The sequence below is a fragment of the Afipia massiliensis genome (assembly GCF_014203115.1).
Lineage (GTDB): Bacteria > Pseudomonadota > Alphaproteobacteria > Rhizobiales > Xanthobacteraceae > Afipia > Afipia massiliensis.
On the sequence record NZ_JACHIJ010000001.1, the window covers coordinates 286,834 to 343,535 of the forward strand.

57 protein-coding genes and 1 pseudogene (2 of these 58 only partly in view) are annotated in these 56,702 nt (G+C 60.1%); 17 read left to right on the forward strand and 41 right to left on the reverse strand.

The annotated features are described in order from the left end of the window. The 3 genes from HNQ36_RS01290 to HNQ36_RS01300 form a co-directional block, all read right to left on the reverse strand. On the reverse strand, positions 1–101 hold the 5' end (the start) of the coding sequence (locus tag HNQ36_RS01290; RefSeq protein ID WP_184082152.1) for a circularly permuted type 2 ATP-grasp protein. 2,407 nt of this gene lie to the left of the window's left edge; the window shows 101 of its 2,508 coding nt (coding positions 1–101); its start codon is at positions 99–101; the stop codon falls past the left edge of the window. A 52-nt stretch (positions 102–153) separates the two neighbouring features. Next, the gene (locus HNQ36_RS01295; RefSeq protein ID WP_184082153.1) at positions 154–3,486 is read right to left on the reverse strand and encodes a transglutaminase family protein; all 3,333 of its coding nucleotides are present in this window, start codon (positions 3,484–3,486) and stop codon (positions 154–156) included. Positions 3,487–3,568: 82 nt separating this feature from the next. Beyond that, a complete protein-coding gene (locus HNQ36_RS01300; protein ID WP_184082154.1) occupies positions 3,569–5,497 on the reverse strand; it encodes a sigma 54-interacting transcriptional regulator in 1,929 nt (642 codons plus the stop codon). A gap of 166 nt (positions 5,498–5,663) precedes the next feature. On the opposite strand from HNQ36_RS01300, the gene HNQ36_RS01305 reads away from it, so the two are divergent. Genes HNQ36_RS01305 through cynS form a run of 4 tightly spaced genes read left to right on the forward strand, consistent with a single transcriptional unit; the run spans position 5,664 to position 9,322 of the window. After that, positions 5,664–7,046 carry a CmpA/NrtA family ABC transporter substrate-binding protein gene (locus tag HNQ36_RS01305; RefSeq protein ID WP_184082155.1) on the forward strand — a complete coding sequence of 461 codons (1,383 nt, stop codon included), beginning with the start codon at positions 5,664–5,666 and terminating at the stop codon, positions 7,044–7,046. 2 nt (positions 7,047–7,048) lie between these two features. Next, on the forward strand, positions 7,049–7,888 hold the full coding sequence (ntrB, locus tag HNQ36_RS01310; RefSeq protein WP_184082156.1) for a nitrate ABC transporter permease: 840 nt from the start codon (positions 7,049–7,051) through the stop codon (positions 7,886–7,888). Positions 7,889–7,892: 4 nt separating this feature from the next. Continuing rightward, complete coding sequence (locus HNQ36_RS01315; RefSeq protein ID WP_184082157.1) at positions 7,893–8,807, forward strand: ABC transporter ATP-binding protein; 915 nt, start codon at positions 7,893–7,895, stop codon at positions 8,805–8,807. A 26-nt stretch (positions 8,808–8,833) separates the two neighbouring features. After that, a complete protein-coding gene (cynS, locus tag HNQ36_RS01320; protein WP_184082158.1) occupies positions 8,834–9,322 on the forward strand; it encodes a cyanase in 489 nt (162 codons plus the stop codon). Between the two features lie 7 nt (positions 9,323–9,329). On the opposite strand, the gene otnK is transcribed toward cynS, so the two are convergent. From otnK to ltnD, 3 genes are read right to left on the reverse strand one after another with little or no spacing between them, the layout of a single operon-like run. Then, positions 9,330–10,604 (reverse strand): 3-oxo-tetronate kinase, encoded by a 1,275-nt coding sequence (gene otnK / locus HNQ36_RS01325; RefSeq protein ID WP_184082159.1) that lies wholly within the window; start codon positions 10,602–10,604, stop codon positions 9,330–9,332. Continuing rightward, on the reverse strand, positions 10,601–11,392 hold the full coding sequence (gene otnI / locus HNQ36_RS01330) for a 2-oxo-tetronate isomerase (protein WP_184082160.1): 792 nt from the start codon (positions 11,390–11,392) through the stop codon (positions 10,601–10,603). Before otnI ends, otnK begins: the two co-directional genes overlap by 4 nt. A 37-nt stretch (positions 11,393–11,429) precedes the next feature. Further along, a complete protein-coding gene (gene ltnD / locus HNQ36_RS01335) occupies positions 11,430–12,335 on the reverse strand; it encodes an L-threonate dehydrogenase (RefSeq protein ID WP_184082161.1) in 906 nt (301 codons plus the stop codon). A 135-nt stretch (positions 12,336–12,470) separates the two neighbouring features. Here ltnD and otnC point away from each other — a divergent pair, with 135 nt between their 5' ends. From otnC to HNQ36_RS01355, 4 genes are all read left to right on the forward strand, one after another. After that, a complete protein-coding gene (otnC, locus tag HNQ36_RS01340; RefSeq protein WP_184082162.1) occupies positions 12,471–13,127 on the forward strand; it encodes a 3-oxo-tetronate 4-phosphate decarboxylase in 657 nt (218 codons plus the stop codon). Beyond that, on the forward strand, positions 13,124–13,537 hold the full coding sequence (gene arsC, locus HNQ36_RS01345) for an arsenate reductase (glutaredoxin) (RefSeq protein ID WP_184082163.1): 414 nt from the start codon (positions 13,124–13,126) through the stop codon (positions 13,535–13,537). Before otnC ends, arsC begins: the two co-directional genes overlap by 4 nt. 249 nt (positions 13,538–13,786) lie before the next feature. Further along, entirely contained in the window at positions 13,787–15,064 is a 1,278-nt protein-coding gene (locus HNQ36_RS01350) for a PQQ-dependent sugar dehydrogenase (RefSeq protein ID WP_184082164.1), read from the forward strand. A gap of 100 nt (positions 15,065–15,164) precedes the next feature. Beyond that, a complete protein-coding gene (locus HNQ36_RS01355) occupies positions 15,165–15,497 on the forward strand; it encodes a c-type cytochrome (RefSeq protein WP_184082165.1) in 333 nt (110 codons plus the stop codon). Between the two features lie 29 nt (positions 15,498–15,526). Here HNQ36_RS01355 and pip read toward each other — a convergent pair whose 3' ends face one another. From pip to pqqB, 5 genes are read right to left on the reverse strand one after another with little or no spacing between them, the layout of a single operon-like run. Then, positions 15,527–16,510, reverse strand: coding sequence for a prolyl aminopeptidase (gene pip, locus HNQ36_RS01360; RefSeq protein WP_184082166.1), 984 nt, complete (start codon positions 16,508–16,510; stop codon positions 15,527–15,529). Beyond that, complete coding sequence (pqqE, locus tag HNQ36_RS01365) at positions 16,500–17,702, reverse strand: pyrroloquinoline quinone biosynthesis protein PqqE (RefSeq protein WP_184082167.1); 1,203 nt, start codon at positions 17,700–17,702, stop codon at positions 16,500–16,502. The genes pip and pqqE overlap by 11 nt, the downstream gene beginning before the upstream one ends. Continuing rightward, positions 17,699–18,007: a pyrroloquinoline quinone biosynthesis peptide chaperone PqqD gene (gene pqqD, locus HNQ36_RS01370; RefSeq protein WP_184082751.1), complete on the reverse strand. Its 309-nt coding sequence runs from the start codon at positions 18,005–18,007 to the stop codon at positions 17,699–17,701. The genes pqqE and pqqD overlap by 4 nt, the downstream gene beginning before the upstream one ends. 5 nt (positions 18,008–18,012) lie before the next feature. Beyond that, entirely contained in the window at positions 18,013–18,777 is a 765-nt protein-coding gene (pqqC, locus tag HNQ36_RS01375) for a pyrroloquinoline-quinone synthase PqqC (RefSeq protein ID WP_184082168.1), read from the reverse strand. Further along, entirely contained in the window at positions 18,774–19,694 is a 921-nt protein-coding gene (pqqB, locus tag HNQ36_RS01380) for a pyrroloquinoline quinone biosynthesis protein PqqB (RefSeq protein WP_184082752.1), read from the reverse strand. The genes pqqC and pqqB overlap by 4 nt, the downstream gene beginning before the upstream one ends. A 32-nt stretch (positions 19,695–19,726) precedes the next feature. Between pqqB and HNQ36_RS01385 the strand changes: the two genes are divergently transcribed. After that, positions 19,727–19,879 (forward strand): hypothetical protein, encoded by a 153-nt coding sequence (locus HNQ36_RS01385; protein WP_184082796.1) that lies wholly within the window; start codon positions 19,727–19,729, stop codon positions 19,877–19,879. On the opposite strand, the gene pqqA is transcribed toward HNQ36_RS01385, so the two are convergent. Next, positions 19,848–19,928 (reverse strand): pyrroloquinoline quinone precursor peptide PqqA, encoded by an 81-nt coding sequence (pqqA, locus tag HNQ36_RS01390; protein ID WP_040426128.1) that lies wholly within the window; start codon positions 19,926–19,928, stop codon positions 19,848–19,850. The two genes, HNQ36_RS01385 and pqqA, sit on opposite strands and share 32 nt — an antisense overlap. Positions 19,929–20,270: 342 nt before the next feature. Between pqqA and HNQ36_RS01395 the strand changes: the two genes are divergently transcribed. Continuing rightward, a complete protein-coding gene (locus tag HNQ36_RS01395; protein ID WP_184082169.1) occupies positions 20,271–20,591 on the forward strand; it encodes a hypothetical protein in 321 nt (106 codons plus the stop codon). Positions 20,592–20,635: 44 nt separating this feature from the next. Here the strand turns inward: HNQ36_RS01395 and phoB are convergent, their stop codons facing one another. From phoB to HNQ36_RS01445, 10 genes are all read right to left on the reverse strand, one after another. Continuing rightward, positions 20,636–21,337, reverse strand: coding sequence for a phosphate regulon transcriptional regulator PhoB (gene phoB / locus HNQ36_RS01400; protein WP_046830036.1), 702 nt, complete (start codon positions 21,335–21,337; stop codon positions 20,636–20,638). Between the two features lie 24 nt (positions 21,338–21,361). After that, positions 21,362–22,078, reverse strand: coding sequence for a phosphate signaling complex protein PhoU (gene phoU, locus HNQ36_RS01405; protein ID WP_184082170.1), 717 nt, complete (start codon positions 22,076–22,078; stop codon positions 21,362–21,364). 26 nt (positions 22,079–22,104) lie between these two features. Next, positions 22,105–22,929: a phosphate ABC transporter ATP-binding protein PstB gene (gene pstB / locus HNQ36_RS01410; RefSeq protein WP_184082171.1), complete on the reverse strand. Its 825-nt coding sequence runs from the start codon at positions 22,927–22,929 to the stop codon at positions 22,105–22,107. Beyond that, entirely contained in the window at positions 22,926–23,771 is an 846-nt protein-coding gene (gene pstA, locus HNQ36_RS01415; RefSeq protein WP_184082172.1) for a phosphate ABC transporter permease PstA, read from the reverse strand. Before pstA ends, pstB begins: the two co-directional genes overlap by 4 nt. Before the next feature lies 1 nt (position 23,772). Further along, entirely contained in the window at positions 23,773–24,762 is a 990-nt protein-coding gene (gene pstC, locus HNQ36_RS01420) for a phosphate ABC transporter permease subunit PstC (RefSeq protein ID WP_184082753.1), read from the reverse strand. 122 nt (positions 24,763–24,884) lie between these two features. Further along, a complete protein-coding gene (gene pstS, locus HNQ36_RS01425) occupies positions 24,885–25,895 on the reverse strand; it encodes a phosphate ABC transporter substrate-binding protein PstS (RefSeq protein WP_184082173.1) in 1,011 nt (336 codons plus the stop codon). Between the two features lie 483 nt (positions 25,896–26,378). Further along, complete coding sequence (fdhF, locus tag HNQ36_RS01430; RefSeq protein WP_184082174.1) at positions 26,379–29,144, reverse strand: formate dehydrogenase subunit alpha; 2,766 nt, start codon at positions 29,142–29,144, stop codon at positions 26,379–26,381. Further along, on the reverse strand, positions 29,141–30,850 hold the full coding sequence (locus tag HNQ36_RS01435; protein WP_184082175.1) for an NADH-ubiquinone oxidoreductase-F iron-sulfur binding region domain-containing protein: 1,710 nt from the start codon (positions 30,848–30,850) through the stop codon (positions 29,141–29,143). The genes fdhF and HNQ36_RS01435 overlap by 4 nt, the downstream gene beginning before the upstream one ends. A gap of 175 nt (positions 30,851–31,025) precedes the next feature. Continuing rightward, positions 31,026–31,412: a gamma-butyrobetaine hydroxylase family protein gene (locus HNQ36_RS01440; RefSeq protein ID WP_184082176.1), complete on the reverse strand. Its 387-nt coding sequence runs from the start codon at positions 31,410–31,412 to the stop codon at positions 31,026–31,028. Next, positions 31,409–31,648: a sulfurtransferase TusA family protein gene (locus HNQ36_RS01445; protein WP_184082177.1), complete on the reverse strand. Its 240-nt coding sequence runs from the start codon at positions 31,646–31,648 to the stop codon at positions 31,409–31,411. Before HNQ36_RS01445 ends, HNQ36_RS01440 begins: the two co-directional genes overlap by 4 nt. 90 nt (positions 31,649–31,738) lie before the next feature. Here HNQ36_RS01445 and HNQ36_RS01450 point away from each other — a divergent pair, with 90 nt between their 5' ends. Then, the gene (locus tag HNQ36_RS01450; protein WP_184082797.1) at positions 31,739–31,984 is read left to right on the forward strand and encodes a hypothetical protein; all 246 of its coding nucleotides are present in this window, start codon (positions 31,739–31,741) and stop codon (positions 31,982–31,984) included. A 7-nt stretch (positions 31,985–31,991) separates the two neighbouring features. On the opposite strand, the gene HNQ36_RS01455 is transcribed toward HNQ36_RS01450, so the two are convergent. The 12 genes from HNQ36_RS01455 to HNQ36_RS01510 form a co-directional block, all read right to left on the reverse strand. After that, positions 31,992–33,245, reverse strand: a complete 1,254-nt coding sequence (locus HNQ36_RS01455) for a molybdopterin molybdotransferase MoeA (RefSeq protein ID WP_184082178.1) — start codon at positions 33,243–33,245, stop codon at positions 31,992–31,994. A 6-nt stretch (positions 33,246–33,251) separates the two neighbouring features. Further along, on the reverse strand, positions 33,252–33,779 hold the full coding sequence (gene mobB / locus HNQ36_RS01460) for a molybdopterin-guanine dinucleotide biosynthesis protein B (RefSeq protein ID WP_184082179.1): 528 nt from the start codon (positions 33,777–33,779) through the stop codon (positions 33,252–33,254). A gap of 83 nt (positions 33,780–33,862) precedes the next feature. Further along, positions 33,863–34,873: a formate dehydrogenase subunit gamma gene (locus tag HNQ36_RS01465; RefSeq protein WP_184082754.1), complete on the reverse strand. Its 1,011-nt coding sequence runs from the start codon at positions 34,871–34,873 to the stop codon at positions 33,863–33,865. Positions 34,874–34,948: 75 nt separating this feature from the next. Beyond that, the gene (fdh3B, locus tag HNQ36_RS01470; protein WP_028348819.1) at positions 34,949–35,545 is read right to left on the reverse strand and encodes a formate dehydrogenase FDH3 subunit beta; all 597 of its coding nucleotides are present in this window, start codon (positions 35,543–35,545) and stop codon (positions 34,949–34,951) included. Between the two features lie 14 nt (positions 35,546–35,559). Further along, the gene (locus tag HNQ36_RS01475; RefSeq protein WP_184082180.1) at positions 35,560–38,526 is read right to left on the reverse strand and encodes a formate dehydrogenase subunit alpha; all 2,967 of its coding nucleotides are present in this window, start codon (positions 38,524–38,526) and stop codon (positions 35,560–35,562) included. A gap of 13 nt (positions 38,527–38,539) precedes the next feature. Next, a complete protein-coding gene (locus tag HNQ36_RS01480) occupies positions 38,540–38,764 on the reverse strand; it encodes a hypothetical protein (protein WP_184082181.1) in 225 nt (74 codons plus the stop codon). 43 nt (positions 38,765–38,807) lie between these two features. Beyond that, positions 38,808–39,590, reverse strand: a complete 783-nt coding sequence (locus HNQ36_RS01485) for a molecular chaperone TorD family protein (RefSeq protein WP_184082182.1) — start codon at positions 39,588–39,590, stop codon at positions 38,808–38,810. Between the two features lie 114 nt (positions 39,591–39,704). After that, positions 39,705–40,403, reverse strand: coding sequence for a DUF3306 domain-containing protein (locus HNQ36_RS01490; protein WP_184082183.1), 699 nt, complete (start codon positions 40,401–40,403; stop codon positions 39,705–39,707). Further along, complete coding sequence (locus HNQ36_RS01495; RefSeq protein WP_184082184.1) at positions 40,400–40,909, reverse strand: DUF3305 domain-containing protein; 510 nt, start codon at positions 40,907–40,909, stop codon at positions 40,400–40,402. The genes HNQ36_RS01490 and HNQ36_RS01495 overlap by 4 nt, the downstream gene beginning before the upstream one ends. A gap of 25 nt (positions 40,910–40,934) precedes the next feature. Then, positions 40,935–41,954 (reverse strand): DUF6352 family protein, encoded by a 1,020-nt coding sequence (locus HNQ36_RS01500; RefSeq protein ID WP_184082185.1) that lies wholly within the window; start codon positions 41,952–41,954, stop codon positions 40,935–40,937. After that, entirely contained in the window at positions 41,951–42,523 is a 573-nt protein-coding gene (locus HNQ36_RS01505) for a DUF6505 family protein (RefSeq protein ID WP_184082186.1), read from the reverse strand. The genes HNQ36_RS01500 and HNQ36_RS01505 overlap by 4 nt, the downstream gene beginning before the upstream one ends. Before the next feature lie 7 nt (positions 42,524–42,530). After that, positions 42,531–43,283 carry a biotin/lipoate--protein ligase family protein gene (locus HNQ36_RS01510; protein WP_184082187.1) on the reverse strand — a complete coding sequence of 251 codons (753 nt, stop codon included), beginning with the start codon at positions 43,281–43,283 and terminating at the stop codon, positions 42,531–42,533. Between the two features lie 146 nt (positions 43,284–43,429). Here HNQ36_RS01510 and HNQ36_RS01515 point away from each other — a divergent pair, with 146 nt between their 5' ends. The 4 genes and pseudogenes from HNQ36_RS01515 (at position 43,430) to mobA (ending at position 47,900) form a co-directional block, all read left to right on the forward strand. Beyond that, entirely contained in the window at positions 43,430–45,469 is a 2,040-nt protein-coding gene (locus HNQ36_RS01515) for a 4Fe-4S binding protein (RefSeq protein WP_184082188.1), read from the forward strand. 45 nt (positions 45,470–45,514) lie between these two features. After that, positions 45,515–46,360: pseudogene (locus HNQ36_RS01520) on the forward strand (Mrp/NBP35 family ATP-binding protein); the annotation flags it as partial. A gap of 66 nt (positions 46,361–46,426) precedes the next feature. Beyond that, entirely contained in the window at positions 46,427–47,278 is an 852-nt protein-coding gene (locus tag HNQ36_RS01525; RefSeq protein ID WP_430641344.1) for a formate dehydrogenase accessory sulfurtransferase FdhD, read from the forward strand. Continuing rightward, positions 47,271–47,900, forward strand: a complete 630-nt coding sequence (gene mobA, locus HNQ36_RS01530) for a molybdenum cofactor guanylyltransferase MobA (RefSeq protein ID WP_184082190.1) — start codon at positions 47,271–47,273, stop codon at positions 47,898–47,900. Before HNQ36_RS01525 ends, mobA begins: the two co-directional genes overlap by 8 nt. A 10-nt stretch (positions 47,901–47,910) precedes the next feature. On the opposite strand, the gene HNQ36_RS01535 is transcribed toward mobA, so the two are convergent. The 5 genes from HNQ36_RS01535 to HNQ36_RS01555 form a co-directional block, all read right to left on the reverse strand. Then, positions 47,911–49,860, reverse strand: coding sequence for a molybdopterin biosynthesis protein (locus HNQ36_RS01535; protein ID WP_184082191.1), 1,950 nt, complete (start codon positions 49,858–49,860; stop codon positions 47,911–47,913). A 9-nt stretch (positions 49,861–49,869) separates the two neighbouring features. Beyond that, positions 49,870–50,991: a molybdopterin-binding protein gene (locus HNQ36_RS01540; protein ID WP_184082192.1), complete on the reverse strand. Its 1,122-nt coding sequence runs from the start codon at positions 50,989–50,991 to the stop codon at positions 49,870–49,872. Positions 50,992–51,425: 434 nt separating this feature from the next. Further along, entirely contained in the window at positions 51,426–52,262 is an 837-nt protein-coding gene (locus HNQ36_RS01545; protein ID WP_184082193.1) for an ABC transporter substrate-binding protein, read from the reverse strand. Positions 52,263–52,280: 18 nt separating this feature from the next. Continuing rightward, complete coding sequence (locus HNQ36_RS01550; protein ID WP_184082194.1) at positions 52,281–53,003, reverse strand: energy-coupling factor ABC transporter ATP-binding protein; 723 nt, start codon at positions 53,001–53,003, stop codon at positions 52,281–52,283. Positions 53,004–53,005: 2 nt separating this feature from the next. Next, positions 53,006–53,698 carry an ABC transporter permease gene (locus tag HNQ36_RS01555; RefSeq protein ID WP_184082195.1) on the reverse strand — a complete coding sequence of 231 codons (693 nt, stop codon included), beginning with the start codon at positions 53,696–53,698 and terminating at the stop codon, positions 53,006–53,008. 89 nt (positions 53,699–53,787) lie between these two features. On the opposite strand from HNQ36_RS01555, the gene HNQ36_RS01560 reads away from it, so the two are divergent. Continuing rightward, complete coding sequence (locus tag HNQ36_RS01560; protein WP_184082196.1) at positions 53,788–54,681, forward strand: substrate-binding domain-containing protein; 894 nt, start codon at positions 53,788–53,790, stop codon at positions 54,679–54,681. A 164-nt stretch (positions 54,682–54,845) separates the two neighbouring features. Next, positions 54,846–56,129, forward strand: a complete 1,284-nt coding sequence (locus HNQ36_RS01565) for a c-type cytochrome (protein WP_347339943.1) — start codon at positions 54,846–54,848, stop codon at positions 56,127–56,129. Here the strand turns inward: HNQ36_RS01565 and phnN are convergent. Together phnN and HNQ36_RS01575 are read right to left on the reverse strand one after the other, a co-directional pair. Beyond that, positions 56,113–56,691, reverse strand: a complete 579-nt coding sequence (gene phnN / locus HNQ36_RS01570; RefSeq protein WP_184082198.1) for a phosphonate metabolism protein/1,5-bisphosphokinase (PRPP-forming) PhnN — start codon at positions 56,689–56,691, stop codon at positions 56,113–56,115. The two genes, HNQ36_RS01565 and phnN, sit on opposite strands and share 17 nt — an antisense overlap. Further along, positions 56,688–56,702: the final stretch of an alpha-D-ribose 1-methylphosphonate 5-triphosphate diphosphatase gene (locus HNQ36_RS01575; RefSeq protein WP_184082199.1), read on the reverse strand. It continues 1,143 nt past the right edge of the window; only the last 15 of its 1,158 coding nucleotides appear in the window; the start codon falls outside the window, past its right edge — the gene reads right to left on this strand; it ends in the stop codon at positions 56,688–56,690. The genes phnN and HNQ36_RS01575 overlap by 4 nt, the downstream gene beginning before the upstream one ends.

Here is a 56,702-nt window from a genome sequence, read left to right on the forward strand (position 1 = left end):
TCGTCGGGAATTCCAGGGAGCGGCGCATAGCCGCGTGTGCAGTCCAGAAGGTCCTGCTGCACCCGCCGCGATCCGGTCTCTCCGTTCCTCGTGTCCGCCATCCCGACTCGCTTTCTGCTTTCCGCGACAATTTCGCCGATTATGGCGGCGGCCTCAATGCGGGAGCGGCGTCCGAAGGTCCAGAGTCAGGGGAAATTCGAGGGTTCTTTCCTCGGAAGGCACGATTATTGGGCCGGGCGTGTGGCCGTGGTCCTGAAAGCGGGCCAACCGCCGCGCCTCGGCCTCGTAGCTGTTGACCGGCTTGGTCTCGTAGCTGCGGCCTCCGGGATGGGCGACATGATAGACGCAGCCGCCCAGCGAGCGCCCGTTCCAGGTATCGAGGATGTCGAAGGTCAGCGGCGCATGGACCGGAATGGTCGGATGCAATCCGGATGACGGCTGCCATGCCTTGAAGCGTACGCCGGCGACGGCCTCGCCCGAACGCCCGGTATCCGTCAGCGGCAGGCGACGGCCATTGCAAGTGATGACGTGGCGTCCCTGGACGAAACCATTCACCTTGACCTGCAACCGTTCGACCGAGGAGTCGACATAACGCACCGTGCCGCCGCCTGTGCTTTCCTCGCCAAGCACGTGCCAGGGCTCCAGAGCCTGACGCAATTCCAGCGTCACGCCGCCATACTGCACGCTGCCGAAAAGGGGGAAGCGGAATTCAAGCTGCGCCTCGAACCATTCGGGCTCGAAGTCGTAACCCGCCTCTTTCAGGTCCGACAGAACGTCCTGGAAATCCTGCCACAGGAAATACGGCAGCATGAAACGATCGTGCAGCGTGGTGCCCCAGCGTACGAAGCGGCCATCCTGCGGATCGCGCCAGAATTTCGCTATCAGCGCGCGGATGATGAGCTGCTGCGCCAGGCTCATGCGCGCATCGGGCGGCATTTCCAGCGCGCGGAATTCAACCAGACCGAGACGGCCCGTCGGGCTGTCCGGCGAATACAGTTTGTCGATGCAGATTTCCGCGCGATGGGTGTTTCCGGTGATATCCACCAGCAGATGACGGAAGGTGCGATCGACCAGCCACAACGGGACTTTTTCGCCCTTTGGTGGAATCTGCGCCATGGCGATTTCGAGTTCGTAAAGCGCATCATGTCGCGCTTCGTCGATGCGCGGCGCCTGACTGGTCGGGCCGATGAACATGCCCGAAAACAGGTACGACAGTGACGGATGACGCTGCCAAAACAGCACAACGCTCTTGAGCAGGTCGGGACGCCGCAGGAAGGGCGAGTCCGCGGGCGTACCGCCGCCGATCACGACATGATTGCCGCCACCTGTTCCGGTGTGGCGTCCGTCGATCAGAAAACGGTTCGCGCCCAGCCGAACGTGTGCGGCCTCCTGGTACAGACCGATGGTCGTATCGACGATCTCGCGCCAGTTTTTCGCCGGATGAATGTTGATCTCGATCACGCCAGGATCTGGCGTGACCTTGATGACCTCAACACGCGGATCGTAGGGCGGCGCGTAGCCTTCGACATGCACCTGAAGCTTCATGTCCTCGGCTGTCGCCTCGACAACTGCGATCAGTTCCAGATAATCGTCGAGCTTCTCGACCGGCGGCATAAACGCGCACAGGATGCCGTCGCGGATTTCAATCGACAAGGCGGTGCGGACACCGCCCTTGCCGTCTCCGACCTGCTGTTCCTGAATGAACTGACGCGGCGCACCGTCCATCTGCGCGCCATCGTCGAATACGGGAGGCTGCGCAACCGGTTCGGGTGACGATGGGCCGCCATCGAACGCCGGCAGCGGCTCGCGTTCCTCCATCGGATCCTGTTCGACGATGTAGGGATAGTCCTCAGGCGGGATCCATTGCAACGAACTCATCGGCAACCGCAGCCCGAGTGGTGAATCGCCCGGCATCAGGAACAGATTTCCGCGCCGCAGATTCCATTTTTCGCTTCGCCAGCGGCTGGCGGCCTTCGCGTTCCAGCGCTGCACCGGCAGCACGAAACCGCGCGGCACATTCAGTCCCTGCTGAAATACCTGAGCCATACGGGAGCGCTCTTCAGGATCGGCCAGTTTTGAATCGCTCGGATCGACGTTACCCGGAAGGCTGTTCTCTTTCAGCAACCAGTGCGCCTGATCCTCATAGGCAGGAAGCACATTGCTCGCGTCCACACCAAGTTTTTCGGCAACATGCGTCGCGAATTTTTCCGCCTGCTCGATCTTCGCCGAGCGCGGCCCTTCCAACGGTGCGATCAGATCGGGATTTCGCCAGATCGGTACGCCGTCCTTGCGCCAATAGAGTCCGAACGCCCAACGGGGTAGGCTCTCGCCGGGATACCACTTGCCCTGTCCGTAATGCAGCAAGCCGCCCGGCGCGAAGCGGCTGCGCAGACGACGGATGAGATCGTCAGCGATACCGCGTTTTGTCGGACCGACCGCAGCAGTATTCCATTCGGCAGATTCCAGATCGTCGATGGAAACGAATGTCGGCTCGCCGCCCATCGTGAGGCGGACGTCATCGGCCGCGAGATCGGCATCGATCTTCTCGCCCAAGGTATCGAGACGCCGCCAGGATTCATCGGAGAACGGCTTGGTGATCCGCGGCGCTTCATTGACGCGCGTCACCTTCATTTCGAAACCGAATTCGACATTCGCCGAACTGACGTTGCCGCTGATCGGCGCGGCCGTGCGGTAGTGCGGCGAGGCCGCGACGGGAATATGCCCCTCACCTGTCAGCATGCCGGATGTCACGTCGAAGCCGATCCAGCCTGCGCCCGGCAGATAGACCTCTGCCCATGCATGCAAATCCGTAAAGTCGGCCTCGACCTCGCGTGGTCCCTGCAGCGGATCGATGTCGGGACGCAATTGAATGAGATAACCAGAGACGAAGCGCGCGGCTAATCCGAGATGGCGCAGCGCCTGTATCAAAAGCCACGCGGAATCGCGGCAAGACCCGGCGCCACTTTGCAGCGTTTCCTCCGGAGACTGGATGCCCGGCTCCATGCGGATGACATAATTGATCCTGTCGCGCAGCTTTGCATTGAGATCGACGAGGAAGTTCACCGTGTTCGTCGGTTCTCGCGGAATACTTGCAAGATACTGCGCAAGCAATGGTGTCACAGGCTCGGTCTTCAGATAAGGCGCGAGTTCGTCGGCGAGATCGGACGGATACTGAAACGGAAGCGTCTCAGCGTAAGGTTCGACGAAGAAATCGAACGGATTGACCACCGCCATGTCGGCGATGAAGTCCACCTCAATCTTGAACTCACGCGCCGGTTCGGGAAACACAAAGCGCGCGAGCCAGTTTCCCTGGGGGTCCTGCTGCCAATTGACGAAGTGCTGTTCGGGCAGAACCTTCAGCGAATAGCTGGATACTCGGGTGCGGGAATGCGGCGCCGGCCTTAGCCGGATGACCTGCGGCCCGAGGCTGACAGGCTGGTCATACGTATAGTGTGTGACGTGATGCAGAGCGACGGCAATGGACACGGCGCGACAACCTCATGGCTCGTTTTTTGAGCAGAACACCTGAACAAGCCGCTATCAAGCGCTAACAACGGGCAAGGACTGCCTAACGCATTGGCGAATCGAGGTTTCGTGCCGAAATTCCGAGCGATTTGATCCGCGACGCCAGCGTTGTCGGCTTGATGGCCAGCAGTTCCGCTGCGCCGTCCTTGCCGAAGACCTTGCCGCCGGACGCCTTCAGCGCGGCCAGAATGTTGTTGCGCTCGTGCTCCCGCATTTCATCGTCAGTCATGATGGGCTGCGGTGCACCGTTCTTCAGACGGCGCGATACGGCGAGTAATTCGGTTCCGCCTTGCTGGATCGGCAGATCAATCCGCAGCCGTCCGTTCTGGGCTAGAATGGCGGCGCGCTCGATCACGTTCTGCAATTCGCGAACATTACCCGGCCAGTCATATTGCATCAGGCGGCGCACATCGCCTTCAGACAGCCGCAGATCGGACTTGAACGATTTGCTTTCGTTGGCGAGGAAGTGTTGCGCCAGCTGCGGAATGTCCTCGCGGCGATCACGCAGCGGCACAGTCTCAACAGGAAACACATTGAGCCGGAAATAGAGGTCCTCGCGGAAACGCCCCTGCTTCACTTCCTGCTTCAGTTCGCGATTGGTGGCAGCGATGACGCGGACGTTTACCGCGCGCGTGCGTTCCTCGCCGACGCGCTCGAAATGCCCCTCCTGCAACACGCGCAGCAGCTTGCCCTGAAGCTCCAGTGGAATTTCGCCGACTTCATCCAGAAACAATGTCCCGCCATCGGCCAGTTCAAACCGTCCGATGCGGTCGCGCAACGCGCCGGTAAACGCGCCGCGTACATGGCCGAAGAATTCGCTCTCGAACAGTTCGCGCGGAATCGCCGCGCAGTTGACGCGGATCAGCGGACGGTCGCTGCGCTGGCTCGCCTCGTGAATGGCGCGCGCAATCAGTTCCTTGCCGGTGCCGGACTCGCCAGTGATCATCACTGTCGCATCGGTCGGCGCGACAAGGCTGACCTGCCGCAGCGTTTTCTGCACCGCCGCCGTGTGGCCGATGATGCCGCGCGGATTTGTCTCGGTGCGGATTTCCTCCTGCAAATAGGCGTTTTCCTGCTCGAGCCGCTCGCGCAGTTGATCAACTTCGGCAAGCGCCGCCCGCAATTTTTCGTCGGCCTCGCGACGCTGGCTGACATCGCGGAACACGATCACCGCGCCGACCACCACGCCGCGATCACGGATCGGTGTCGATGTGTATTCGACCCAGACTGGCGTGCCGTCCTTGCGCCAGAACACCTCATCATCGACCTGATGCACCGCGCCGTCACGGAACGCCGCATAGATCGGGCAGTCCTCGTGCGGATAATGCCGACCATCGTGATGGGTGTGGTGCACGGTCGAATGGATGTTGGTCCCGACAAGTTCCTCCGCTGACCAGCCGAGGATGCGTTCAGCCACCGGATTGACGAACGTGGTCTTGCCCTCCGCGTTGACTCCGTAGATGCCCTCGCCGGCGGCACGCAGGATGAGTTGGTTTTCGCGTTCAATGTCGCGGAAGACGCGCTCGACGCGTTGCCAGGCCGCGATGCCGCCGCGCATGTGATCTTCCGCCGTAAGATCGACCAGACGGCGGCGGCGCTGTTCGAGGTCATTCAGGGCCAGGAGCACAAGCGGCGTCCCGTCCTGCGGGATCAGCGAGCCGGTGTATTCCAGCCGAAGTTTGTTTCCCGCCGCATGGCGCGGGGTCAGCGACGTGGTCCAGAACGAGCCTTTGTCGAACACCGCCTGCGTGAAAACGATCAGCGCGGGCACCTGTCCAGCATGGAGCGCGCTGATTTTCATTTGCCGCAGCAGAGCGCGGTCATATCCCAACAGCGTGCAAACGGCTGGATTAGCGTCAACGATGCGGTCGCCGTGAGGGTCCAGCAGCAGCATCGGTTCGGTCGCGAAATCGAACGCCGCTCCCCACACATCGTGATCACGCGCCGAAGGTACCGATAGCGAAACGTCCATCCACCCTCACTACGAGATATCGTGATTGAATTACGACTATTCGTATATCACGATATTTCGTAACAGACAATATTACCGCTGTGCCGCAGGCACATTGATAAATCGCGCAAACCGGCAGTGGCACGACCCTTGCGTAGTGAATGGAAACATAACGCTGGAGGCTTTCATGTCCACCTTCGACAATCCGTTCGATCCGAACCGTCGCCTCTCCTCATACGGCTGCTCATGCGGCCAGCACGCGAGCGACGCCGAGCACCAAGCCGCCCTCCAGTTCCAGGCAACGCCTGCGGAAAGCGATGAGCAGCGCTACGAAGGCGTTGTCGCCTCTGCCGTGATGCGCGCGGTGTTCCCCCAGGATGCAGCTCGCCGCGCGTTCCTGAAATCAGTCGGCGCCGCCACTGCGGTCGCCGCGGTCTCGCAATTCTTCCCGCTGAAGACTGCCACCGAAGTTTTCGCGCAGGGCGCTCCGCTCGAGAAGAAAGACCTCAAGGTCGGGTTCATTCCGATCACCTGCGCCACCCCGATCATCATGGCGGCGCCGATGGGCTTCTACGCCAAGAATGGCCTCAACGTCGAAGTCATCAAGACCGCCGGCTGGGCCGTCATCCGCGACAAGACTGTCAACAAGGAATACGACGCCGCGCACATGCTCTCACCGATGCCACTCGCTCTGACACTGGGCGTGGGATCGAATCCGGTGCCCTACACCATGCCTGCGGTGGAGAACATCAACGGTCAAGCCATTACGCTGGCGCTGAAGCACAAGGACAAGCGCAACCCGAAGGACTGGAAGGGTTTCAAGTTCGCCGTGCCTTTCGACTACTCGATGCACAACTACCTGCTGCGCTACTATCTCGCCGAGCACGGCATCGATCCCGACGCCGACGTGCAGATCCGCTCTGTGCCGCCGCCGGAAATGGTCGCGAACCTGCGCGCCGACAATATCGACGGCTTCCTCGGCCCCGATCCGATGAACCAGCGCGCCGTCTACGACAACGTCGGCTTCATCCACATCCTGACCAAGGACATCTGGGAAGGCCATCCGTGCTGCGCGTTCGCGGCATCAAAGGAATTCGTCACCACGATGCCGGGCACCTACGCGGCACTGTTGAAATCGATCATCGATGCCACCGCATTCGCCCACAAGGCCGAGAACCGCAAGCAGATCGCAGAGGCGATTGCGCCGGCGAATTACCTCAACCAGCCGCCAATCGTGCTGGAGCAAATCCTGACCGGCACTTTCGCTGACGGGCTCGGCAACATCGTGACGCAGCCGAACCGCGTCGATTTCGATCCGTTCCCCTGGCAGTCCTTTGCGATCTGGATCATGACCCAGATGAAGCGCTGGGGGCAGATCAAGGGTGATGTGGACTACAAGGCCGTCGCCGAACAGGTCTACCTTGCGACCGACACTGCGAAGCTGATGAAGGAGGTCGGTCTCACCCCACCGACCACGACGACAAAGAGCTTCTCAGTTATGGGCAAACCGTTCGACCCGGCCAAGCCTGAGGAATATCTCGGCAGCTTCAAGATCAAGAAGGCGAGCTAAGGATGTCAGCGTCCTTGAGGTTTCGTGCGGCTATCGTATCAGTCGCGATATTCCTGGTCTTCATCGGCGCGTGGCATCTCGCCACGCGCAGCACCGGATCTGTCGCCGCGATGAATCCGGAATATGCCAAGCTGATGGGACTGAATGCCACGCAGGGCAAGTCGGCAATGCCAGGCCCGCTCGATGTTGGTGCGAAGCTCTGGGAGCACATCAAGCAGCCGTTTTACGACAATGGGCCAAACGACAAGGGGCTGGGTATCCAGCTCGCCTACTCCATCGCCCGTGTTGCGATCGGGTACCTGCTCGCCGTCGCTGTCGCGATCCCGCTTGGATTCCTGATCGGGATGTCGCCACTGCTCAGCAAGGCGCTTGATCCGTTCATTCAGATTTTGAAACCCATCTCGCCGCTGGCCTGGATGCCACTTGCACTCTACACCATCAAGGATTCCAGCCTTTCGGCGATCTTCGTGATCTTCATCTGCTCGGTCTGGCCGATGCTGATGAACACCGCGTTCGGCGTGTCCGCCGTGCGCAAGGAATGGATCAACGTCGCCCGCACGCTTGAGGTGGGTAATGTCCGCCGCGCCTTCACGGTGATCCTGCCCGCTGCTGCGCCGACGATCCTCACCGGCATGCGCATCTCCATCGGCATCGCATGGCTCGTGATCGTCGCCGCCGAAATGCTCGTGGGCGGCACCGGCATTGGCTACTTCGTCTGGAACGAATGGAACAACCTGTCCATCACCAACGTCATCATCGCCATCTTCGTCATCGGCCTCGTCGGCATGATCCTCGATCAAATCCTTGCGCGGTTCACGCGCATGGTCACGTTCCCGGAGTGAGGCGATGACCGACAAATTCATCTCAATCGAAGGCATCGCCAAGCGCTATCCCGCGCAGTCCGGCGGTATGACGACGATTTTCGAAGACCTGTGGCTGTCGATGCCTCGGGGCGAGTTCGGTTGCATCATCGGCCATTCCGGCTGTGGCAAGACCACCGTCCTGAACATCCTCGCCGGGCTCGATGAACCAAGCGAAGGCGCGGTGATCGTCGACGGACAGGCGATCGAAGGCACCAGCCTCGACCGCGCCGTGATCTTCCAGAGCCACGCGCTGTTGCCGTGGCGCACGGTGATGGGCAACGTCGCATACGCCGTCACATCGAAATGGCGCAAATGGGACAAGGCACGCGTCCGTGCCCACGCACAGAAGTTCATCGACATTGTCGGCCTGACCGGCTCGGAGCACAAGCGCCCGTCGGAACTGTCCGGCGGCATGAAACAGCGCGTCGGCATTGCACGCGCGCTCTCGATCACGCCCAAGATCATGCTGATGGACGAGCCGTTCTCCGCACTGGACGCACTGACACGCGGCACATTGCAGGACGAAGTCCGCCGCATCTGTCTGGAGACCGGCCAGACCGCTTTTATGATCACACACGATGTCGACGAGGCAATCTATCTCGCCGACAATATCTTTCTGATGACCAACGGTCCGGGCGCAGTGCTGGCGGAAGTTCTGGAAAACCCGCTGCCGAAGGACCGCGGCAGGATCGATCTGCACAGACACCCGCACTACTACGCGCTGCGCAACCACATCATCGACTTCCTGGTGACCCGTAGCAAAACGTTCGTGGAAACCAATAAGGATCACGATCCTCGCAATGTACCAACGGTTCGTCCCGGGTTCGCCGAGCCTGCGATCGTCAACACGACCGAGTCCTTTCAAAAGCCGCAGGCCGGACAGGCCAGCGCGCGATAAGCCGATAACCTCAAGGAGACTAGACTATGAAGCGATCCGACCTCACCGAAAAGCTGCTCGACATCAAGCGCGAGAAGGGCTGGACGTGGAAGCATATCTGCGAACAGATCGGTGGACATTCCGAAGTTCTGGTGGTGGGCGCAATCCTCGGTCAGATGAAGCTCACAAAGCCGCAGGCGGAGAACGCCGCAAAGCTGTTCGGGCTCTCCAAGGTCGAACAAGCGATGATCAACGAAGTTCCGATGCGCGGCGAAGGCATCCAGATGCCACCAACCGACCCGCTGATCTATCGTCTCTATGAACTTGTGATGGTGAATGGCCCGGCGTGGAAAGCGCTGATCGAAGAGGAATTCGGCGACGGCATCATGTCCGCAATCGACTTCGATATGGCGATGGAGCGCCTTGCCAATCCGAAAGGCGACCGCGTGCAGATCACGATGTCGGGGAAATTCCTGCCGTTCAAATACTATGGCGCGAGCGGCAACCATCTGGAATATGGCTTCAAGGAAGGATAACGACAGATCACGGCATCAGGCGGATGGCGTCGTTGAAAAAGTCCAGGCCGCCGAAATTGCCGGACTTCAGCGCCATCACAGCTTCGCCCCTACCCCAGCCGACACAACGAAGGACCGGAACGCCAGCGGCGATTTCCGGTCCAACCAGAAACGCCGGGATGCCGAGGCGATCCACCACGGAACCCGATGTCTCGCCGCCCGCAATAACCAGACGGTGCACACCGGCAGCGACAAGTCCCTCGCTGATCGCCGCCATCGTTTGCTCGATAGCGTGACCGGCCGCATCGCGCCCGTGTTTGGCTTGAAGCGCTGAAACCTGATCGGGCGTCGAACTGCTGGCAATCAGCACCGGCCCCTTGTCGATATTTGCGCGTGCCCATTCCAGTGCCCGCTCCGCCTCCGATCCACCGCCAACGATCCGTTCGGGATCGAGCCGCAGCACCGGCATCGATTTTTCCGCCTGAGCGATCTGCGCCAGCGTCGCCTGCGAGCAACTCCCGGCGAGACAAGCGACGGGTCCGCAAATCGCCTTCTGATCCGCGCCCGAGGAAGCCGGCTTGACCTTGCCTGACGCGATCAATCCTCGCGCGAGGCCAAGCCCCATTCCGGATGCACCGACCGACAGCCGATGATCGAGAGCAACCTGACCGATGATTTCAAGTTCGGGGTCAAACACCGCATCGACAACGGCAGCGCCGATCCCTTGCTTCGCCAGTTCAGCGAGGCGTGCACGGATCGCGTCAGCCCCCTTCGCGACGGTCGCGAGATCAGCGAGACCGACCCTGGATTTGCTCTGCCGCGCCAGTACCCGTACCAGATTGGAATCGTGCATCGGGTTGAGCGGATGATCCTTCAGCGGGCTTTCATTGAGTGGGACGCTGCCGACAAACAGATTGCCCTGATAGACCGTGCGCCCCGTTCCCGGAAACGCCGGCGTCACCAGCACGATGTCGTCACCCGAGTCCGCACGCAACGCATCCATCACCGGCCCGATATTTCCGGCATCGGTTGAATCGAACGTCGAGCAGATCTTGAAAAGGACATGGGACGCACCGCGGGCACGCAGCCATTTGTCGGCCTCGCGCGAGCGCGCCACTGCCTGCGACGCCTCAATGGAGCGGCTTTTCAGCGAAACCACCACGGCATCGACTTCGGGCAGCGCCAGCGCATCGTTTGGGACGCCAATGGTCTGCACCGTGCGCAACCCGCAACGAGTCAACATGTTGGCGAGATCGGACGCGCCAGTATAGTCGTCGGCAATACAGCCCAGCGCTAACGTCACGCGTGCGCTCCTGTTTTCGCGGCATACGGCGCGAACCAGCCGAGTCCGTCGACCGTATTTCCCTTCGGCCGATACTCGCAACCAACGAAGCCGTCGTAACCCAGCTGGTCGAGTTCATCGAACAGAAACGGATAATTCAATTCCTCGCCCGCCGGTTCATTCCTTGATGGCACGCTGGCGATCTGAATATGTCCAATCATCGGCATCATCTTGCGTAATGCCATGGTCACGTCGCCATGAACGATCTGCCGGTGATATATGTCGAACTGCAATTTCAGATTCGAGATTCTCAAGTCGTCGATCACACCCGCTGCAAAGTCAAAATCGTTCAGGAAGTATCCGGGCACATCCCGCGGATTGATCGGCTCCAGCATCAGATCGATGTTTTCCTTGGCCAGCGCCTCGGCGGTCCATACCACCGAGCGGCAAAACGCATCGACCGCTTTCGGATCGCGGCGGTCCGCAATGCCCGCCATCAAATGCAGGCGTTTGACGCCTGTCGCTTTGACGTAAGGAAGAGCCTGCTTGACGCTGGCCTGAACATCGGCGAAGCGATCCGGCAATGCCGCGAACCCTCGCTCACCCTTGTTCCAGTCGCCGGGAAACAGGTTGAACAGCGCCTGAGTGAGGCCGTTGCGGTGAAGCCGATCACCAACATCATCAGGCGAATGCTCGTAGGGAAACAAAAACTCTACCGCCGTGAACCCGGCCTTCGCCGCCGCATCGAAGCGATCGAGAAACGGCACTTCATTGAACATCATGCTGAGATTGGCGGCAAAGCGAGGCATCAGGCGTTTCCAGTTTTCTTGAATATATTCGGAGTCTCTAATCGCCGGGCAGCTTCGTTCCGGTCACACGCGCATACATCCGCGCAACCGATGCGTCGTCATCGCGGCCCATGCCGGCAGCGGACGTCATCAGAAACATCTGCAAGGCCGCTGCCGATACCGGAACGGGGAACTTTGCCGTTCGCGCCATATCCTGAATAATACCGAGGTCCTTGACGAAGATATCGACCGCACTGCGCGGCGTGTAGTCGCCGTCCAGCACATGCGGCATCCGGTTCTCGAACATCCACGAGTTACCGGCGGATGCCGTGATCACCTCATAAACCTTGGCGATGTCGAGACCCTGCTTCGCCGCGAAGGCCATAGCCTCGCTGGCGGCGGCGATATGCACGCCAGCGAGAAGCTGATTGATCATCTTGAACGCCGCGCCCTGCCCCGGCTGATCGCCCAGTTCGTAGAGTTTCGCCGACATCGCGTCGAGCGCGGGCCGTGCCTTGGCGAATGCAGCCTGGCTGCCCGAAGCGAGAATGGTCAGTTCACCCTGCGCGGCGCGCTGCGCGCCTCCGCTGATCGGGGCATCGAGATAATGCCTGCCGCTCACCTCAAGCTGCCGGGCCAACCGCCGGGCAACGTCCGGATCCATAGTCGCGGACGATATGAAAACCGCACCTTTCGGCAGTGTTTCGGCCACGCCTTGAGCGCCGAACAGAATGGTTTCGGTCTGCATCGCGTTGACGACGACGCTGACCACGGCATCGGCGTCCTTCGCCGCTTCCGCCGGTGACGCAGCGCCCTGTCCGCCCTCAGCGACAAGCCGCGCAATGACTTCAGGTGCGACATCGCAACCCGTGACGTCGAAGCCAGCACGTTTGAGCGACAGCGCCATGCCAAAGCCCATCGACCCGAGACCGACGACTCCGACGCGCCCCACTTTGACGGACATATTTCCTCATTTTGTTGCTTGCTCGTACGTTGGCGTCGAGCGGTTAGAGGTTTGGTAGCATGGCTAGCGGCCCGTCCAAAATGGCATTTGAGCCACGCGTAAAACCGTGAGAAAACGCGACCCGAAAGGCGCCCCATGACGGAAACAAGACTTCGCGATCAAATCTGCCAGTTCGGCCGCTCGCTGTTCGAACGAGGCCTGACCCCGGGGTCTTCGGGAAACATCAGTGTCCGCCTTGACGACGGCGGCTGGCTGGTCACACCGACCAACGCCTCGCTCGGCTTCCTCGAACCCGCGCGTCTTTCGCGGCTGGACGGATCCGGGCACCTGCTGTCAGGGGATGCGCCGACCAAGGAGATCCCCCTGCATTCGGCACTTTATGAAACCAGACGCGGCGCAAGGGCTGTTGTGCACCTGCACTGTGCGCATTGTGTCGCCGTATCCATGCTTCCGGAGATCGACCCGAAGGCAGCGCTGCCGCCGCTGACACCCTATTACATGATGCGTTGTGGCGCGACGGCGTTGCTGCCCTACTACCGTCCGGGCGATGCGGCGGTCGCCGATGCGATCCGCGGGCTCGCCGGAAAATACTCCTGCGTGCTGCTATCCAATCATGGTCCGGTGGTTTCCGGCGATACGCTCGAAGCTGCCGTCTTCGCCACGGAAGAGCTTGAGGAAACGGCAAAGCTCTATCTGATGACCCGTGGCATGAACCCGCGAACACTGACGCCGGAGCAGGTCACCGACCTTGCTGCGGCATTTGGGAAATCGAAACCGGATACAACGTCATGACTGTCACCATCTATCACAACCCTGCTTGCGGAACATCGCGGAACACGCTTGCGATGATCCGGCAGAGCGGCGAAAAGCCAACCGTCATCGAGTATCTCGATACACCGCCTTCCCGCGACCAACTGGTCGCTCTGATCAAAGACATGAACATTCCGGTGCGCGCTCTGCTCCGTGAAAAAGGCACACCGTTCGCAGCGCTCGGCCTTTCCGACCCGACCTTGACCGACGACCAGTTGCTGGATGCGATGATGGCGCACCCGATCCTCATCAACCGACCTATCGTTGTGACGCCCAAAGGCGTGCGCCTCTGCCGTCCTTCGGAACTGGTGCTTGAACTGCTGCCAAATCCCGTCGCCTCGTTTGTCAAAGAGGATGGCGAGGTCGTTGGTGTCACACATAATCTGCCTTGATAAAGACGCGCGTCAGCCGGCAGGTATCGCAAAAACTGATCCGCACGACATTGGAGTCTTGGCGTGATCCCGGCTCGACCGGCGTAGAGTCTTGCCTCCATCACAAATCACATTCGCGCGATACCATCGCGACGAAATGCTGCGCCGCCAGAAAAACTTCTGAAGCGCATCACCTTGCTTAACGGCAATGACGCGATAGGCTCTCGCCCGTAAAACGCCAAAAATCAGACCCCACCGGGAGGATAAATCATGTTTTACGCTTTCAAAAATCACGCCCTGACTTCAGCCGCAGCCGCTGCGTTTTTGTGCGCATCGGCAATTTCTGCATCGGCTCAAGCCCCCAACAACAATCTGGACAAGCTCGGCAATTTCCAGAAGACCGGCGTCACTGAAATTCCAACCGTTCCGCAGACAGGCCGCAAGGTCGATGCGATCAAGGCCAATCTCGCCAAGATCAAACTGCCGCCAGGCTTCAAAATCAGTCTTTATGCGCTCGTTCCCGATGCGCGGCATATCGCCGTCGGACCGCAAGGTGTCGTGACGTTCGTCGGCACGCGAAAGAGCAAGGTCTACGCCGTCACCGATCGCGGCAAGGCTGGTTTCGCGGAGGAAGTGAAAGAGTTCGCGCCGTCCGTCAGTTTCACCATCCCGAACGGCGTCTGCTTCTCCAAGGACGGGTTCCTCTTCGTCGCTGAACAAAATCGTATTCTCAATTTCCCTGCCGCCGAATTCTTCTATGAAAGCCCTGATATCGCTGTCGCGGTGGTCGTTCCGCAGGGCGAACTGATCCCCAAGGACGATGAAAGCTTCAATCACACCGCTCGCGTCTGCCGTGTCGGCGCGGACAACAAGATCTATGTCTCTCTCGGGCAGCCGTTCAACGTGCCGGCGAAGGACAAGCTCGAAGGCTACGCGAAACATGGCATCGGCGGCATCATCCGCGTCGATCAGGATGGCAAGAACAAAGAAGTTTACGCCCAAGGCGTCCGCAATTCGGTCGGTATGGATTTCAACCCGAAGAACAACCAGCTCTGGTTCACTGACAATCAGGTCGACGGCATGGGCGATAACATCCCGCCCGGCGAGCTGAACCGCGCTACCCAAATCGGCCAGAACTTTGGCTTCCCCTATTTCGGCGGCGGCAAGGTCCGGACCGTCGAGTACAAGGCTGACACGCCGCCGGCCAACGTCGTGTATCCGGAAGTCGAGATGGACGCCCATGCGGCCGACCTCGGCATGACGTTCTATAACGGCAAATCTTTCCCGGCCAAGTATCGCGGCGGCATTTTCTCGGCCCAGCATGGATCATGGAATCGCACTGATCCGATCGGCGCACGGGTAATGTTCACTTCGCTTAAGCCCGATGGCAGCGCCGACAAAACGGAAGTCTTTGCGTCCGGTTGGTTGACCCCGGATGGCGAGTACACGGGACGGCCTGTCGATATTGCCACGCTGCGAGATGGCTCGATGCTGGTGTCCGACGATCTGGCCGGCGCGTTGTATCGGATCACCTACGACGGAAAATAGGCACCGGATTGAACATCAACTGCCGCGAGACAGGTCATAGCCTGCTCGCGGCGGATCATCATGAACACATCGCGTGACCAACCAAAACGGAAAAAAGAAAATGATCGCGCGCGTATTTGTCAGCCTTTTCACCCTCGGCCTCCTGGGTTCCTTGATGGGCACGGCTCATGCTGCCGACGTAAAGGCCGGACGTAAAAAGGCTCAGATGTGCGCAGCCTGTCACGGCATCGACGGCATTTCCAAAATGCCGATGGCACCCAATATCGCTGGTTCCCCCGCGATGTATCTGGAAAAGCAAATGAAGTCCTTCCGCTCCGAGGAACGCAAGGACGAGACCATGAATGTGGTTGCGAAGCCGCTGTCCGATGCGGACATCGCCGATCTCGCGGCATGGTATTCAGCGCTGACGGTCGACGTCACGCTGCCAAACTGAATTCGCGCAGAAAACCGCGATACTCAGGTCTATGCGCGCGAAAGTTCATTGATAGCTGCAATCACCGCGTCCCTCACACCGGGATCATATAGCGAATGGCCAGCGGCCTCGACCATTCGCAAGGTGGCGTCTGGCCAGGCCTTCAGCAATGCATGCGCGGTCGAGGGTGGACAAAGCAGATCGTAACGCCCCTGCACGATCAGGCCGGGAATCCCTTTTAACTGTCCGGCATTCGCCAAAAGTTGTCCGGGTTTCAGGAAGCAACCGTTCTGGAAGTAGTGAGCCTCCATGAACGGCGTCGATGGAAGCCCGCGCTCGACATTGTTGACCGCGGCAAGATCAAGCCGACTTTTTGATGGTTTGTGATCGGACAAAACGCGCTCGGTATCGTGCCAGGCGCGGGATGCAGGTCCATGAACCGCGGGGTCGGGATCGAGAATACGCCGCCAATAGGCGTGAAGCGGTTGTGCGCGCTCCTCCAGAAGAAGCAGATCGAGAAAATCATCGTTCAGGTCCGGGTAGAGACGCGGCAGGGTGTCGAGAAATGCGCCTTCCAGCTCATCGCCCGTCCCGAGAAACGTCGCGCGCAGAACAATGCCGCTGACGCGTTGCGGTTGAGCTTGTGCATAGGCTAGTGCCAGGGTCGCCCCCCACGAACCGCCGACGACAAGCCATTGCTCGAACCCGAGGCTCTCGCGGATGACTTCCATGTCTGAAATCAGATGCGGTAGCGTGTTGGCTTCGCGCGATCCCTTGGGGCGGCTCCTGCCCGCGCCGCGCTGATCGAATAGCACCGCATGAAACCGCTGTGGGTCGAACAATCGCCGATGATCGGGCTGGCAGCCGCTGCCGGGCCCGCCATGCAGATAAACCGCAGGAATGCCGTCCGGACAACCGACCGTCTCAACATAAATCTCGTGGCCGTCGCCAACCGCCATGTGCTGCACGGAGAGCGGCGCAAAGCGATCTGCTCGCTTGCTTGAGGTCGCGGTGTCAGCGGCGTCAGGCCCCATGCGTGTCTGCCTCGAGCGTGCCGCCGGCGAAATTGCGATAGATGAAACGCCGATTGTCACCGGCAGCCTCGCTCATCGCCGTTTTGAATATCTGTTCGTGCATGGGAGAGAGCGCGCAGGCCGGATCGGTGTTGGCCGCATTCCCGGTCAGTGCAAAGGCCTGACAGCGGCAGCCGCCATAATCGACCTCCTTGTACGCGCAACTTTGACACGGCTCCGGCATCCAGCCGGTTCCGCGATAACGGTTGAACGCTTCAGAGTTCTGCCAGATCCATGCGATCGGATGATCCCGCACCGACTCGAATGTCAGACCCGTGATCGTTTCCGCCGCATGGCACGGCAGGATCTTGCCTGACGGCGAGATGTTGAAGAACTGCCTTCCCCAGCCGCCCATGCATTTCTTGGGACGCAACGCATAGTAGTCCGGTACGACGTAGTCGATGGCGAGAATGCCTTTCAGCCGCACCTGCGCCTCTTCAACGATGCGGGAGGTCTCGTCGATCTGATCCATCGTGGGCATCAGCGACGCGCGGTTCTTCAGCGCCCAGCCGTAATACTGGACATTGGCGACTTCGAGCCTGTCGGCATCGAGATCGACAGCCATCTGAATGATGTCCGCGAGCTGAAACAGGTTCTGACGGTGCATCACCGCGTTCACCGTCAGCGGCAGACCAAGCTCACGAGCCCAGCGTGCAACCTCGATCTTCTTCGCATGGGCATGCTTCAATCCGGCGACGCGGTCGGCAACACCCTCCTCACTACCCTGAAAACTGATCTGGATGTGACAAAGCCCCGCATCGGCCAAAGCGGCGAGTTTGTCCTTGCTCAGCAGCACGGCAGAGGTGATGAGGTTTGAATACAGTCCGGAATCTGTGGAGTGCTGAACGATCTCAACGAGATCCTTGCGCGCCGTGGGCTCCCCGCCGGAAAAGTGAATCTGGAGTACGCCGATTTCGGCGAGTTCGCTCAGCACGCGCTTCCACTCAGCCGTGGTGAGCTCTGCGCCGCTGCGCTCAAGCTCCAGTGGATTCGAACAGTATGGACATTGCAGCGGACAACGATGCGTGAGTTCCGCCAGGACCGCCAGTGGAATGCCAAAGGTTTCCGCCTGCGACTTGCGCGCCTCCAGCACCGCCAATCCGTCGGCGGGATCGGCGCGAACAGGAGAAGCATCGGTCAGCGTCGGACTCATGATTTGGTGTCCTGTGCCTCGGCGAGAAAGCCTTTTTCGGCGAGATCCCGCAGCATGGCAATGACATCGGTGCCGATCAGGCCACGATCAGCGGCATACTTCGCGGCCAGCACGTCGATGATCTGATCGACACTACGGACGCCATCGCAGAGTTGCAAAATTTCTACCGCAATCTCATCCGGTGCAAGCACCCTCTCAGGCACCAGAATGACCCAAACCTGACGCGCTTCGTCGAATTTCAGTTTGGCGTGCCGCGCCAGAACGGGACGGCTTCCTTCAGTTATGTCGATCCGCCGGCTTCGCAATGCCATCAGCCCTTCTCCGGCACAAAAGCGCCCGGCGGAACGTGGCCATCGACATAGGCGTGATAAAGCGCATCGAGCTGGACCCAGAGCACGTTGGTCTTAAAGATCAGTGCATTGCACACGGCCTCACGTTCTTCCGGCGTTTTTGCATGCTTCCTGACGAAATCGAGGGCGAAATTGGCATCGCGCGGTGCCTGCTCCATACGACGCTTGAAATAGCTCATGATGTTCGGGTTGATGAAGTCGTAATGCGCCAACATCCCCGAAATGCGCTCTTCGTGCAGGTTCGGCGCAAACAACTCGGTCAGAGACGACGCAATAGCCTCGAGCGGCGTCCGGTCGCGGACAAAATGGACGTAGGCGTCCACAGCAAAGCGCGTTGCCGGGAGAATTCCCTCGGCGGATTCGACGTAGGCGCTGTCGAGACCTAGCCCTTCAGTCAGCTTCAGCCAGCGTTCGATCCCACCCTCGGTGTCCACATCGCCGTCGTGATCTTCGATGCGGTGCCGCCATTCCAGCCTGATGTTGCGATCACGGAACCGCGAGATCACCACCGCATCCTTGATTGGAATGGAACTTTGATAATAGTAGCGATTAAGAGCCCAGGCCTGCACCTGCCCTTTGTTGAGCTTGCCGCCATGCAACAACCGGTGGAACGGATGCAGGTTGTGATAACGCGTGGCGCCGATGCCTCGAAGCGCGGTCTCAAGTTCGTCCGCTGTCGCAAGCGGCGTTCCGGTCTTCAGTGCAAACACACTCGTCGCGATCAAGTGGTGATCTCCGCTCCGTCCGAAGGAATTTGCCAGCCCGCACGCTCGGCCGCCTGACGTTCGGCGGAGCCCGGAAGCAAAACCGGATTTGAATTATTGATATGCAGGAAAATCTTGCGGGCAATGCCGAGGTCCGCGAACGCAGCTATCGCGCCGTCCTCGCCGGACATTGCCATGTGGCCCATTCGCTGCCCCGTCTTGGCGCCAAGGCCTGCAGCGATCAGTTCGTCGTCACGCCACAGCGTTCCATCGAAGAAAATCAGTGGAGCCCCTTGAAGGCGTTGCTTCAACTCAGGGGTGAGCGCAGCGCAGGCAGCGAGAAAATACAGGTGCTCCCCGCTTCGCTTGTCGGAAATCCGCAGACCCAGTGTATCCCCGGAGTCGTCGCTGCTGCTTTCGCCTTCAAGATACCACGCCCGCTTCCCCGGCACGGCGAATGGAAGAACCTCGAGGCCAGAGAGAGAGCCGTCGGAAAGTTTCGGTTCAAACGCCACGTCAAACTCGATCGGCTCGCGCCGCACGCGCTTCTCGTCGAGCACGTTGAAGATGCTGTTCGACTTGAGAATGGAGAGTACCCGCTGATGAGCATAGATGGCGAATGGCCAGCCTTCGCGAAGCGATAGCAGCCCGGCTACAGCATCTACCTCGCCATTGGTCAGAATGACGCCGGCAATGGGACTATGCCGCAACTGATCTGTCTTGGGATGAAGTTGGGGAGTCGCTATCACCTGCTGACGCAGGTCCGGCGAGGCATTCACCAGAAACCAGTGCTCCCCGTCTGCGCTAATGGCGATGGAAGCCTGTGTCGCGCGCAGTTCCGGGCGCCCATCGCGCGCCGCCCGGCAGATTTCACAATTGCAATTCCATTGCGGAACGCCCCCGCCCGCCGCAGCTCCAAGAACGACGACGCGCATCAGACTCCGCCCTCGATTCAATCACAGGATTAGTGATGGCAGAATTCAACGCCACAGACGCCAACAACCCGGCCTCGCACAGGAACACCTCTTCCTTCAAGGAATTCCTGGCGCAAACCGGATCGCTTTACTGCGAACCTGATAGCGAGATGCGGCCTATTTTCGTGCCGCGCAGGCGTACATATTGATTTCCATGCCCACTGGCACTTCGACAATCCTAGGGGTCTTCCAGGCCATTTTGGTCTCCTTGCCCATTGTGGACGCGACTTTGAATCCTCGTCCGTGACAAAGCTAACATGGAGCTTCCGAACCGTGCCATTGAATTTCAGACACCAACGCCACAAGTTTGTGACCTAGTCGGCCGCGTGTGCAGCGCACCAATGCTCAATCCTTTCTCGCGGCGATGCAAAAAACTGCACCTTCGCGAAAAAGCGCTTTACGCGGATACCTGTCTCTCTCAACCTGTCGTCAATAACGACGCCGCAACGGCGCGATTCTTCAGCCTTCCGAGCCGAGGGACGGACGACTCTGTAGTGACAGGGAGGGAATCCACTGAGCTTACCCCGCGCACGCATCAAAATGTCCGATGCGGATATCGTCAGCCGGTTCGAACGGCTCGGTTACAAACTCGCCATCGATCAGATCGCCTTCACATCGGAAAGCGTCGAGGGCTTCTACGACGCGCGGGAAACACTCTGGACAGGTGTAGGTACGGTCAAGATCTATGAGGAAGGCGGATTGCTTCTTGTTGAAAAAGCACAGCCGCGCGCAGGCCAGCCCTCGCGCGACATCGCGGTCATCAGCCTCGGACATGCGCGTGCTGTGATGGGCGTCCTCAAACCGGACAAGTCAGCGGAGTTGCCGCGGTATGCCGGGCGCATGGAATTGTCCGAACGTTAGAACGGATCATCTTCGCGCGCCAATCGACGGCTCTCAGCCTGACGCTATTCCGCCTTGGCAAATCGATCGTCGAGCGCGTAGCCCGCGCCGCGAACGGTACGGATCGGATCGGATTCCCGACCGAGGTTCAGAAGCTTCCGCAGTCGCCCGATGTGGACGTCTACGGTACGCTCGTCGATATAGATGTCGCGTCCCCACACGCCGTCGAGCAACTGCTCGCGGCTGAACACGCGTCCCGGATGCTCAAGGAAGAATTCAAGCAGTCGATATTCGGTCGGTCCGAGATCGATCGGGCGACCCGAGCGAGCAACGCGGCGTCTATCCCGATCCAGTTCGATGTCGCCGAATGCGAGCACCGTGGCCAAGCGCTCAGGACTGGCACGCCGCAAAAGGCCCTTCACGCGTGCGAGCAATTCCGGAACCGAGAACGGTTTCACGATGTAATCGTCCGCACCAGTTGCAAGTCCTCTCACCCGTTCGCTTTCCTCGCCGCGCGCAGTCAGCATGATGATTGGAATCTGCTTGGTCTCGGGGCGCGCACGCAACCGGCGGCATAGCTCAATCCCGGACAGGCCCGGAAGCATCCAGTCGAGGACGATGAGATCGGGAACGTGCTCCTTGAGCCGTGTATCCGCATCGTCGCCACGTGCAACCGTTTCGACGTCGTAGCCCTCGGCATCAAGGTTGTAGCGAAGCAGCGTGGTCAGCGCTTCTTCGTCCTCGACCACAAGAATTCGGGCGCTCATGCTCGATCCTTCAATTGAGACATATTAACTTCCAGACGCAGCCGCTGCAAAGTTCGTCATATCGCCCTTCGGGCGCTGATCGATCATCTGCTGGCCTTCGATCATATAGAATACCGTCTCGGCGATATTGGTCGCGTGATCGCCAATCCGCTCGATGTTCTTGGCGCAGAACATTAAATGGATACAGAAGCCGATGTTGCGCGGATCTTCCATCATGTAGGTCAGGAGTTCACGGAACAGCGAGGTGCAAATCGCATCGACTTCCTCGTCGCCCTTCCAGACCACCATGGCGGCAGGCAGATCATGTGCCGCGTAGGCATCGAGCACAGATTTCACCTGCGACTGCACGAGGTCGGTCATATGCTCCAGGCCGCGGATCAATTTCAGCGGATGAAAATCACTATCGAGCGCCGCAACGCGCTTACCGATATTCTTGGACAGGTCGCCGATGCGCTCGAGATCAGTCGCTACACGCATGGAGCTGACGATCTCACGCAAGTCGACCGCCATCGGCTGACGGCGCGCAATCGTCAGAACCGCCCGCTCCTCGATCAAATGCTGCAGCTTGTCGATGTCGAGGTCTGCGGCGACGACACGCTTGCCAAGCGCAACGTCGCGCCGGATTAGAGCGTCAACGGAATCGACGATCTGCCGTTCAGCCAGGCCGCCCATCTCGGCGACAAGCCGATTGAGCTCCTGAAGGTCTTCATCGAACGCCTTGGCGGTGTGATCTGAACCCATGGTATGTTTCTCCCGCGAAATGCGCGTCAGCCGAAGCGGCCGGTGATGTAGTCTTGCGTGCGCCGATCGGTCGGCGAGGTGAATATCTTGTTGGTGTCGTCGAACTCGATCAGTTCGCCAAGATACATGAACGCGGTCTTGTCCGACACACGCGCCGCCTGCTGCATATTATGCGTTACGATGGCGATCGTGTAGTCTTCCTTCAGCTCCTGGATCAGTTCCTCGATCTTCGCGGTCGAGATCGGATCAAGTGCTGAGCAAGGCTCATCGAACAGGATCACCTCAGGGCGAACCGCAACGGTGCGCGCGATGCACAGGCGTTGCTGCTGCCCGCCCGACAGACTGAGACCGCTGGCATTCAGCTTGTCCTTGACCTCGTTCCACAGCGCTCCGCCTTTCAGCGCGGCCTCGACGCGACCGTCCATTTCCGACTTCGAGATCTTCTCATAAAGCCTGATGCCGAACGCGATGTTCTCGTAGATCGTCATCGGAAACGGCGTCGGCTTCTGGAACACCATTCCGATCCGGGCGCGCAACAGATTGAGATCGAGCTTCGGATCGAGAATGTTGGTCGTGTCCAACATCAGCCGGCCCACGGCCTTCTGACCCGGATAGAGGTCGTACATGCGGTTGAAAATCCGCAGCAAAGTCGATTTACCGCAGCCCGACGGACCGATGAAAGCGGTGACCCGGTTCTCGCCGAGCACGAGATTGATGTTCTTCAGGGCGTGATGCTCGCCATAATAGAAATTCAGATCCCGCGCCGTGACTTTAGCTCGCGCATCCGCTTGGACAACTCCCGGTACGTGCCCACGCGGAAGATCAACACTCACTGAAAGCTGTTCGCTCATTTCGATGTCCTCTCGGCGCCAAGAATGCGCGCGCCAATGTTAAGGGCAAGTACGGTCAAGGTGATCAGCAGAGCCCCGGTCCATGCGAGCTGCTTCCAATATTCGTATGGGCTCTGGACGAAGTTGTTGATGGTCACCGGCAGATTAGCCATCGTCTTGGTAAGATCTAGGCTGAAGAACTGGTTGCTGAGCGCGGTGAACAGCAACGGTGCGGTTTCACCGGCGACGCGTGCAGTCGCCAGCAGGACGCCGGTGATCAGGCCTGCGCGCGCAGCGCGATAAGCGATGCGCTTGATGACCAATGAACGCGGCAAGCCAAGCGCGGACGCTGCTTCACGCAGCGGGTTCGGCACCAGGCCGAGCATATCCTCGGTTGTGCGCACCACCACCGGAATCACGATCACGGCAAGCGCCAGCGTGCCGGCCAGCGCCGAGAAGCCGCCCATCGGGATAACGATAGCGCCGTAGACAAATAGACCGATGATGATCGACGGTGCGCTCAACAAAATATCGTTGATGAAGCGGATCACCGACGTCAACCGATCGTGCTTGCCGTACTCTGCGAGATACGTGCCGGCGAACAGCCCGATCGGCGCGCCGATGCCGACGCCGAGCACCGTCATGATGGCCGAGCCGACAATGGCGTTGAGCAATCCCCCCTGACTTGAACCTGGAGGTGGAGTGTTCTCGGTGAAGACACCAAGGTGCAGACCCGCCAAGCCATTATAGAACAGCGTGAACAGGATCAGCGCAAGCCAAGTGACGCCGAATATTGCGGCGCCGAGGCACAGGAATCGGATGACAACGTCGAAGCGGCGGCGGGATGCGTAAATCGGGTTCATGTTATTTCCCCGCCTTGTTTTGGAGACGCATCAGCATCAACCGCGCAGCCGCCAGCACGAAGAACGTGAGCACGAACAACAGCAGACCGAGCAGAATGAGGCCGGACTGATGAAGGCCATCGCTTTCGGCAAATTCGCTGGCGATAGCCGCTGAAATTGTCGTGCCGGGTGCAAAGACCGACGAAGATATCCGGAATGAGTTTCCGATGATGAAAGTGACAGCCATCGTCTCGCCAAGGGCGCGGCCGAGCGCCAGCATAATGCCGCCGATCACGCCGACCTTGGTATAAGGGATCACGACGTTGCGGACGACTTCCCATGTGGTGCAACCGACGCCATAGGCGGCTTCCTTCAGCACCGGCGGCACCGTCTTGAACACGTCGACCGAAATCGCGGTGATGAACGGAAGCACCATGATCGCGAGGATCAGCGCGGCATTGAACAGGCTGAGATACGACGGCGGACCCGCGAAGATCGAGCCAAGAACAGGAACCCCGTCAAACATCCGGATCATGAAGGGCTGGAACGTATCGGCCATAAAGGGCCCCAATACAAAGAAACCCCACATGCCGTAGATGATCGATGGAATGCCCGCGAGCAGTTCGACTGCGAGGCCGATCGGACGGCGCAACCACTGCGGACAAAGCTCGGTCAGGAAGATCGCAATGCCGATACCGACCGGGATGGCGATCATCATCGCGATCACCGACGTCACCAGCGTGCCATAGATCGGGCCAAGCGCGCCGAGAACCGGTGGATCCGCGGACGGCGCCCAGCGCTGCGTCCACAGGAATGCAAATCCATACTCCTTCATTGCTGGCCACGCGCCCGCGATGAGGGAAAGAATAATTCCGCCAAGAATGAGAAGAACCGCGAGCGCGCAGGCCCGAGTGGTCCAGTAGAATGCCTTGTCGCCGAATTTGAATGCGCTGAGCGCCTTCGCGCGATCGTAAGGTCCGGCTTCTTCTATCGAGGTGCTCTGAACGGCCATCTCTGCCACGCTCGTCCCCTGTCCCATTCATTCTAGTTGAAGTCTGCCGGCCACACACGTCTGGCGCCGGTCGCCGTCAAAGAAACCGGAGGAGAGGCTGGCCTCTCCTCCGGAACACTTGCTTAGCTCTTGATGTCGGCTGACCAGGTCTTTTCGATCTGCTTGACCACAGAATCCGGCATCGGGATGTAGTCGAGCTCTTCGGCAAGCTTGTCGCCCTTCTCGAACGCCCAAGTGAAGAACTTGATTGCTTCCGCAGACGCAGCCTTGTCGACCGGAGTCTTGTACATGAGGATGAAGGTCGCGCCGGTGATGGGCCACGAAGCTTCGCCCGGCTGGTCGGTCAGGATCACGTAGTAATTCTTGGAGCCTACCCAATCGGCATTGGAGGCGGCCGCCTGGAACGACGCAACGGTCGGCTGAACGGTCTTGCCGGCCTTGTTGATCACCCCACCGTAGGTCAGCTTGTTCTGCTTGGCATAGGCATACTCGACGTAGCCAATCGAGTTCTTGGTCTGGCTGACGTTGCCAGCAACGCCTTCGTTACCCTTGGCGCCAACGCCCGTGGGCCATTCAACCGCAGTTCCAGCGCCTACTTTTGCTTTCCACTCAGTGTTCACCTTCGAGAGGTAATCCGTCCAGATAAACGTGGTGCCAGAACCGTCCGAACGGCGGACCACGGTGATGGCGTCGGACGGCAGCTTCAGCTTCGGATTAAGCTTGGCAATCGCGGGATCATTCCAAGTCTTAACCTTGCCGAGATAGATATCGCCGAGCAGTTCGCCCGAGAACACCAGCTCGCCCGGCTTGATGCCTTCGAGATTCACGACAGGAACCAAAGCGCCCATCGCCTGAGGCCACTGAATGAGGCCATCCTTCTCAAGTTGCTCAGGCTTGAGCGGCATATCGCTTGCACCGAAGGTTACGGTCTTGGCCTGGATCTGCTTGATGCCGGCGCCGGAACCGATCGACTGATAGTTCAGGCCATTGCCGGTCTCTTTCTTGTAGGCGTCAGCCCATTTCGAATAGAGCGGGAACGGGAACGTCGCACCCGCACCGGTGATGTCGGCGGCAAATGCCGAAGTCGATGCGGCGACAAGGCCAGCAACGACGGCTGTTTTGATGAAATTCACTGGGTCTCTCCATCGTGTGAGCGGGTGCACAATCATCGGAGATTGCTTCCCGAGGCCGTCTCTTTAGAGGTCCGGCATAGAGCTTTTATGGAGGTTGGATGACAGTCATGTGACACCCTGTGACAGCACAGGATACCGCTGAATTAATTCGCGTATCGCATTGATACGTCTTATGAAATTCGACTTGAACCTCCCCACTCAAAACCTAAGCGGAAGGATTTTTTAACCACTGTGAAGTCCCGCGCGCGGTCCAATTCATCCCGACGCGCCCGCGCTATATCGAAGCACTGGAGTGGAATCGGAGAGTGGGAAGCGCGTCGTCGGCGGATATCGCATGGCGCATCCGCGAGATCCGGCACGAACTCGCCCAGACGGTACGATCAACCGCCAAGTTACACGAACAGCGCTATTTGCCCTCGCGGCATGCGTTCAGACGGGTGACGAAGGCCGCCTCCGTGCCTTGCATCACGAGGCGACGGCCTCCTACTCCGCCGCAGTGCGAATTTCTGCGCGCTCCACACGCACAGCGCAGAACTTGAACTCCGGAATTTTCCCGAACGGATCAAGCGCGGGATTGGTCAGCAGGTTCGCTGCCGCCTCCGCGTAACAGAACGGCATGAACACCATGTTTTCGGGAACGTCGCGGTCGGACCGAATCTTGACCTCGATAGCGCCACGTCGGGTTTCCAGCTTTATGAAATCGCCCGGCCATACGTTTATGCGCCGCATATCCTTCGGCGACATGAAAGCGACGGCCTCGGGTTCGATGCTATCGAGCACTTCAGACCGGCGTGTCATCGAACCGGTGTGCCAGTGTTCAAGCACGCGGCCAGTGGACAGCACCATCGGATATTCGTCGTCGGGAATCTCGTCCGGCGCCGTGACGCGCGCCGGCACGATCTTGCCGCGGCCGCTTTCGGTCGGGAAGCCGGTGGTGAAAATGATCTCATTGCCAGCCTTGAACGGATCGTCGACCGGATATGTCACTGCACCTTCGCGCTCAAGCCGTTCCCACGTGATGTTCTTCAGCGACGGCATCACATAGGTCATCTCGGTGAACACATCGGCAGGACCGCTGTAATTCCAGTCGAGCCCCATACGCTTGGCGATTTCCTGAATGATCCACAAATCCTGACGGGCATCGCCCGGCGGTTTGATGACCTGGCGTGCGATCTGCACGCGACGATCGGTGTTGGTGAACGAGCCTTCCTTTTCGGCGAATGCCGATGCCGGCAATATCACGTCGGCGTGGAACGCAGTTTCAGTCACAAAGAGATCCTGCACCACCAGATGCTCCAGCATAGCCAAGGCCTGGCGTGCGTGCTGCAAATCGGGGTCTGACATCGCGGGATTCTCACCCTCAATGTACATGCCGGTAATGTCACCTGCATGGATTGCGTCCATGATCTCGACAACGGTCAATCCGCGGACCGGATCAATCTCCTGATGCCAGAGTTTCTCGAACGGCTTGCGCAGATCAACACGGCCCACCGGCTGATAATCCGGCAGGAACATGGGGATGAGACCTGCATCCGATGCGCCTTGCACATTGTTCTGACCGCGTAGCGGGTGCAGCCCCGTGCCGGGACGTCCGATTTGTCCTGTGGTCAGCGCAAGTGCGATCAGGCATCGCGCGTTGTCTGTGCCATGGACATGCTGGCTAACGCCCATGCCCCAGAAGATGATCGACGACTTCGCCTTCGCATACATGCGAGCGACTTCGCGCAACGTCTCGGCGGGAACACCGCAGATCGGCTCCATCTTCTCCGGCGGGAATTCCTTGATCTTCTCCTTGAGGTCGTCGAATCCCTCGGTGTAGCCGGCGATATACTGCGCGTCGGTCAAACCCTCGGTGACAATCGTGTGCAGCATCGCGTTCAGCATCGCGACATCGCTACCGGGTTTGAATTGCAGATGCATGGTGGCATGGCGGGACAATGCTTGCCGGCGCGGGTCCATGACGATCAGCTTTGCGCCCTTCTTCGCTGCGTTCTTGATATAGGTCGCCGCGACTGGATGATTGACCGTCGGATTGGCCCCAATGACAATAATCACTTCCGCGTCTGCCGCTGCGGAGAATGGCGCCGACACTGCACCCGAATTCAGGCCCTCCATCAGGGCTGCAACCGACGACGCGTGACAAAGTCGCGTACAATGATCCACGTTGTTCGAGCCAAAGCCAGTGCGGACCAATTTCTGGAACAGATAGGCTTCCTCGTTAGAGCCCTTTGCCGATCCGAAACCTGCCAGCGCCTTGACGCCCTTGGTGTCGCGAATTTTGGCAAGGCCCTTGGCGGCGATATCGAGAGCTTCTTCCCACGACGCTTCGCGGAAGTGCGTGAACGGGTTAGCCGGATCGACCTGATCTCTGGCGTCCTTCTTGGCATTCGGCAATCGGACCAGCGGCTTCGTGATCCGGTGAGGATGATGAATGTAGTCGAAACCAAAGCGCCCCTTCACGCAAAGACGGTTGTGGTTGGCAGGACCATCGCGTCCCTCGGCATAGACGATCTTCTCGTCCTTGACCTGATACTCGACCTGACAACCGACGCCGCAGAACGGACAGAGTGAATCCACCTTCTTGTCGGGATAAACCGTGCGGGTCTGGTTGGCGTCGAGATACGCGGACGGCATCAGCGCGCCTGTCGGACATGCCTGTACGCATTCGCCACATGCGACGCAGGTCGACTCGCCCATCGGGTCGTCAAAGTCGAACACAATCTTGGCATCATGGTTGCGGTAGGCCATGCCGATAACATCGTTGACCTGTACTTCACGGCAAGCCCGCACGCACAGCCCACACTGGATGCAGGCGTCGAGATTGACGCTCATCGCCGGATGGCTGCTGTCCCCCGCCCAGCGATCATTGGCCGGGAAACGGCTTTCGGTAACTTCAACCTTGTCAGCCCAGTTCCAGAACTTGGAGTCTGGGTCGTGCGATGTCTCGCGTGCCGGCTGGTCGGCGACGAGCAACTCCATCACCATCTTGCGGGCGGAAACCGCGCGCGCACTCGCGGACTTCACCTTCATGCCGACGTTCGGCATACGCTTGCAGGAGGCGGCAAGCACACGCTCGCCTTCAATTTCCATCATGCATACGCGGCAATTGCCGTCGGCGCGATAGTCTGGCTCCGGCGAGTAACACAGGTGCGGAATTTCCGTCCCTTCACGTTTGGCGACCTGCCAGATCGACTCGCCCGGCTGGGCCTCGACTATTTTCCCGTCCAGCTCAAATTGGATCTTGGTCATTCTGCGGCTTCCTTGGGCGCAAATTCCTCGGGAAAATATTTGATGACGGTGGTCAGCGGGTTTGAAGCCGCCTGCCCCAGACCGCAAATCGATGCATCACGCATCGCTTGACTCAATTCATCGAGCAGATCGCGGTTCCACACGCGCTGTTCCATCAGCGTCGCCGCCTTCTGCGTTCCGACGCGGCATGGCGTACACTGGCCACAACTCTCATCCTCGAAGAAGCGCATCAGGTTTAGCGCAGCATCCTTCACCTCATCCTTGTCGGACAGGATGACCACCGCCGCGGAACCGATAAAGCAGCCGTACTTTTCCAGCGTGCCGAAATCGAGGGGGATGTTGTCCATCGACGCCGGCAGGATGCCACCCGAGGCGCCGCCCGGCAGATACGCGTGAAACGTATGCCCATCGGCCATGCCGCCGCAGAACTCGTCGATCAGTTCACGCACCGTGACACCTGCCGGCGCGAGCTTCATGCCGGGATTCTTGACGCGGCCGGAAACCGAATAACTCCGTAGGCCCTGACGTTCGTTGCGGCCCTGCGATTTCCACCAGTCTCCGCCCTTCTCAACGATGTCGCGTACCCACCACAGCGTTTCGATGTTGTTGATCAGGGTCGGCAGGCCGAACAGGCCGACCTGGAACGGATACGGCGGCTTGTGGCGCGGCAGTCCGCGCTTGCCTTCGATGCTCTCGAGCAGTGCGGATTCTTCGCCGCAAATGTACGCGCCTGCACCACGGCGCAGATGCAGTTTTGGACCGCCGGGCGGCAGTTTCTTGATTTCGCGTTCGATGATTTCGCGCGACGCTGGATACTCGTCGCGCAGATAGATGTAGACATCAGGCGCTTCGACGACATGCGCGCCGATCAGCATGCCTTCGATAAAGCGATGTGGATCGGTTTCGAGATAATAGCGATCCTTGAAAGTCCCCGGTTCGCCTTCGTCGCCGTTGATCGCCATCAGGCGAGGCCCCGGCTCGCCAAGCACGGCGCGCCACTTGCGGCCGGTGGGGAAACCTGCGCCGCCAAGGCCGCGCAGCGACGCGTCATCGAGCGCCTTCAGCAAATCCTCTTTTGTCATCGCACCGGAGCGCAACTTCGTCAGCAGCGCGTAGCCACCCTTGGCAACGTAGGAGTCGTAATCGATGTACTTCGGCAGATGCGCGTGGGTGTCGCCGCTTTTCGCCGCGGCCAGAACGCTCTCAACGCTCGCATGATCGACGAAATTATGCCCCACCTCCGCAGCCGGCGCTGTGTCGCAGCGCCCGACGCAAGGCGCGCGCACGACACGCACGCCGGGGCCAGCGCTCTTCTTCAACTCACTCAGCAGCGTCTCCGCGCCGAGCATCGCGCAGGTGAGAGAATCGCAAACGCGGATGGTCAGCGGCGGAAGATCGGGCTGGCCTTCTTTGACCACGTCGAAATGCGCGTAGAAGGTCGCGGTTTCGAACACCTCCGAGAAAGCCAGTTTCATCGAGTCGGCAAGCGCTGCCAGATGCGCCGCTGAAATCTGACTGTACCTGTCCTGGATCAGATGGAGGTGCTCGATCAGCAGGTCGCGCTCCCGGGAGCGACCTTCGAGCAAAATCTCAATTTCTTCAGCGGCTTGCGGGTCAATCTGTCGACCTTTGGGCGTCGATTTTGCCCGCCGTCGGCCTTCACCAGGGTGTTCGAATGGCTGAACCTTTTGGACGTTATGATGCATTCGAATGTCTCTTCCCAAGGTCTTCGAACCCCGGACGATAGTATCTGGCATTCAATATGCCAAGAATTATTCCAAGGTTACGCAATGACGCCGATTGCTACCCTTTTGCGCAATATGAAATGGAATTCCGGAGCTACCGCCGGCCGACGCCACGGCTATGGACACGTGCAGGCCGTTAACGGATTCCGGGCTTGTCGCGGTCCAGCTGCTTGGCAGCCAGATCATCAAGATAGTTTTGAAAGCGACCTTCGGCATTGGTTCCGAGATCATGCAGGAATGCCCAAGAGTAAATTCCGGTGTTGTGCATGTCGTCGAAACCGATCCGCACCGCATAGTTGCCGACGGCATCCACGGATAGAATCGCGACGTTACGCTTGCCGCCGACAGTTTTTCGCTCCGCTTCGGAATGTCCCTGCACCTCGGCCGAAGGGCTGGTCACGCGCAGCAGTTCGGCGGAGAGATTGAAGACCTTGCCATCATCGAAGGCGACAGTCAGAGAGTGCCTGTCTTTCGCAAGCCGGATTTCCACCGGCCACGCCGGCGAAGTTTCCGGGCCGGTCAAGCGGATGCTCCATCCGCCTTCTCGATCATGAACACGATTCGTTGTTCGGCGCGTTCGATGATCTCAACGCGATCACCGGTTTCCCGGATCAGATTGGGAATATCGATGACGGACAACGGATCGGTGCAATGCACCTCCAGCCGATCGCCTGCGATCAACGCTTTCAACGCCTTTCGCGTCTTCAATACCGGCAGCGGGCATTTAAGCCCCGTTAGATCGAGCTTGGTCATAGCCATGCCTCTCAATGGCGGAGGCCATGCGTATCGTCAACCGGTGCCTTAGCCATCTCTTGCAGTGCATCATTTTCACCCCCATGAGTCCAAGACATGCGACGCGAGCGCGACAATCGATTGCTTGCTTTGCCCGATTCCGACGCCCAAAATGTATGGGGAACAAATGATTTGCTGGGGAATGCCATGAGAGTATTTATCGCGGCGTTGCTGTTTGCCGGAATTGCCGCCGCCGGCACGTCAATCATCCTGAACGCTTTCCAAGAGCCTGGCTATGTCGCGTTCACGACCAGCGGAGCCCGCGTCGGCGACCCCGGCCACAACCTGGTCGGGCCAGGCTGATCTGGCGCTAGACCAGACTTGAATAGTCCAGAAACCCAACCATCTGGCCGGGCTCAACCGTTGTGACCTCTTCACCGAGTTCGACCAATCCGTCGGTGTCCACCAGTGATGAGAGAAGGCCCGCGCCTTCGCGCGGAAATTTTACCGCCTCCAGTGCCCCCTCACCTTTGCGTAAACTGACCCGCACGTACTCGCGGCGACCGATCTTCTTTTTGTAACTAAAGGCAGCGCGCACCGGCAGCGGTACGGGCCTTTTTTGCATTGTGCCAGCCAGCGCCAGAACTGTCGGGCGGACCACGTAGGTGAAAGTCACAAAGCTTGCCACGGGGTTGCCCGGCAGCCCTATAAATGGCGTGCCGCCGATGATGCCCATCGCCACCGGGCGGCCCGGCTTGATCGCCATGCGCCAAAGCACCAGCGTCCCAACGCTCTCGACCGCGGCCTTGACGTGATCCTCTTCGCCGGTGGAAACGCCACCGGAAGTGAGGATGAGATCGTGACTGCCAGCGGCTTCTTTCAACGCTGATGCAAGGGAGGTGCGATCATCGCGCAAAATGCCGAGATCGCTGACCTCGCAACCAAGCCGCTTCAGCATTGCCGTCATCATGAAGCGATTCGAGTCGAAGAGTTGCGCAGCACCGCGCGGCGCACCGGGCGAGACCACCTCATTGCCGGTCGAAAACACGGCAATGCGCAGCCGACGCTTCACCTCAATGCGCGTTAGCCCGAATGCCGCGATCAGCGCGATGTCCTGCGGCCGCAATTGCCGCCCGGCTAGCAGCGCCGAATGCCCAGCAGGAGTATCCTCACCGGCCGGGCGCACATTGGCGCCAGCTTTGAGACCCGGCGGCAGAACGACTTTGCCTGCCGCGTCGACCCGTACGTCCTCCTGCATGAACACAGTATCGGCGCCAGCGGGCATCGGCGCGCCGGTAAAAATGCGGACCGCTTCACCAGCGGCAATGGCAGCCGACGCCGAGGCCCCCGCCTGAATACGCCCGGAGATCGGAAATGCCTGCTCGGTTTCGCGCGGCAGATCCGCGCCGCGCACCGCATATCCATCGACCGCTGAATTGGTGAATGGCGGCAGCGCCAGCGGTGCTTTGATGTCGGTGGCGAGGATGCGGCCATCCGCCTCGGCCAGATCGACCCATTCCGTATCCGTCACGGCATCAATGCGACTGCCAATAATCGAGACAGCTTCATCGACCGACATCATGGGGCCGCCGAATGCGAAGCAGTCATCCGAGAGTTGTGCCATCGGCGATCAGGCTCCTGCGGCCTCATGCGCAAACACATCCTCTATCCGCACCGCCGCCGCCTTTATAATGCGGGCGATGCCGGGAATGTCATCGAGGTGAGCGGTCGGCAGCGTCGTATTCACGGCGATGTCGGCGGCGATACCGACAATGGTCGGGTCTGTAGGAAACATCAGCGGCTTGCCGTTCGCTGCACGATGCACCTCGATCTTGGGGTGCGGGTCCGCCTTGAAGCCTTCAACGATCAGCAAATCCACGCGTGACATCTTTGCCAGCAGTTCGGCCAAGGGAGCTTCCGGCGCGCCGCGCAATTCGTGCATCAATGCCCAGCGACGACCGGAAGAGACCAGCACTTCGGTAGCGCCCGCCTGCCGATGCAGCCACGAGTCCTTGCCCGGAACATCGACGTCAAAATTGCTGTGGGCGTGCTTCATTGTCGAAACGCGCAAGCCCTCGGCGATCAGATGCGGGATAAGGCGCGCAAGCAGCGTCGTTTTGCCTGCCCCGCTCCACCCCGAAAGACCTATCACCCTCATTCCGTACTCCGAAAACTCAAAGGACCGTCCGGCTGTGCCGGACAGTCCCTTTATATAGATATGAGCCTTATCGATAGCTTGAATTATTCGGCGGGCATGGCCCGCGGACTGCCGGTGTCAGGCGCCCGGCCCTTGGCCTGCTCCTCCTCGACCCAGAGCGAGTGGTGCTCCTTGGCCCAATTGAGGTCCACCTCGCCGGTCCCCATCGCATCGAACGCCCCCTCCATACCGACCGAGCCGATATAAATGTGGGCGAGCATGGCGGCGATAAACAGCATGGCAATCACGGCATGGATCACAGTCCAGAACTGCAGTGTCGTGACGTTCGCTGGGATGTAGGGAAACAGCAGGTACCAGCCCGACACGGACATCAGCGCGCCGCCGATAATGACGATCCAGAAGATGCCCTTCTGGCCGGCATTAAAGCGCCTGGCCGGCGGATGCTCGCCATTCTTCAGCATACCGCCGCCCTTCTTGAGCCAATTGAGATCGACCTTTCCGGGAATGTTGTCCTTGATCCAGATCAGGAACATGATCACGAGGCCAAGCATGAACGGGAACGCGAGGTAATTGTGCGCGATCTTGCCCCACGCCGTCATCGTGGAGAATGCCTCAGGCCCGAACAGCGGCAGAATCAGCACACGGCCGAAGCTGATATTGAGGCCCGATAACGCAAGAATGATGAAACAGCTCGCTGTCAGCCAATGCGTGAATCGCTCGAAGCTGGCGAAACGGAGAATCTTGAGACCGGAAAAACCGTGCTCGACCCGGATGCGGCCGCGAACCATCAGGAAGATGGCGAGCAAGGCAACCATGCCGATGATGGCAACGCCGCCGATGATGGGAAGCGTGCTGCGCTGGAAATCGCGCCAGTCTTTCCCGGCAGGCTGGATCAGGCTCGATGCCATCGGATCCGGAATAGTGATCCGGCCCGTGATCTTGTCACCTTCCTTCAGCGCCTTAAGAAGCTGGTCTTCCTGCACGGCGTCTGCGGTAGGCTTGAAAGACAGTTGCGCCGCGGCTGGATGGGCGAACACAAACAGCAGCGCGATGACGGCACATACAGCCTTGAAGTTTGAGAACGAGATCGACATCGGCACGACCTTCCATTTCCAATCAAGAACAACCCCGAGCATGTCCGAAGCAATCAAGGCTTTCGGCATCGTGCCCTAACCGGTCGGTGAATCGCTGTAGGCTGTCTTCCAGCCCCACATGCCCGAGCCGTAACCGCGCTTCATCACGCGCTCTTTGTAAATCTCGGCGATGATAGCGCCATCGCCCGCAAGCAGCGATTTGGTCGAACACATTTCAGCGCAAATCGGCAGCTTGCCCTCGGCAAGACGGTTGGCGCCGTACTTGGCGTACTCGGCTGGCGTGGAATCCGCCTCCGGCCCGCCCGCGCAATAGGTGCACTTATCCATCTTGCCGCGTGAACCGAAGTTTCCGACCTTCGGATATTGCGGTGCGCCGAACGGACAGGCGTAGAAGCAATATCCACAACCGATGCAAAGATCCTTCGAGTGAAGGACGACGCCGTCTGCCGTGGTGTAGAAGCACGACACCGGGCAGACCGCCGCGCAAGGCGCGTCGGTGCAATGCATGCAGGCCATGGACACGGAGCGTTCGCCAGGCTTGCCGTCATTGATGGTGACGACGCGGCGGCGATTGATGCCCCAAGGGACTTCATGTTCGTTCTTGCAGGCTGTCACGCAGGCGTTGCACTCAATGCAACGGTCGGCATCACAAAGAAATTTGACGCGAGCCATCGTTTATTCTCCTCTCACGCCGATTGAATTTGGCACAGGGTCGCCTTGCCCTCGTGCATGCCGGTCACTGGGTCGTAGCCATAGCTGGTGATCGTGTTGACACTTTCGCCGAGCACGATCGGGTCCGCGCCCTTCGGATACTTGGAGCGTTGATCGACGCCCTGGAACCAGCCGGAGAAGTGGAAGGGCATGAACGCCACGCCCTTGCCGACGCGATCGGTGACTAGCGCCTTGACGCGAGCCTTCGATCCATTTTCCGGGCCGAACACCCAGACCCATCCGCCGTCCTTGATGCCGCGTTCAGCGGCATCGGCTGTATTCACCTCGACGAACATGTCCTGCTGCAATTCGGCGAGCCAGCGGTTGGAGCGCGTTTCTTCGCCGCCGCCCTCGTATTCCACCAGACGCCCGGAGGTGAGGATGATCGGGAATTGCTTGGCAAGTCCCTTGTCCACCGCCGCCTTCTGGATCGAGAAGCCGAGATTGGCCATGCGGAACTGGCGTCCGTCCGGACGTGTCGGATACTTGGCGACCAGTTCAGGACGCGGCGTGTAAATCGGCTCGCGATGCACCGGCACCGGATCCGGCAAATTCCACGCCACCGCGCGGGCCTTGCCGTTGCCATAGGCCATCACGCCATGCTCAAGCGTGACACGGATGATGCCGCCCGACAGGTCGACCGCCCAGCCCACGCCGTCCGGGTTGTTGCCGCCGATCTTGTTGATGGTCGCCAGTTCGGCTTCGGTGAGATCCTTGTCCCAGCCGAGTTTCTTCAGCACGCCGTAGGTGAACTCCGGATAGCCGTCGGTCAGTTCCGAGCCCTTGCTGTAGGAACCTTCCGCAAGCATGTTGACGTTCTTCACCGATCCGTCTGGCTGTTTTTCCTCGTAGACCACGCCGAAGCGCGCGCGGAACGTGCCGCCGCCGTCTTTCGCATGGAGATTCGTGTTGTAGAGCGTGTGAGTGCCCGGATGCCTGATCTGCGGCGTGCCCCAGCAGGGCCACGGCAGCCCGTAATAGTCGCCGCCGATCTCTGGCTCATCCTTCTTTGCACGCAGGGTCACCAGGTCGAACTTGCCCTGATTCTTCATGTGCGCCTTGAGACGTTCCGGCGACTGGCCGGAGTAACCGGTTGAGAAGCCGCCGCGATTGATTTCGCGTAGCAGGTCTTCGGCCGATGGACGATTGTTTTCGACCTTGATGTTCTTGAACATCGGATCGGCGAAGCCGAGTTTCTTCGAAAGCCGGTAGATGATCTCGTAATCATCCTTGGATTCGAAGATCGGCTTGACGATCTGCTCGCCCCACTGGAGCGAACGATTGGATGCCGTGCGCGAACCCGACGTCTCGAACTGTGTACAGGCCGGCAGCAGGTATGTACCGTTCTTGCGCTCGGAGATCGCCGCGAAGGTGGTGGGATGCGGATCCGCGACAACCAGCAATTCGAGCGCTTCAAGGCCCTTCACCATTTCGGTCATGCGCGGGATGGTGTTGCCACCGTGCCCCATGATGACCACGCCCTTCACTGTGTCGCGCTGATCGACGTCGTCCGGCTTGGCAAGTGTCGCATCGAACCAGCGGGTCCACGGGATACCCGGCAATTCCATGTTCTGCTTGCGGGTACGGGCCGGACGACCGGCCTTTGCCGGCACTTCGTCGAAGCGGGACTGGAAGTAATCGTAATCGACTTCCCATACGCGAGCCCAGTGCTTCCAGGCGCCTTCGACCAGACCATAGTAAAGCGGCAGCGAGGTGATATCGAGGCCGATGTCGGTCGCGCCCTGCACGTTGCAGTGGCCGCGGAAGATGTTGGCGCCTCCTCCGAACACGCCGACGTTGCCGGTCGCGAGCAGAAGATTGCAATACGCGCGAACGTTCGCCGTGCCGACAGTGTGCTGCGTGCCGCCCATGCACCAGATGAACGTGGAAGGACGTTGCTTGGCGAATGTCTCGGCGACCTTCTTCACTTGTTCGCCGGGAATACCAGTGACGCGCTCAACTTCTTCCGGAGTCCACTTCGCAACCTCGGCGCGGATCTGGTCCATGCCATAAACGCGCTGGGCGATGTACTCCTTGTCTTCCCAACCGTTGGCGAAGATGTGGTGCAGCATGCCCCAGATCACCGCGATGTCGGTGCCGGAGCGGAAGCGCACGTATTCGGTCGCATGTGCCGCGGTGCGCGTGAAGCGCGGATCGAGCACGAAAACGTTGGCGCGGTTGATCTCTTTGCCCGTCAGAATGTGCTGGAGCGAAACCGGGTGCGCCTCGGCGGCATTCGATCCCATGAAGACGATGGTCTTCGAGTTGCGGATGTCGTTGTAGGAATTCGTCATCGCGCCGTAGCCCCAGGTGTTGGCAACACCCGCGACCGTGGTCGAGTGACAAATGCGCGCCTGATGGTCGATCGAGTTCGTGCCCCAGAACGCGGCGAACTTGCGGAACAGGTAACCGCCTTCGTTGGAGAACTTCGCTGAGCCCAGCAGATAAACCGAGTCGGCGCCGGATTTGGCGCGGATCTCAAGCATCTTGTCGCCTATCTCGTTGATGGCCTGATCCCAGCCGATCTTCTGCCACTCGCCGTTGACCAGCTTCATCGGGTATTTCAGGCGGCGGTCGCCGTGCACCAGTTCGCGAACCGACGCACCTTTGGCGCAATGCGAGCCACGGTTGAGCGGGCTGTCCCAAGCCGGTTCCTGACCGACCCAGACACCGTTCTGCACTTCGGCGATGACCGTGCAGCCCACCGAACAATGCGTGCAGATGTTCTTTTTGATTTCGGTTGGCGCACCGACGATTTTCGGACCGGCCTGCGCCTTGCGCACCGATCCCAACGGCATCAGTCCGACAGCAGCCCCCGCGCCTGCCACCAAGCCGGAGCGGCGCAGAAACGAACGTCGGTCAAGAACGCCGGAAGCGAGGCCAGCAGCAATGCCCTGCAAGCGTGTGCGGCCGGCAAATCCTTCTTTTCGCTTGATCAACATGTGCGTGCTTCCATCAATAACGGTTGACGCGATAGAAATTCTTGACGTGATCGGTTTCCCTGTAGCGAGCCTTCTTGGCGTCCTTATCCGACTCGGCCGCTTCAGCTTCGCCGGTCAGCGGCACCACCGCCGCAGCTGCAACCGCTGACCCGCCCATCATGAAAAAACTGCGACGGTCGAAACCTTTTGCATCCTGCGGCTTGTCTGCGGGTATCTTGCTCTTGGACGGCTTGCTCATCGCGGTATCCTTCCAGTCAATTTCCCAAATTTCGCTTTCGGCCTCACTCGGACAGAGTGAAGGCCTCTGATTCCAGTTCCATGAAGACGCGACCAACGCGCCCGACGGCGCGATAGAATTTGACGGATTGCGAAATTTCGAGATCGGCAAACATCCGCACAGCCCAGGGCTTCAGATGGCGCTCGAAGAACCGCGCTTGCGCTGCGAAGTCCGCATCGAAGTCGTCGCGCGCGAGACCGGCCATGACCTCGAGCAGAATCGCGATGTGATCTTCCGGCTCACGTGCGGAGCCCGCGCGCTCGATCCCCAGCATGTCAAAATCTTCGCGGACCCGTGCGAGCGGCCGCTCGTGAAGGAATCCGGTCAGGTAGTACGAGGCATAAGGCAGCAGTTCGCCGCGTCCCAAGCCGATGAACAGATCGAAAAAATCCTTGGAGATCGCGCGCTCGTCGAACTCCGTAGCTGCTGCTGCGAGTTCTATATGTGCCATGCCGAGGTCAGACGCATCGCCTTTCAGCATCGCAACTTTGGACAGCGTGTCCGCAGTGGGCGCCCTGCCCATCAACAACGACAGCAGGCCGTACTCCGCGGCGCGGAGCTGATCAATTTCGTCGATGTCTGATTTCACATGATCTCCCGCTGATCCGTAGAGGTCGGGGCGGAGAACGAAGCGAGAGACTTGCGTGAGGGACTCAACAGCGAGAACGCGTTCAGCTGGAATACGCGACCACGCCGAAACTGAGGGCTGAGCAATTCCAATAGCTCTCGCCAGAGAGGCGACGCCGCCTGCTGCCTTGATTGCCCGCTCTAATCCTGAGTCCCGCATGGTTCGAACCGAAGCCCTCCCACCGTGCCTTCAAATCAGGCATCTTCCTTTATTGGAACTATTCTAGTTCTAAATTTGTATCATAGGTTCGTCCTATGTCTCAAAGAATTTTGTCTAAACCCTTGGTTTTGCAGTGCCATGGCGTCGCACGTCTTGTTGCGGTGCACTAGACTCGTTGAACACAGCATCCTCTGCGCGTTCAATCAGAGCGTGCTCAGCTTGAGCTTGATCACCCGAGACCGGATTTGAAGCTGTCGCCGGCACAGACAGCCTCACTTGCTGAAGCGGCAATATCGGCTCCGGATTTTGCGGCGCATCAACGTCTGTATCGCTGCTGGCACCATCGCTTGCGTCACCATGCGACCCGCCCGGCTCTTGCGGACCGGAGGCGACCGGATCGCTGCCCATGATCTGCAGAACCATTTTCGCGATGTCCGTACCCGCCGCGAGTTCGCTGCTTCCGGGCACGCCGCCGGGCGTATTCCAGTCATAAGCGTAGTCGAGTGCGGGATTGACATAGTTGCGGACGGCCGAATCCAGCGCCCAGGATTTCCGTAGCGCCGCGTTGCGCAAACTCTCTGGCACGCCCTTGCGCAGGAAGCCGGTGATATCGGTGGTTCCCGTGATCTCTTCCAGTTTCGGCAGGCTTGAGAGGTCGAACTGCTCTTCGGCGTCGCTTGCCACAGTCGGCGCGGGCAAGGCCTCCGCCTCATCAGCCGGCTCTACAGCCGTTTCCGGAAGCTTCGCCTCGCGTTTGCGCTGCGACCAGCGCGACAGAAAACTCTTGTCGTTCTCCTTCTCGTCATGGCTCATGCATCGTCCCTCCGTCCGCCGGATGGATCTTCACCGCGCCTGCGGTCATCACTCGTCCCATCGCGTTTACGCTTGTGGAAGACATGTTCGACGTGGAATTCATCGACGAAGGCGGCGACCCAGGACGCAATATCCGGCGACATCGGAACTGTGCCGATCACATCGGTGCCACTTTCGAACAGCGCCTCCCCTTCGGTCGGATCGGCGGTCACTTTTGTCAATTCAAGCTCGGCCCCGCCGTCCTGACGCCGAAGCGCGATCCAGATTCGAGGCGCACCGTCGGCAAGATTGTCGCGGTAGTTAGCCGTATCGGTGCTGAACAAATCGATCGTCGCAGGGCCGGCATAATACAACGTCGCATCGGCCTCCTGCGACAGCACCGTCCAAGGTGCAGTCGCCGGCACGTCGTCCAAGACTGTCACAGGCGACCACATATGGTCGATCCAGGGATTGTCGATGACGCGGCGGCGCAGCACCACGCCAACTTCACGAGATATCTCGGTCATTGCAGATCCTCCCGTTGCCGGTGAATCACGTGACATTCGCAGTGGACGCGAGCGGCAAGCCCGCGACGAGATTTTGCGGCTTCAGGCGCACTATCTTATCCGCGTCCATCGCCAGAATGAGGTAAACGGGCTTGTTGCCCACGCGCTCATCGACAAAACGCACGTCCTCAAAGGTCAGACGCATCAAGGCGACAATCCGCCCGGCCTCATCCGAGCCCGGCGTATCTCCGTTCCAGAGAGCGTTTCCGATCCGGGTTCCTTCGCTGTCGAGGCCGACGAACCAGCGCCAGTCTCGGTCCTCTATCGACGCGACCGTCTCTGCCTTCACGGCGACGCCCAGAAGATGGGCGATCCAGCGTTCAATCACCCGGCAGAGCGCATCGCGCGCTTTCGGATTGCCGCCGAGATTCATAACCATCGCATGGGCATCCGACCGCGACCAATAGGTCCAGGCATTCGCGTCATCCATGACGTCCATCTCGCCGAAGGCCTGCGGCTGCAGTATCGCGGTCAACGGCGAGGAATGAAGATCATGTTGCGCATAATGTTGCGCTTCGACGACTTCGGCGTCGGCGAGCAGCAGCGCGCCGTCGTGAATCGTGGCCTTCTGACTGCGGTAGAACAATTCAGCGGCGCGCAGAATATAAGGATCATCGCAGCCCTCGAGCGCGTTGCGCAGGATCAGGTGGCATAACTGCGAAAGAAAGATCGGCGGCAGGTCGGTTGCGCCCTTGCGTGCCAGCGACACATACACGGCCTCAAGCGAAGGTGCCGCGAGAAGCCGATCGCGGAAGGTCGTCATGAACGTCCAGTTCTCGCGCGCGTCAGCGTCGGCAAGTGCGGCAATATCGGCTTTCGAGACCGGCCGAAGCGGATCCGCCAGCAGACCAGCATGCAGATTGCGCTCGGCGTCGCATGCGTCATCGGGCGGCATCAATTCCGGCCGCGCCAGATACGCCATGATTAGCTCCGGCGTCGCAATCAGCCCCCCGTGATCGGCGCGGCGCGTAAGGTGATGACCTGAAGCGACCCAGAATTCTCTCATGCACGATCAGCCTTGAGACGATCGGTCTTGCTCAGTCCGAGAAGGTCCACCTCTTCGGCCGGCTCGTCGCCCTCGATCTCATGAAAGGTAAATGCAGGTGCATGGCTATGCAATCGATCCGAACCTGCTTCCGCCTCGCGCGGCTTCAGGGTGCGAAAACGCTCGCGAATTTCGCCGTTCTCAACAGTCCGTTGCACAGCCAAAATCGTCTGCGGCGGGTGGTCGCACAAGGACGCTGCGAATGCGACCTCCTCCTGGGCCGCAGCGAGCGCGGCTTCCATCTCCGGCGCACCGAATTTTGTTACCAGTTGCTCCGCTAGCCGCACGATCACGCCCTGCCGTTCGACCTCAGTTGCCTCAGTCACGACTGCAAGCGTCGACCACCCGAGACTATCGATACCGAGAAAACCGGATCGCAGCGCCACGCGCTGCTTCTGGCCAAGCGTCGCAGGATTGCAGTCCCAGAATACAAACGCGCCGGACACGGCCCACTCGCCGGGCTCGGCGGCACGCTCGAACACGAATGTGTCCGAGGGATCGAGCCTGATAGTCCGTGGCAGTTTCAGCATGTCCGCCTCACCCGAGTTTCGGTGCGCGGTATTCGGGATCATACCATGAGACCTTCGCCAACCCATCGAGCAAACTGTTGCGCTCCGGTGGCCCTTTCGCCGCACCGACGAGCAGATCACCGTTGACGTCGATGCCGCGCCGCTCGCCGGCGTTCTCCCTGGAAAGCCGCGCCAGATAGTCACGCGCCACCGGATCAAAGCCGCGCTCGTTCCATTGATCGAAGGCCGTCATGAGATGCCGGGCGAAACTGCCGATCATCGCCTCGGTATCGACCATCTCAAAGCCTTCGTTCAGGAGGGCAACCCCGCTTGCCGCCTCGACCTCTCCGACATGGGCCATGTCAGCGGCGCGCAGGATGACGCCAAACACCAGCCACGCCGGGACTTCATCCTCGCGGCAGTCCTTCGGCCAGCCAAGTTGTCCTCCGCCCAACACACCGCCGTCGAACAGGATCGTGTCCGGCCAGGTAAACTGCACCTCCCGTTCCGGCGGACAGTGCACCGCAATAGCGTCCCCGATCGCATTCATGCCGGCAAAGAATGCTCGGCGAGCCGACGCCAACGGCTCATCCGGTTCTAGGACAACGGCGAACTCGACTAGATCGTAGCGCCGGACCCAAACTAATGTTCCCGCGCCGGCTTCGGCTGCGATGCTGCAGCCGTGCGCGAACGCATCGCCGTATTCGCGAAGCGATACGAGCGTGTAGCCCGGAGGGAGATCGAGTAGTTGCTCCATTTGCGCCGTGCGCGAAACCATCATCGTAGAAATTTTCCCTAAGCTCTTTGTATTTGGGCAGTCTATGCTATCCCGGTCAAGGTGGCGGCTGCTTGCGCAAGCCGCTGCCGCGGCACCATATGATTGACATAACCACTCTGAGCAGACGCCAAGGGTCAAGGTTGCAGATCATGAACAGCGCAAAGTCCCGCCTTCTGGTTTGCAGTTGCGAAAAGACCATGCCGCTTGACGCGCAGGCGATCGGGCGTGGGTGCACGGCGCACATGACGCAGGCCAACCAGCTCTGCGGTCTGGATCTTGCCCAGTTCAAGGTGGCACTTGCTGAAGGCGAAGCGATCACGGTGGCGTGTACGCAGGAAGCACCGCTGTTTAAGGAGGTCGCCGAGGAATTCCCTGACGTCCCCCTCACCTTCGTCAACATTCGCGAAAACGGTGGATGGTCGAAGGATGCGGCAGCAGCCGGGCCAAAAGCTGCGGCGCTGATCGCCGCAGCCGCGGAAGAGATGCCACCGATCTCGCTGGTCACGCTCGAAAGCGGCGGTGTCGCGCTGATCTATGGTCACGACGATGTTGCCATCGACGCAGCCAGACGTCTCGCCGATCGCCTCGACATCACAGTCATTCTCACCAAGCCCGGCGACGTGACGCCGCGCGCAGTCAACGAGTTTCCCGTGTTCAAGGGAACGATCCGCAACGCGCGCGGATATCTCGGGCAATTTGAACTGACCATTGATGACTATGCACTGCCGGCGCCTTCCTCGCGGAGCAAGCTCGTGTTCGGGTCTTCACGCGACGGCGCGACCTCGAACTGCGATCTCATCCTCGACCTCAGCGGCGGCCTGCCGCTGTTTCCGGCCCACGAACTACGGCCCGGTTACCTGCGCGTCGATCCGCGGGACCGCGCCGCCGTCGAGAGGGCGATTGCGGACGCGGGCAACCTCGTCGGCACTTTCGATAAGCCGCGCTTCATCCATTTCGAGGAATCGCTCTGCGCGCATTCGCGCTCGAACATTACCGGCTGCACGCGCTGCCTCGACTTGTGCCCGACCGGCGCGATCACTCCGAACGGCAACGCCGTCGCAATCGATCCCAACGTATGCGCCGGATGCGGGTCGTGCGCTTCGGTCTGTCCGACCGGAGCTGCATCCTATTCGCTGCCGAGCGCAGATGCGCTGATGCGCCGCTTGCGCACGTTGGTGCAAACCTATCGTAAAGCCGGCGGCGAACAGGCTGTCGTGCTCTTTCACGACGGCGATCACGGCGAGCCACTGATCGATGCACTGGCGCGATTCGGTGACGGCTTGCCCGCCAACGTGCTTCCCGTTCGCGTCAACGAAGTTACACAGCTCGGACCGGAATCCCTCGCAGCGGTCTTCGCCTACGGCGGTACAGGTATCGCGCTTCTGATGCGCGCGCAGCCCCGGCATGAAACGGCTGGACTGCGCCGCGCTGCCGACATGTCGGGGACGATCGCCGCTGCGCTCGGCTTCGGCGAAAGCCTCGTCCGAATTCTGGAAACCGACGATCCGGATCAGTTGCGAGCGATGCTCGACGCCATGCCCGCCGGTGTTACGTCTCCGAATCCGGCGAACTTCGTTCCGCGCGGAGCCAAGCGCGGCGTACTGGAAACAATGTTCCGAGAACTGCATCTGGCGGCTCCCACTCCGGTTGACGTCGTTCCGCTGGCGCCCGGCGCGCCATTCGGCAGCGTTCAGTTGAATGTCGAAGGCTGCACGCTTTGCCACGCTTGCGTAACCGCCTGTCCCACGAACGCGCTCTCCGATAATCCAGACCGGGCGATGTTGCGCTTCACCGAAAGTCGTTGCGTTCAGTGCGGGCTTTGCGAAGCCACCTGCCCCGAGGATGTTATCACGCTGGAGCCGCGCCTCGACTTCCAGGCGTGGAATGCACCACTGCGCGTGTTGAAAGAAGAAGAACCATTCCATTGCATCGCCTGCGGCACACCATTCGGCACCAGAAGCTCGATCGAGCGCGTGCTGTCGAAGCTTCAGGAAAAGCATTGGATGTTCGAAGGCGCCAACGCGCGGCGACTCGATGTCATCAAGATGTGCGCGGATTGCCGCGTCGAGGCTGTCGTCAATGAGAGTTTCGATCCACACGCTGCGCCACAACGCCCGCCCGTGATGTCCACGGAGGATTATCTGCGTGCGCGCGAAGCAAAAAAGAACGATCCTTTCGGATCGCAATGAGCCGGCGCGCCGCGATTGTGGTCGATCAGGAGATCGAATTTGTCAGTTACCCATCCTACCCCAAACGCACCCGCGACATCGAAGGCGGCGGGCATTCCTGGTGTGAGGCACATCGTTGCCGTGGCGTCCGGTAAGGGCGGCGTCGGAAAATCGACCACCTCATGCAACCTTGCGCTCGGTTTCGCCGCGCTGGGATTAAAAGTCGGCATTCTCGATGCTGACATCTATGGTCCCTCACAGCAGAAGTTGTTCGGCCTGCGCGGAAAGCCGCGCCTGCTGGGTCCGCGCATGCTGGAGCCGCTGGAGCGCTTCGGGGTTAAGGTGATGTCGATCGGGTTCTTGGTCGAGGAAGATAACGCTATGGTCTGGCGTGGGCCAATGGTGATTTCGGCTATCACGCAGATGCTGCGTGAGGTCGCGTGGAATAATCTCGACATTCTCGTCGTTGATCTTCCGCCGGGCACCGGAGATGCGCAACTCACCATGGCGCAGCAGACGCCGCTGGCGGGTGCCGTCATCGTCTCGACACCACAGGACATTGCGCTGATCGATGCGCGGCGCGGCATCGAGATGTTCAAAAAGGTCAATGTGCCGATACTGGGTCTGATCGAGAACATGGCGAGCTTCTGTTGCCCGACCTGCAACCACGTCACGCCGATCTTTGGCCACGGCGGCGCGCGGCTTGACGCCGAAAGGCGTGGCATCCCCTTTCTCGGCGAAATCCCGCTCGACATGACGATTCGCCAAACCTCCGATGACGGCCGTCCGATTGTCGCCACCGATCCTGAAGGCGTTCACGCGAAACGCTATATCGACATTGCACGCCAGCTCTGGATGTCCATCACCACTGGTGCTACGGCCAGACCAGCGCCGCGTATCGTGATCGAGTAAGCCATGACCGAAGCAATTCAAACCAAGCCGAAAAGTGCGAGGAAGGACCTGCCCGCGCCGCGCGTGATGCCGGATCCGCAAAATCCGCGGCTGACGGAGCGCGTCATGGGCATCGACCAGACCGGCGCGCCCATCGAGATCAGCGTACCGGTCGAGCGTCCGCTGACTCTCTATCTGAACTCGCAGGAGATCGTCACCATGATGACGATCAACGACTATCCGGAATATCTCGCGCTCGGCTATCTCCTCAATCAGAACATGCTGAAGCCCGACGATGTCGTGACAGAAGTTGTCTACGACGACGATCTGCAGGTGGTAGTCGTCTACACTGAGCGTGGTACCAATTTTGAAGAGAAGCTGAAGAAGAAAACGCTCACCTCCGGCTGTGCACAGGGCACCGCCTTTGGCGATTTGATGGAGGCCATCGAGGGCGCAATCCTGCCTAGCGCGAAGTTGCGCACCTCATGGCTTTATCAAATGACTCACGCGATCAATACTGCCCCTTCGCTCTATCTCGAAGCAGGTGCTATTCACGGCTGCGTGCTGTGCAAGGAAGGCGAACCGGTCTGCTACATGGAAGATGTCGGCCGCCATAACGCGGTCGACAAGATCGCGGGCTGGGCATGGCGCCACAAAGTCGATGTCGCCGACAAGATCATGTACACCACCGGCCGCCTCACGTCCGAAATGGTGATCAAGACAGTACGAATGGGCATTCCCATTCTTGTGTCGCGTTCAGGTTTCACAGCATGGGGCGTCGAACTGGCGCGCCAGGTTGGTCTGACGCTGATCGGCCGGACCAAGGGCAAGCGGTTCATCGCGCTGTCCGGGCAGGAACGGATCGTCTTCGACCAGAGCCTCGAGTTTGTCGCGGAGGAATCCGCGCGGCATCGGCGCAAGGGCAGTGACGATGACTGACGACCGGCCTTCCACACTTGGCGTGCTCCTTGCCGGCGGACTGGCGCGGCGCATGGGCGGCGGTGACAAGCCGATGAAAACCATCGGCGGCCGCACTATTCTGGAACGCGTGATCGAGCGGCTTGCCCCGCAATGCGACGGACTCATTCTCAACGCGAATGGGGATCCCGCGCGCTTCGCGTCGTTCGGATTACCTGTCGTCGCAGATACTGTTGAGGGATTCGCCGGCCCCCTCGCCGGTGTACTGACAGCTCTCGACTGGGCCGCCTTGCACCGACCTGATGTCGAATGGGTGCTTAGCGCAGCGACGGATTGTCCGTTCCTGCCGCGCGATCTGGTCGCACGGTTGCAGCATGTGCGGATCGAGCAAGGTGCACAGCTCGCGGTCGCAGCCTCCGGCGAGCAGATCCATCCGGTGATCGGACTTTGGAACGTCGCATTGCGCGGCGAACTGCGGCACGCGCTGGTGGTGGAAGACATGCGCAAGATTGATCGCTGGACCGCCCGATACAAGCTGGCGACGGTGACATGGCCGGATAAGCCGATAGATCCGTTCTTCAACGCCAACACGGTCGAAGACGTCGCGGAGGCAGAGCAACTCGCAGCGCTCGACGGTGTCTGATCTGAACGAACTACGCCGAACGGAATCCCGCTTGCTCCAATGCTTTCTGAACTTCCGGTGACGCAAGCGCGTCGAGAAATGCCCGAACCGCAGGACGTTGTTTTCGTGCCGTCACCAACGCAAAATCGTAATGCTCTTCGGCGAACGGAATGAAACCCAGTCCGGCTGCACGCGCAACTGGCGCGATGGTCATGCCCCAGTCGGCACGATTCTGCGCGACCGCTGCCGCCACCGCATTATGCGAGCGCGGCTGATTCCAGTAACCGTCGGGCCGTGCATCTCCCAGCAGACGGTCGATCAAAATACGCGTACCCGCGCCCTGATTGCGGTTGACCATCAAACAGGAAGGGTCCTTCAGCGCAGCGCGCACCGCGTCTTCGGCATTGAGGCCTTCAAAGCGCTTGTCGCCAGCGCGGAATACGATGCCCTGCATGCGCCGATAGCCCGGCACAAGCTCAAGGCTCTCGACAAGAAAGGGCGTGTTGTATGTGTCTGTCTTCTCATCGAGCAGATGGATCGGTGCGAGATCGCATTCGCCGCGCCGTGCCGCGGACAATCCGCCAAGACTTCCCACCGAGATCGATCGCACCGACAGACCGGCCCGCGCCAGCGGCGCGGTGACAGCATCGAGTCCCGTGCAATGGCTGCCGACAATGACCAGATCAGGCACGCGGACATGCGGCGTGAACAATGTCACCTCCGCCTGAGTGCCCGCCGGCATTTGCTCGGCGAGCGCATCGATCTTCAGAAACCCGTCAGCCTGAGCAAACGACGTGATTGCACCTGAGCCCTTGCCGGTCGGATACGCAACCAATCCGTCATCACCCTCGACCAACGAGACCATCACGAATTCCGTCCGGCCCAGCTCCGAGGCAATCCGCACCGGCACCTTCGCCGTTACGCGCGCATCGTTGCGCGGCGGAAGTCCCGCAAGCCGGCGCAGCACCGGCACGATCATGTCGTGAAACGTGAACATTGCCGACGTGGGAAAACCCGGCAGGATAACAACGGGCGTACCGTCGCATACCGCGAGGCACAGCGGCTTGCCGGGCTTCAGCGCGACGCCGTGCGCGATAATGCCTGGTTCACCGAGCCGCGCGACGATACGGTGGGAGACATCGCCCTCGCCTTTCGAGGTGCCGCCGGACAGTATGAGCATGTCGCTGGTCGCAAGCCCTTCGCGCATGACATGTTCAAGCTCGTCCTCGTCGTCGGGAAACGCACCTAGAAAATGCGCTTCGCCGCCGTTCTCGGACACCGCAGCCGTCACGATAGCTCCATTGGTGTCGAATATCGCGGCGGGACGGAGAGCTTGGCCGGGTTGAACAAGTTCATCCCCGGTAGAAATTATCGTCACGCGCGGCTTCTTCACTACGGAAACGCGAGCGACGCCGGACGCAGCAAGCATGCCGATTTCGCGCGAGCCGATCAGCGTGCCCGACCGCAGCAAGACTTCGCCGCGCGCAATGTCAGATCCTGCATAGGACACGGACTGCCCGGGCGACGTCGCGCGCCTGATCTCGATTGTGCCCGAACCTGCAGGTTGCGTGTGCTCGACCATGACGACCGCGTCGGCACCGCGCGGAATGGGACCACCCGTCGCAATCGGCGTCGTCATACCTTGCGTCACGGGCAATTGCGGCGCGGTGCCGCATGCGATGACCTCGCCGCTCAGGCGCAGACGAACCGGCAATGCCTCGCCAGCCGCGACGAGATCCGCGGACCGCACGGCAAAGCCATCGACGTTGGAGCGATCGAATGGCGGTACATCGACAACCGCAACCACATCGTTCGCCAGCACGAGCCCAGCCGCATCGGCTAGCGCGAGGTCGTCAGCCGTGAGGTCACGCGGAAATAGCGCAGCTTCAAATCGCGCAAGCGCCTCCTCACGGGACAGAATTGTCAGAAACTGTTCCTGGTCGATGCTTGCGTTGCCTGGCGGCGGCTTCGGTTTAATCATCTCAAAGTCTCACGTCATATCGCGAAGGGGAAATGCGCCGATCGCCGTCCCTGCGGCATAGCCCTCGCTGTCTCCCGGTACAACGAGCCATGCGTGGCTGCGGACAATAGCGTCCAGCGAAAGTTGCCCGGCGGCAACCGGCATCCACTTGTCATCCAGCGCTTCCAGCAACACGATCTCCGCAACACCAACGGACGAAGAAACCTTGCGCGCAAGGGGGCGAACGATAGCCTGTCGCCGCAACCGCGCCGTGAGCATGTCCAGTGCCGGCTGAACCAGCATCAAGCAAACCGCCAACGCTTGATCGGGAGCACCGGGAGCGGCGATAACCGGCGTTGTGCCGATCTTTGCGACCGCCGCTGTGCGCCCCGGCTGCAGCGCAAGTCCGTGCGCTAAAACAATTCCATGTGCTGCCAGCGCCTGAACCGTTGCATCGCTGCGGCCGAGGCCGGTACCGCCGACGGTTATCAGCAAATCGTAAGCGCCTTCGCCCACCGCCGCAAAAATGCTGGCGGCGTCGCGGCCCTTTGTCTGTACACCAACCGCTCGGGCGCCGACTTTCACAAACTCCATAATGAATTGCGAGGATGCGGCACTGCCGTCGGTGGACGTGACATCGATGACGCACACGCGCGGAGACCGAATCTGGATGCGGTCCAATCCTATAGCGTGGAGAGCAAGTCTATCGCGCGCGTTCACCTGCCGCCCCGGCGAAATAATCGAGCGCCCAGCGGCAACGTCGTCTCCGGCCCGGCGAATGCCGTGACCGGGAACCGCCTCAGCGAGAACCTGAAACATCGGTCCGGTCTGTTCGACCAGATCAGCATCAAGCACGCAGTCACAATGCTCTGGCAGTTGATCACCCGCTTCGACCCATATAGGCGATGCAGGTAGCGGCTGCGGAGAATAGGACGATGCGCCGGCGATATCGCGCGCCCGCATTGCCCAGCCGTCGGCGACCGCGATACTGAACGCTGGATGGGCCGTTCGCAGCGGTGCAACCTCAGCTGCGATGCCACCGACAGAATCTGCAAGCGACAAGCCGATGGGTTCAACCGGTCCCACACCGTCAAGCAGTAAACGAAGGGCGACATCGAGCGGGGTTAACACGGCCGGCAAACGCTGTGTCATCTTGACGCCCGATGACCGCTCGTTGTGAGGCATGTCAGCAGCGGGCGCTCAGGAACCATCTCTAGTATGGGACGTTGATGAGCAGGTTTCATTCAGTTCTTATAGCCGCAGAGGTTCAAAATGCGCACTCGAGTCATCGTTGCTGCTGCTGTTGCGGGGTTGTTTGCTGCAACGCCGTTACTGGCGCAAACCTCCGCGCCTGCAGCCGAAAAGCCTGAGACGAGTTGCAATACTACACCATCAGGCACGACTACGGGCAATGCCGACACAAAAGCTCAGACATCGACAAGTATGGAGAAGAGCGCGATTCTGCCCTCGGCAGGTGGGCACGCCGATTCCGCCGCCCCGACCGTGCAGAGCGACGGAAAACCAATGGCGGTGCGGCCCGATTGTCCGCCTGAAACGAAGAAATAAACCCTCGCCCCAGTCCGCTCTCAGGACGCCTTTTTCTCGGCGTTGGGGAAGAAAAGCTGCTTGCCATTGACCTGGTAGGCCGAGATAGCGTTCTGACCTTCGGTTGAGATCAACCAGTCGATAAAGCTTTGGCCGAGGTCCTTCTTCACCGCCGGATGCTTCTCCGGACTCACCAGGATAACGCCATACTGGTTGAACAACCGCTTGTCTCCCTCGACCGCGATCACGAGATCACCGGGGTTCTTGAAAGAAAGCCAGGTGCCCCGGTCGGAAACCACGTAGGCATTCATCGCCCCGGCAGTGCTGAGCGCGGCGCCCATGCCCTGTCCGATCTCCCGATACCACGGCCCCTTGGCCGTCTCGAGATCGACGCCCGCCTGTTTCCACAGCGCAAGTTCAGCCGAATGCGTGCCAGATTTGTCGCCGCGAGAGACGAACGGCACGGCTTTTCCCTGAATAGCCTTCAGTCCGGCGACAATATCCTTGGTTCCACCAACACCTGCCGGATCGGCTTTCGGGCCGATCAGGACGAAGTCATTATACATGACATCGAAGCGCTTCACGCCGTGCCCTTCGGCGACGAATTTTTCTTCCTGCGACTTGGCGTGTACGAAGACGACATCGGCATCGCCGCGTCGCGCGGTATCCAGCGCTTGTCCGGTGCCCTGCGCGATGACTTTCACCTCGATTCCGGTTTTGGCCTTGAACAGCGGCAAGATGTAACCGAACAGGCCGGAATCCTGCGTCGATGTGGTCGAAGCCACGACAATGGATTTATTCTGCGCAGAGGCAGGTGTTGCGAACGCCACCGCGAGCAACGAGAGCGCAAAGGCAAAAGAAGCGTATCGGCGTTTCATGACACATCCCTCCAGAGTTCAAATAACGAGATCGCCGCGCACGAAAGCCGCAGCCTCGGGCGTCGTTGGCTTCTTGAGAAAATCTTCCGCAAGCGTCTGCTCGCGCACTGTGCCGCGCACCATGAAAACAACGTCTCCCGCGAGCCGCCGCACCTGGCCGAGATCGTGCGACGCCATCACGATCTTGATGCCGGATTGGGCGGCAATCCGAATGATCTCCTCCACGCTGCGCGTGGCCGCAGGATCGAGACTCGCGGTGGGCTCGTCGAGCAGCAGTAATTCTGGATCTCTTGCCAAAGCGCGGGCCAGCGCCAGCCGCTGCTGCTCGCCGCCCGACAAGCGGCGAGCAGGACGCAGAGCCAGATCCGACAGGCCCACGCGCTCGAGCAACTCGGCCGTGCGCGTAGCCAGTTTCTCCGGCGGATAATCCGCATGGGTCAGCCCGTAGGCGACGTTGGCCGCTACAGTCCGGCGCAACATGACCGGCCGCTGGAACACGAACGCGCGGCGTGTCGGCTTTGCGTTGGCGCGACCGCCCCATGTGATGCGGCCTTCGGTCGGCACCGCAAGCCCCATGCATAGGCGCAGCAAGGTGCTCTTGCCCGCACCGTTGGGCCCAATAACAAGCGTCGGCGAACCAGACGATAACGTCATGGTGAGGCGATCGAGGATCGTCGTGACGCCGGCCCGTACTGAGACGCTATCAAGCATAATCGGAAGGTCGGTCACCGGCGCCCGCATTGTCATCCCGCCTGCCGTTCGGACCAGACCCGTGCACCCCATGCCGCCGCGTTGATCGCAAGTACGATCACCACAAGGATGATGCCCAGACCGAGCGCGAGCGGCAGATTGCCCTTCGACGTTTCGAGCGCAATCGCCGTGGTCATGGTGCGGGTAAAGCCTTCGATGTTGCCGCCGACAATCATGACGGCGCCGACTTCCGCCGCCGCGCGTCCAAATCCTGCAAGCAGCGCGGTCAGCAGACTGAAGCGCGCATCCCACAATAGCGTCGCTATGCGGCCGAGCGGCCCGACGTCCATCGCCGACAGTTCGTCGCGGTACTCGATCCAGAGATCTTCAATGGTTTGACGTGTCAGGGCTGCAATGATGGGCACGATCAAGATCGCCTGCGCGATGATCATCGCCGTTGGCGTAAACAGGATGCCGAGGTTGCCGAGCGGTCCGGAGCGCGACAGCAGGAGATAGACTGCGAGACCAACAACGACGGGCGGCAGCCCCATGAAGGCATTGACGAACACCACAATCGCGCTTCTTCCCGGAAAGCGCATCAGCGCAAGCAATGCACCGAACGGCAAGCCGACAATGGCAGCGAGCACGACCGCGGAAAGGCTGACGGCGAGAGACAGTCTGACAATGGCGAACAGAGCCGCATCGCCGCTCATGATCAATTGCCAGGCACTCAACCCATCCAGCATGACTTCCCTCTTTCAGAGTAGTAGTCCTGCATATTTTCCAGTCATGTCAATGGATTGAAAAGAAGCAGGAATATGCATACAAATGCAGGATGGATTTGCTAACGACCAGTGAGGCATCGGAGTACCTGCGGCTCGGAGAACGCAAGCTCTACGAGCTGGTGGCCGAGGGCGCGATCCCATGCACCAAGGTGACGGGCAAGTGGCTTTTTCCGCGTGAAGATCTTGATCGATGGGTGCTGTCCGGATTAATGCGGCCGGCCGGCATGGGTCATGCGGATGCACCTTTGATCGTCGGCGGAAGCCAGGACGCCCTGCTTGAGTGGAGCTTGCGGGAATCCGGCTCCGGCCTCGCGACGCTTGTTGAAGGCACCGAGAGCGGCGTCGGCCGGGTGCTGCGCGGTGAAGCAATCGCCGCGGCGATCCATTTCCATACCGAGCATGCCGTTCAGGATTCAAGCGAGGACGCCAACGTCTCTGCGGTGCGCGCGCTAGCCACTTTGCACGATGCGGTGCTTGTCGGATTTGTGCGGCGCGAACAGGGCCTCCTGCTTCAACCGGGAAATCCGAAGGATCTCACCAGCATCGCGGGAGTTCTCGCGTCCGGGGCTACCATGGCTGTCAGGCAACCCGGCGCGGGCGCTCAAATGCTGCTCGATGCACTCCTGAAACAGCATGGCGCGAAGCCGAAGGATCTGCGCCGACTCGATCCGCCCTGCCTGACCGGACCTGATCTGGCGGCAGCGATTCGTGCGGGTCACGCCAATTGCGGCATCGCAACGCGCGCAGCCGCCAAAGCAGCCGGTCTCGATTTTGTGCCGCTGCTATGGGAGAACTTCGATCTCCTGATGCATCAGCGTGATTACTTCAAGCCATCCTTGCAGGTGTTGACGAGCTTCATGTCGAAGCCCCTGCTCAAACAGCGCGCGAATGATCTCACCGGCTACGATACCACGCCGGCCGGCACGATCCGCTATTTCGCCTGACATGCGGCTTCACGTGCCTCCAACGAACCTGTCCGCATCGGTTTATTGAGCCTGATTTTCGTGCTTCGATACGATTCAGGGACTGATCAAGAGTTCCGAGGGAACCGCCGGTGCGAGAAACTGACCGTCATGGCAGAAGGTATCCGTTACGTCTCACGCTCTTGATAGGAGCGTTGATTGCTGCGCTCGGTGCCACGTCTGCTGTCGCGCAATTACGGGGGCACGGCGGGCCGGTTCGCGCACTGGCAATTTCTTCCGACGGGCAGACTCTGCTCACGGGAAGTTTTGACGGCAGCGCGATCCGCTGGTCGCTTGCTCGCGATGCAGCCGAACAGGTTCTTCGATTTCACGCCGACGCCGTCAACGCAACCATGCTGCTTAAAGACGGCCGCGCGGCAACCGCAGGCGCTGACGGGCGTATCGCAATCTGGAGTTCCGGCAAGCAGCAGCCTGACACTGTACTCGAAGGCCATACAGCGCCAATTGCGGCGCTCGCATTGTCGCCGGACGGTGCAACTCTTGCTTCGGCATCGTGGGATCATACCGCCAGACTCTGGCCCCTTGCAGGCGGCGCACCGCGCATACTCGAAGGGCACACGCAGAACGTCAACGGAATTGAATTCAGCGCTGACGGCAGGAACCTCATCAGCGTCAGCTATGACCTGACCCTCCGTATCTGGCCTCTCGATAGCTCCGCCGCACCGTCCATTGTTACCCTGCCCACACCACTCAATTCGGTTGTCGCATCCAGCGACGGTGAGATTTCCGCCGCCGGTGCCGATGGAAAAATTTACTTCCTCGATCGCAAGGGCAAGCTCGTCGGCGACGTCGTCGCAGGGCCAATCCCGGTGATCGCGATGGCAATGTCGCAGGATGGCGCACTGCTCGCGGCAGCGGATGTCCGGGGGTCGGTCGCGATCATCGACCGCAAGGCGCGCACGCTTGCTCGCAGGCTGGTCGGACCGGGGCTTCCGGTGTGGTCGGTCGCGTTCATGCCAGACAACGGCACACTTCTTACTGGTGGTGCGGACAGCGTGATCCGGCGGTGGAATGCGCTGACAGGTGAGCCTATCGGGGCGACCATTCAGGAAAATCCGAACGACCCACTTGCCGCATATGCGGGTGACCGCGGAGCAGAGATTTTTCGCGCCTGCGTGGCCTGCCATACGCTCACGCCAGACCAGGGCAACAAGGCCGGTCCGACGCTGTCAGGCATTTTCGGCCGAAAGATCGCAACCTTGCCGGGTTACAATTTCTCTGAGCCGCTGAAGAAGCTCGATATCATCTGGACGTCGGAAACGGTGTCGAAACTCTTCGAGATTGGCCCTGCGGCCTACACACCCGGCACAAAGATGCCCGAACAACGCATCGGCTCGGACGAAGACCGCAAGGCGCTTGTGCAGTTTCTCTCGCGCGCGACGGTGCCCCCTGTCAAACCCGACCGATAGCCCTCAATAGCTCGGCGGCGCGATCCTCCGCCAGGCCGACATTGTTGATGACCACATCAGGTACAGGAGCAACAACCGCTCTGCGAAGTCTATCTCCGATCTGTCCGTCGCTCGGGCGGGCCCGCGCGGTTATCCGTTCCGCGAGAACATCCGGCGGGGCAGTTACCGAAATCACTGTTACATTGGCATACGATCTGCGCGCGAACTCAATGATGGTGCGGGACGCATTCACGATGACGGCGCGCCCTGCCCTTATGTCTTCAACAATCGAAGATGGCACTCCATAGCGCAGACCGTGCGCTTCCCATTGAAATGCGAAATTGCCGTGAGCCAGCATCTGCCCGAACTGCATCTGGCTGACCGCCTCGTTGTTCTCAAAGGAAGAGGCTTCCCGCGTCACCACCCGCTGCGGAAACACGATGTTGTTGTCATCAGCACATGCCACCTGCGCAAGCCCGATGAGCGTGTCTTTGCCGGCCCCGCTCGGCCCGACAACCAGCACAAGCCGGCCGGGCCCAATCAAATCCATGCTGGGAGCAGGCAATGTCGCCACGTCGCTCATGCTACCCGATG

Excerpts from the sequence above, each read along its gene's own strand:
- HNQ36_RS01515 (WP_184082188.1), top strand. The coding sequence starts at position 43,430 with ATGAACAGCGCAAAGTCCCGCCTTCTGGTTTGCAGTTGCGAAAAGACC.
- mobB (WP_184082179.1), bottom strand. The coding sequence starts at position 33,779 with ATGAGGGTGATAGGTCTTTCGGGGTGGAGCGGGGCAGGCAAAACGACG.
- pip (WP_184082166.1), bottom strand. The coding sequence starts at position 16,510 with ATGGGGCCTGACGCCGCTGACACCGCGACCTCAAGCAAGCGAGCAGAT.
- HNQ36_RS01465 (WP_184082754.1), bottom strand. The coding sequence starts at position 34,873 with ATGTCGATCTCGTTCTCAAACTTCAAGGCTGTATGTGCCGTCATCGCG.
- HNQ36_RS01315 (WP_184082157.1), top strand. The coding sequence starts at position 7,893 with ATGACCGACAAATTCATCTCAATCGAAGGCATCGCCAAGCGCTATCCC.
- phoU (WP_184082170.1), bottom strand. The coding sequence starts at position 22,078 with ATGGGTTCAGATCACACCGCCAAGGCGTTCGATGAAGACCTTCAGGAG.
- HNQ36_RS01480 (WP_184082181.1), bottom strand. The coding sequence starts at position 38,764 with ATGAGCAAGCCGTCCAAGAGCAAGATACCCGCAGACAAGCCGCAGGAT.
- HNQ36_RS01550 (WP_184082194.1), bottom strand. The coding sequence starts at position 53,003 with ATGCGGGCGCCGGTGACCGACCTTCCGATTATGCTTGATAGCGTCTCA.
- HNQ36_RS01500 (WP_184082185.1), bottom strand. The coding sequence starts at position 41,954 with ATGAGAGAATTCTGGGTCGCTTCAGGTCATCACCTTACGCGCCGCGCC.
- pstA (WP_184082172.1), bottom strand. The coding sequence starts at position 23,771 with ATGAACCCGATTTACGCATCCCGCCGCCGCTTCGACGTTGTCATCCGA.
- HNQ36_RS01495 (WP_184082184.1), bottom strand. The coding sequence starts at position 40,909 with ATGACCGAGATATCTCGTGAAGTTGGCGTGGTGCTGCGCCGCCGCGTC.
- fdhF (WP_184082174.1), bottom strand. The coding sequence starts at position 29,144 with ATGACCAAGATCCAATTTGAGCTGGACGGGAAAATAGTCGAGGCCCAG.
- HNQ36_RS01535 (WP_184082191.1), bottom strand. The coding sequence starts at position 49,860 with ATGATTAAACCGAAGCCGCCGCCAGGCAACGCAAGCATCGACCAGGAA.
- otnI (WP_184082160.1), bottom strand. The coding sequence starts at position 11,392 with ATGCCTCGCTTTGCCGCCAATCTCAGCATGATGTTCAATGAAGTGCCG.
- HNQ36_RS01300 (WP_184082154.1), bottom strand. The coding sequence starts at position 5,497 with ATGGACGTTTCGCTATCGGTACCTTCGGCGCGTGATCACGATGTGTGG.
- phnN (WP_184082198.1), bottom strand. The coding sequence starts at position 56,691 with ATGAGCGACGTGGCGACATTGCCTGCTCCCAGCATGGATTTGATTGGG.
- HNQ36_RS01445 (WP_184082177.1), bottom strand. The coding sequence starts at position 31,648 with ATGGCTATGACCAAGCTCGATCTAACGGGGCTTAAATGCCCGCTGCCG.
- HNQ36_RS01350 (WP_184082164.1), top strand. The coding sequence starts at position 13,787 with ATGTTTTACGCTTTCAAAAATCACGCCCTGACTTCAGCCGCAGCCGCT.
- HNQ36_RS01455 (WP_184082178.1), bottom strand. The coding sequence starts at position 33,245 with ATGGCACAACTCTCGGATGACTGCTTCGCATTCGGCGGCCCCATGATG.
- HNQ36_RS01510 (WP_184082187.1), bottom strand. The coding sequence starts at position 43,283 with ATGATGGTTTCGCGCACGGCGCAAATGGAGCAACTACTCGATCTCCCT.
- HNQ36_RS01475 (WP_184082180.1), bottom strand. The coding sequence starts at position 38,526 with ATGTTGATCAAGCGAAAAGAAGGATTTGCCGGCCGCACACGCTTGCAG.
- pqqA (WP_040426128.1), bottom strand. The coding sequence starts at position 19,928 with ATGGCCTGGAAGACCCCTAGGATTGTCGAAGTGCCAGTGGGCATGGAA.
- ntrB (WP_184082156.1), top strand. The coding sequence starts at position 7,049 with ATGTCAGCGTCCTTGAGGTTTCGTGCGGCTATCGTATCAGTCGCGATA.
- pstC (WP_184082753.1), bottom strand. The coding sequence starts at position 24,762 with ATGGCCGTTCAGAGCACCTCGATAGAAGAAGCCGGACCTTACGATCGC.
- otnC (WP_184082162.1), top strand. The coding sequence starts at position 12,471 with ATGACGGAAACAAGACTTCGCGATCAAATCTGCCAGTTCGGCCGCTCG.
- HNQ36_RS01450 (WP_184082797.1), top strand. The coding sequence starts at position 31,739 with ATGCGACGCGAGCGCGACAATCGATTGCTTGCTTTGCCCGATTCCGAC.
- phoB (WP_046830036.1), bottom strand. The coding sequence starts at position 21,337 with ATGAGCGCCCGAATTCTTGTGGTCGAGGACGAAGAAGCGCTGACCACG.
- HNQ36_RS01505 (WP_184082186.1), bottom strand. The coding sequence starts at position 42,523 with ATGCTGAAACTGCCACGGACTATCAGGCTCGATCCCTCGGACACATTC.
- HNQ36_RS01305 (WP_184082155.1), top strand. The coding sequence starts at position 5,664 with ATGTCCACCTTCGACAATCCGTTCGATCCGAACCGTCGCCTCTCCTCA.
- ltnD (WP_184082161.1), bottom strand. The coding sequence starts at position 12,335 with ATGTCCGTCAAAGTGGGGCGCGTCGGAGTCGTCGGTCTCGGGTCGATG.
- cynS (WP_184082158.1), top strand. The coding sequence starts at position 8,834 with ATGAAGCGATCCGACCTCACCGAAAAGCTGCTCGACATCAAGCGCGAG.
- pstB (WP_184082171.1), bottom strand. The coding sequence starts at position 22,929 with ATGAGCGAACAGCTTTCAGTGAGTGTTGATCTTCCGCGTGGGCACGTA.
- HNQ36_RS01540 (WP_184082192.1), bottom strand. The coding sequence starts at position 50,991 with ATGACACAGCGTTTGCCGGCCGTGTTAACCCCGCTCGATGTCGCCCTT.
- HNQ36_RS01355 (WP_184082165.1), top strand. The coding sequence starts at position 15,165 with ATGATCGCGCGCGTATTTGTCAGCCTTTTCACCCTCGGCCTCCTGGGT.
- fdh3B (WP_028348819.1), bottom strand. The coding sequence starts at position 35,545 with ATGGCTCGCGTCAAATTTCTTTGTGATGCCGACCGTTGCATTGAGTGC.
- HNQ36_RS01435 (WP_184082175.1), bottom strand. The coding sequence starts at position 30,850 with ATGCATCATAACGTCCAAAAGGTTCAGCCATTCGAACACCCTGGTGAA.
- HNQ36_RS01395 (WP_184082169.1), top strand. The coding sequence starts at position 20,271 with ATGTCCGATGCGGATATCGTCAGCCGGTTCGAACGGCTCGGTTACAAA.
- pqqE (WP_184082167.1), bottom strand. The coding sequence starts at position 17,702 with ATGAGTCCGACGCTGACCGATGCTTCTCCTGTTCGCGCCGATCCCGCC.
- HNQ36_RS01545 (WP_184082193.1), bottom strand. The coding sequence starts at position 52,262 with ATGAAACGCCGATACGCTTCTTTTGCCTTTGCGCTCTCGTTGCTCGCG.
- HNQ36_RS01490 (WP_184082183.1), bottom strand. The coding sequence starts at position 40,403 with ATGAGCCATGACGAGAAGGAGAACGACAAGAGTTTTCTGTCGCGCTGG.
- HNQ36_RS01485 (WP_184082182.1), bottom strand. The coding sequence starts at position 39,590 with ATGCGGGACTCAGGATTAGAGCGGGCAATCAAGGCAGCAGGCGGCGTC.
- HNQ36_RS01560 (WP_184082196.1), top strand. The coding sequence starts at position 53,788 with ATGGATTTGCTAACGACCAGTGAGGCATCGGAGTACCTGCGGCTCGGA.
- HNQ36_RS01555 (WP_184082195.1), bottom strand. The coding sequence starts at position 53,698 with ATGCTGGATGGGTTGAGTGCCTGGCAATTGATCATGAGCGGCGATGCG.
- arsC (WP_184082163.1), top strand. The coding sequence starts at position 13,124 with ATGACTGTCACCATCTATCACAACCCTGCTTGCGGAACATCGCGGAAC.
- HNQ36_RS01385 (WP_184082796.1), top strand. The coding sequence starts at position 19,727 with ATGGCAGAATTCAACGCCACAGACGCCAACAACCCGGCCTCGCACAGG.
- mobA (WP_184082190.1), top strand. The coding sequence starts at position 47,271 with ATGACTGACGACCGGCCTTCCACACTTGGCGTGCTCCTTGCCGGCGGA.
- HNQ36_RS01525 (WP_430641344.1), top strand. The coding sequence starts at position 46,427 with ATGCCGGATCCGCAAAATCCGCGGCTGACGGAGCGCGTCATGGGCATC.